Origin of the sequence: Aeromicrobium endophyticum, from assembly GCF_003586285.1 — a bacterium.
GTDB classification, from domain to species: Bacteria; Actinomycetota; Actinomycetes; order Propionibacteriales; family Nocardioidaceae; genus Aeromicrobium; species Aeromicrobium endophyticum.
Genome location: NZ_QUBR01000002.1, coordinates 901040 through 955324, shown reverse-complemented (window position 1 = coordinate 955324; position 54285 = coordinate 901040). Strand labels below are relative to the sequence as shown.

General features: G+C 69.7%; 60 protein-coding genes and 1 riboswitch (2 of these 61 only partly in view). Of the genes, 31 read left to right on the top strand and 29 right to left on the bottom strand.

The window, feature by feature from the left end:
• The 6 genes from DX116_RS15185 to DX116_RS19780 form a co-directional block, all read right to left on the bottom strand.
• A protein-coding gene (locus DX116_RS15185) for a C1 family peptidase (RefSeq protein ID WP_158592011.1) crosses the window boundary here: on the bottom strand, nt 1–188 show its beginning. Its footprint begins 343 nt before the window's first position; the window shows 188 of its 531 coding nt (coding positions 1–188); it begins with the start codon at nt 186–188; its stop codon lies off the left edge, out of view.
• A gap of 170 nt (nt 189–358) precedes the next feature.
• Complete coding sequence (locus DX116_RS15180) at nt 359–1798, bottom strand: ImmA/IrrE family metallo-endopeptidase (protein WP_158592010.1); 1440 nt, start codon at nt 1796–1798, stop codon at nt 359–361.
• Between the two features lie 53 nt (nt 1799–1851).
• Entirely contained in the window at nt 1852–2346 is a 495-nt protein-coding gene (locus tag DX116_RS15175; RefSeq protein WP_119705669.1) for a helix-turn-helix domain-containing protein, read from the bottom strand.
• A gap of 84 nt (nt 2347–2430) precedes the next feature.
• On the bottom strand, nt 2431–3015 hold the full coding sequence (locus DX116_RS15170) for a holo-ACP synthase (protein ID WP_119705065.1): 585 nt from the start codon (nt 3013–3015) through the stop codon (nt 2431–2433).
• Nucleotides 3012–3872, bottom strand: a complete 861-nt coding sequence (locus DX116_RS15165) for a hypothetical protein (RefSeq protein ID WP_119705064.1) — start codon at nt 3870–3872, stop codon at nt 3012–3014. The genes DX116_RS15170 and DX116_RS15165 overlap by 4 nt, the downstream gene beginning before the upstream one ends.
• A complete protein-coding gene (locus tag DX116_RS19780; RefSeq protein WP_147393683.1) occupies nt 3869–4357 on the bottom strand; it encodes a hypothetical protein in 489 nt (162 codons plus the stop codon). The genes DX116_RS15165 and DX116_RS19780 overlap by 4 nt, the downstream gene beginning before the upstream one ends.
• 167 nt (nt 4358–4524) lie before the next feature.
• Between DX116_RS19780 and DX116_RS15160 the strand changes: the two genes are divergently transcribed.
• Nucleotides 4525–5550, top strand: coding sequence for a DUF4365 domain-containing protein (locus DX116_RS15160; protein WP_119705063.1), 1026 nt, complete (start codon nt 4525–4527; stop codon nt 5548–5550).
• 43 nt (nt 5551–5593) lie between these two features.
• Here the strand turns inward: DX116_RS15160 and DX116_RS15155 are convergent, their stop codons facing one another.
• The 5 genes from DX116_RS15155 to glnA all read right to left on the bottom strand — a co-directional run bounded on the left by DX116_RS15155 (nt 5594) and on the right by glnA (nt 9142).
• Complete coding sequence (locus tag DX116_RS15155) at nt 5594–5851, bottom strand: hypothetical protein (protein WP_119705062.1); 258 nt, start codon at nt 5849–5851, stop codon at nt 5594–5596.
• 73 nt (nt 5852–5924) lie between these two features.
• Nucleotides 5925–6512: a hypothetical protein gene (locus tag DX116_RS15150; RefSeq protein ID WP_147393682.1), complete on the bottom strand. Its 588-nt coding sequence runs from the start codon at nt 6510–6512 to the stop codon at nt 5925–5927.
• A gap of 117 nt (nt 6513–6629) precedes the next feature.
• Entirely contained in the window at nt 6630–7190 is a 561-nt protein-coding gene (locus DX116_RS15145) for a hypothetical protein (protein WP_147393681.1), read from the bottom strand.
• A gap of 5 nt (nt 7191–7195) precedes the next feature.
• Nucleotides 7196–7402 carry a hypothetical protein gene (locus DX116_RS15140; RefSeq protein ID WP_119705059.1) on the bottom strand — a complete coding sequence of 69 codons (207 nt, stop codon included), beginning with the start codon at nt 7400–7402 and terminating at the stop codon, nt 7196–7198.
• Nucleotides 7403–7720: 318 nt separating this feature from the next.
• Nucleotides 7721–9142, bottom strand: coding sequence for a type I glutamate--ammonia ligase (gene glnA, locus DX116_RS15135; RefSeq protein WP_056609447.1), 1422 nt, complete (start codon nt 9140–9142; stop codon nt 7721–7723).
• A gap of 176 nt (nt 9143–9318) precedes the next feature.
• Here glnA and DX116_RS15130 point away from each other — a divergent pair, with 176 nt between their 5' ends.
• Nucleotides 9319–9690 carry an RDD family protein gene (locus DX116_RS15130; protein WP_119705058.1) on the top strand — a complete coding sequence of 124 codons (372 nt, stop codon included), beginning with the start codon at nt 9319–9321 and terminating at the stop codon, nt 9688–9690.
• A gap of 165 nt (nt 9691–9855) precedes the next feature.
• Here the strand turns inward: DX116_RS15130 and DX116_RS15125 are convergent, their stop codons facing one another.
• Complete coding sequence (locus DX116_RS15125; RefSeq protein WP_119705057.1) at nt 9856–10563, bottom strand: DUF4191 domain-containing protein; 708 nt, start codon at nt 10561–10563, stop codon at nt 9856–9858.
• A 10-nt stretch (nt 10564–10573) separates the two neighbouring features.
• Nucleotides 10574–11497 (bottom strand): lipoyl synthase, encoded by a 924-nt coding sequence (gene lipA / locus DX116_RS15120; RefSeq protein ID WP_199716145.1) that lies wholly within the window; start codon nt 11495–11497, stop codon nt 10574–10576.
• Nucleotides 11498–11570: 73 nt separating this feature from the next.
• On the opposite strand from lipA, the gene DX116_RS15115 reads away from it, so the two are divergent.
• From DX116_RS15115 to DX116_RS15100, 4 genes are all read left to right on the top strand, one after another.
• Nucleotides 11571–12824 (top strand): sensor histidine kinase, encoded by a 1254-nt coding sequence (locus DX116_RS15115; RefSeq protein WP_119705055.1) that lies wholly within the window; start codon nt 11571–11573, stop codon nt 12822–12824.
• Nucleotides 12821–13510 carry a response regulator transcription factor gene (locus tag DX116_RS15110; protein ID WP_119705054.1) on the top strand — a complete coding sequence of 230 codons (690 nt, stop codon included), beginning with the start codon at nt 12821–12823 and terminating at the stop codon, nt 13508–13510. Before DX116_RS15115 ends, DX116_RS15110 begins: the two co-directional genes overlap by 4 nt.
• A gap of 76 nt (nt 13511–13586) precedes the next feature.
• On the top strand, nt 13587–14465 hold the full coding sequence (locus tag DX116_RS15105) for an ABC transporter ATP-binding protein (protein WP_119705053.1): 879 nt from the start codon (nt 13587–13589) through the stop codon (nt 14463–14465).
• Nucleotides 14462–15679, top strand: a complete 1218-nt coding sequence (locus DX116_RS15100) for an ABC transporter permease (RefSeq protein WP_119705052.1) — start codon at nt 14462–14464, stop codon at nt 15677–15679. Before DX116_RS15105 ends, DX116_RS15100 begins: the two co-directional genes overlap by 4 nt.
• 6 nt (nt 15680–15685) lie before the next feature.
• Here the strand turns inward: DX116_RS15100 and lipB are convergent, their stop codons facing one another.
• The gene (gene lipB / locus DX116_RS15095; protein ID WP_119705051.1) at nt 15686–16402 is read right to left on the bottom strand and encodes a lipoyl(octanoyl) transferase LipB; all 717 of its coding nucleotides are present in this window, start codon (nt 16400–16402) and stop codon (nt 15686–15688) included.
• 83 nt (nt 16403–16485) lie between these two features.
• Here lipB and DX116_RS15090 point away from each other — a divergent pair, with 83 nt between their 5' ends.
• On the top strand, nt 16486–16932 hold the full coding sequence (locus DX116_RS15090) for a hypothetical protein (RefSeq protein ID WP_119705050.1): 447 nt from the start codon (nt 16486–16488) through the stop codon (nt 16930–16932).
• 4 nt (nt 16933–16936) lie between these two features.
• Here DX116_RS15090 and DX116_RS15085 read toward each other — a convergent pair whose 3' ends face one another.
• Genes DX116_RS15085 through lpdA form a run of 3 tightly spaced genes read right to left on the bottom strand, consistent with a single transcriptional unit; the run spans nt 16937 to nt 21123 of the window.
• Nucleotides 16937–17827: a TIGR01777 family oxidoreductase gene (locus tag DX116_RS15085; RefSeq protein ID WP_119705049.1), complete on the bottom strand. Its 891-nt coding sequence runs from the start codon at nt 17825–17827 to the stop codon at nt 16937–16939.
• A 3-nt stretch (nt 17828–17830) separates the two neighbouring features.
• Nucleotides 17831–19678: a 2-oxoglutarate dehydrogenase, E2 component, dihydrolipoamide succinyltransferase gene (sucB, locus tag DX116_RS15080; RefSeq protein ID WP_119705048.1), complete on the bottom strand. Its 1848-nt coding sequence runs from the start codon at nt 19676–19678 to the stop codon at nt 17831–17833.
• A gap of 14 nt (nt 19679–19692) precedes the next feature.
• Nucleotides 19693–21123: a dihydrolipoyl dehydrogenase gene (gene lpdA, locus DX116_RS15075; protein WP_119705047.1), complete on the bottom strand. Its 1431-nt coding sequence runs from the start codon at nt 21121–21123 to the stop codon at nt 19693–19695.
• 72 nt (nt 21124–21195) lie between these two features.
• Between lpdA and DX116_RS20160 the strand changes: the two genes are divergently transcribed.
• Nucleotides 21196–21780 (top strand): hypothetical protein, encoded by a 585-nt coding sequence (locus tag DX116_RS20160; RefSeq protein ID WP_199716091.1) that lies wholly within the window; start codon nt 21196–21198, stop codon nt 21778–21780.
• 79 nt (nt 21781–21859) lie between these two features.
• Here DX116_RS20160 and DX116_RS15065 read toward each other — a convergent pair whose 3' ends face one another.
• A complete protein-coding gene (locus DX116_RS15065; protein WP_119705046.1) occupies nt 21860–23212 on the bottom strand; it encodes a serine hydrolase domain-containing protein in 1353 nt (450 codons plus the stop codon).
• Nucleotides 23209–24672 (bottom strand): leucyl aminopeptidase, encoded by a 1464-nt coding sequence (locus DX116_RS15060; protein ID WP_119705045.1) that lies wholly within the window; start codon nt 24670–24672, stop codon nt 23209–23211. Before DX116_RS15060 ends, DX116_RS15065 begins: the two co-directional genes overlap by 4 nt.
• A gap of 58 nt (nt 24673–24730) precedes the next feature.
• Between DX116_RS15060 and gcvT the strand changes: the two genes are divergently transcribed.
• Together gcvT and DX116_RS15050 are read left to right on the top strand one after the other, a co-directional pair.
• Entirely contained in the window at nt 24731–25831 is a 1101-nt protein-coding gene (gcvT, locus tag DX116_RS15055; RefSeq protein WP_233556811.1) for a glycine cleavage system aminomethyltransferase GcvT, read from the top strand.
• 2 nt (nt 25832–25833) lie between these two features.
• A complete protein-coding gene (locus DX116_RS15050; RefSeq protein ID WP_119705044.1) occupies nt 25834–26031 on the top strand; it encodes a YegP family protein in 198 nt (65 codons plus the stop codon).
• 9 nt (nt 26032–26040) lie between these two features.
• Here the strand turns inward: DX116_RS15050 and DX116_RS15045 are convergent, their stop codons facing one another.
• Entirely contained in the window at nt 26041–26598 is a 558-nt protein-coding gene (locus DX116_RS15045) for a DUF3043 domain-containing protein (RefSeq protein WP_158592009.1), read from the bottom strand.
• Nucleotides 26599–26711: 113 nt separating this feature from the next.
• On the opposite strand from DX116_RS15045, the gene DX116_RS15040 reads away from it, so the two are divergent.
• The 11 genes from DX116_RS15040 (at nt 26712) to DX116_RS14990 (ending at nt 37349) form a co-directional block, all read left to right on the top strand.
• Nucleotides 26712–27446, top strand: coding sequence for a PspA/IM30 family protein (locus DX116_RS15040; protein WP_119705042.1), 735 nt, complete (start codon nt 26712–26714; stop codon nt 27444–27446).
• The gene (gene htpX / locus DX116_RS15035) at nt 27421–28332 is read left to right on the top strand and encodes a zinc metalloprotease HtpX (protein WP_119705041.1); all 912 of its coding nucleotides are present in this window, start codon (nt 27421–27423) and stop codon (nt 28330–28332) included. Before DX116_RS15040 ends, htpX begins: the two co-directional genes overlap by 26 nt.
• The gene (gene pspAB / locus DX116_RS15030) at nt 28332–28901 is read left to right on the top strand and encodes a PspA-associated protein PspAB (RefSeq protein ID WP_119705040.1); all 570 of its coding nucleotides are present in this window, start codon (nt 28332–28334) and stop codon (nt 28899–28901) included. The genes htpX and pspAB overlap by 1 nt, the downstream gene beginning before the upstream one ends.
• 43 nt (nt 28902–28944) lie before the next feature.
• Nucleotides 28945–30216, top strand: a complete 1272-nt coding sequence (locus DX116_RS15025) for an aminotransferase class I/II-fold pyridoxal phosphate-dependent enzyme (protein WP_119705039.1) — start codon at nt 28945–28947, stop codon at nt 30214–30216.
• A gap of 13 nt (nt 30217–30229) precedes the next feature.
• Nucleotides 30230–31345 carry a glycerate kinase family protein gene (locus DX116_RS15020; protein ID WP_119705038.1) on the top strand — a complete coding sequence of 372 codons (1116 nt, stop codon included), beginning with the start codon at nt 30230–30232 and terminating at the stop codon, nt 31343–31345.
• 94 nt (nt 31346–31439) lie between these two features.
• Nucleotides 31440–31817, top strand: coding sequence for a HesB/IscA family protein (locus tag DX116_RS15015; protein WP_119705037.1), 378 nt, complete (start codon nt 31440–31442; stop codon nt 31815–31817).
• An 85-nt stretch (nt 31818–31902) separates the two neighbouring features.
• Nucleotides 31903–32877: a carbohydrate kinase family protein gene (locus DX116_RS15010; protein ID WP_119705036.1), complete on the top strand. Its 975-nt coding sequence runs from the start codon at nt 31903–31905 to the stop codon at nt 32875–32877.
• 125 nt (nt 32878–33002) lie between these two features.
• Nucleotides 33003–33860 carry an aa3-type cytochrome oxidase subunit II gene (gene ctaC / locus DX116_RS15005; protein ID WP_119705035.1) on the top strand — a complete coding sequence of 286 codons (858 nt, stop codon included), beginning with the start codon at nt 33003–33005 and terminating at the stop codon, nt 33858–33860.
• Nucleotides 33860–35656, top strand: a complete 1797-nt coding sequence (gene ctaD, locus DX116_RS15000; RefSeq protein ID WP_119705034.1) for an aa3-type cytochrome oxidase subunit I — start codon at nt 33860–33862, stop codon at nt 35654–35656. The genes ctaC and ctaD overlap by 1 nt, the downstream gene beginning before the upstream one ends.
• 3 nt (nt 35657–35659) lie before the next feature.
• Nucleotides 35660–36055 (top strand): cytochrome c oxidase subunit 4, encoded by a 396-nt coding sequence (locus tag DX116_RS14995; RefSeq protein WP_119705033.1) that lies wholly within the window; start codon nt 35660–35662, stop codon nt 36053–36055.
• Between the two features lie 70 nt (nt 36056–36125).
• Entirely contained in the window at nt 36126–37349 is a 1224-nt protein-coding gene (locus DX116_RS14990) for a L,D-transpeptidase (RefSeq protein ID WP_233556809.1), read from the top strand.
• 376 nt (nt 37350–37725) lie between these two features.
• Here DX116_RS14990 and qcrB read toward each other — a convergent pair whose 3' ends face one another.
• The 4 genes from qcrB to ctaE all read right to left on the bottom strand — a co-directional run bounded on the left by qcrB (nt 37726) and on the right by ctaE (nt 42039).
• Nucleotides 37726–39432: a cytochrome bc1 complex cytochrome b subunit gene (gene qcrB, locus DX116_RS14985; RefSeq protein WP_119705032.1), complete on the bottom strand. Its 1707-nt coding sequence runs from the start codon at nt 39430–39432 to the stop codon at nt 37726–37728.
• Complete coding sequence (qcrA, locus tag DX116_RS14980; RefSeq protein WP_119705031.1) at nt 39429–40478, bottom strand: cytochrome bc1 complex Rieske iron-sulfur subunit; 1050 nt, start codon at nt 40476–40478, stop codon at nt 39429–39431. The genes qcrB and qcrA overlap by 4 nt, the downstream gene beginning before the upstream one ends.
• A complete protein-coding gene (qcrC, locus tag DX116_RS14975) occupies nt 40475–41305 on the bottom strand; it encodes a cytochrome bc1 complex diheme cytochrome c subunit (RefSeq protein ID WP_158592008.1) in 831 nt (276 codons plus the stop codon). Before qcrC ends, qcrA begins: the two co-directional genes overlap by 4 nt.
• A gap of 95 nt (nt 41306–41400) precedes the next feature.
• The gene (gene ctaE / locus DX116_RS14970) at nt 41401–42039 is read right to left on the bottom strand and encodes an aa3-type cytochrome oxidase subunit III (RefSeq protein WP_456047850.1); all 639 of its coding nucleotides are present in this window, start codon (nt 42037–42039) and stop codon (nt 41401–41403) included.
• 24 nt (nt 42040–42063) lie between these two features.
• Here ctaE and DX116_RS14965 point away from each other — a divergent pair, with 24 nt between their 5' ends.
• On the top strand, nt 42064–42468 hold the full coding sequence (locus DX116_RS14965) for an Rv3143 family two-component system response regulator (protein ID WP_119705666.1): 405 nt from the start codon (nt 42064–42066) through the stop codon (nt 42466–42468).
• 8 nt (nt 42469–42476) lie between these two features.
• Complete coding sequence (gene trpD, locus DX116_RS14960) at nt 42477–43514, top strand: anthranilate phosphoribosyltransferase (RefSeq protein ID WP_119705028.1); 1038 nt, start codon at nt 42477–42479, stop codon at nt 43512–43514.
• A 17-nt stretch (nt 43515–43531) separates the two neighbouring features.
• Here the strand turns inward: trpD and DX116_RS14955 are convergent, their stop codons facing one another.
• The gene (locus DX116_RS14955; protein WP_119705027.1) at nt 43532–43807 is read right to left on the bottom strand and encodes an Lrp/AsnC family transcriptional regulator; all 276 of its coding nucleotides are present in this window, start codon (nt 43805–43807) and stop codon (nt 43532–43534) included.
• 34 nt (nt 43808–43841) lie between these two features.
• Nucleotides 43842–45545: a DEDD exonuclease domain-containing protein gene (locus tag DX116_RS14950; protein WP_119705665.1), complete on the bottom strand. Its 1704-nt coding sequence runs from the start codon at nt 45543–45545 to the stop codon at nt 43842–43844.
• 143 nt (nt 45546–45688) lie between these two features.
• Here DX116_RS14950 and DX116_RS14945 point away from each other — a divergent pair, with 143 nt between their 5' ends.
• The 3 genes from DX116_RS14945 to DX116_RS14935 all read left to right on the top strand — a co-directional run bounded on the left by DX116_RS14945 (nt 45689) and on the right by DX116_RS14935 (nt 48500).
• Nucleotides 45689–45952, top strand: a complete 264-nt coding sequence (locus DX116_RS14945; RefSeq protein ID WP_119705026.1) for a hypothetical protein — start codon at nt 45689–45691, stop codon at nt 45950–45952.
• Between the two features lie 137 nt (nt 45953–46089).
• Nucleotides 46090–46230: riboswitch (cyclic di-AMP (ydaO/yuaA leader) on the top strand.
• Between the two features lie 13 nt (nt 46231–46243).
• Nucleotides 46244–47254, top strand: a complete 1011-nt coding sequence (locus tag DX116_RS14940) for a C40 family peptidase (RefSeq protein WP_119705025.1) — start codon at nt 46244–46246, stop codon at nt 47252–47254.
• A 25-nt stretch (nt 47255–47279) separates the two neighbouring features.
• A complete protein-coding gene (locus DX116_RS14935) occupies nt 47280–48500 on the top strand; it encodes a hypothetical protein (protein WP_119705024.1) in 1221 nt (406 codons plus the stop codon).
• Here DX116_RS14935 and DX116_RS14930 read toward each other — a convergent pair.
• Entirely contained in the window at nt 48467–50200 is a 1734-nt protein-coding gene (locus DX116_RS14930; RefSeq protein ID WP_119705023.1) for an AMP-dependent synthetase/ligase, read from the bottom strand. The genes DX116_RS14935 and DX116_RS14930 overlap by 34 nt on opposite strands.
• A gap of 110 nt (nt 50201–50310) precedes the next feature.
• On the opposite strand from DX116_RS14930, the gene DX116_RS14925 reads away from it, so the two are divergent.
• Genes DX116_RS14925 through DX116_RS14910 form a run of 4 tightly spaced genes read left to right on the top strand, consistent with a single transcriptional unit; the run spans nt 50311 to nt 53091 of the window.
• On the top strand, nt 50311–50748 hold the full coding sequence (locus DX116_RS14925; RefSeq protein WP_199716089.1) for an SRPBCC family protein: 438 nt from the start codon (nt 50311–50313) through the stop codon (nt 50746–50748).
• Nucleotides 50745–51077 (top strand): hypothetical protein, encoded by a 333-nt coding sequence (locus DX116_RS14920; RefSeq protein WP_119705021.1) that lies wholly within the window; start codon nt 50745–50747, stop codon nt 51075–51077. The genes DX116_RS14925 and DX116_RS14920 overlap by 4 nt, the downstream gene beginning before the upstream one ends.
• Nucleotides 51074–52054, top strand: a complete 981-nt coding sequence (locus DX116_RS14915) for an ROK family glucokinase (RefSeq protein ID WP_119705020.1) — start codon at nt 51074–51076, stop codon at nt 52052–52054. Before DX116_RS14920 ends, DX116_RS14915 begins: the two co-directional genes overlap by 4 nt.
• Nucleotides 52054–53091, top strand: a complete 1038-nt coding sequence (locus tag DX116_RS14910; RefSeq protein WP_119705019.1) for an ROK family glucokinase — start codon at nt 52054–52056, stop codon at nt 53089–53091. The genes DX116_RS14915 and DX116_RS14910 overlap by 1 nt, the downstream gene beginning before the upstream one ends.
• On the opposite strand, the gene DX116_RS14905 is transcribed toward DX116_RS14910, so the two are convergent.
• Both DX116_RS14905 and DX116_RS14900 read right to left on the bottom strand, forming a co-directional pair.
• On the bottom strand, nt 52997–53386 hold the full coding sequence (locus tag DX116_RS14905) for a hypothetical protein (protein WP_119705018.1): 390 nt from the start codon (nt 53384–53386) through the stop codon (nt 52997–52999). The genes DX116_RS14910 and DX116_RS14905 overlap by 95 nt on opposite strands.
• Nucleotides 53379–54143, bottom strand: a complete 765-nt coding sequence (locus tag DX116_RS14900; RefSeq protein WP_119705017.1) for an alpha/beta hydrolase — start codon at nt 54141–54143, stop codon at nt 53379–53381. Before DX116_RS14900 ends, DX116_RS14905 begins: the two co-directional genes overlap by 8 nt.
• A gap of 110 nt (nt 54144–54253) precedes the next feature.
• Here DX116_RS14900 and DX116_RS14895 point away from each other — a divergent pair, with 110 nt between their 5' ends.
• Nucleotides 54254–54285, top strand: partial view of a lysophospholipid acyltransferase family protein gene (locus DX116_RS14895; RefSeq protein ID WP_119705016.1) — the start only. It continues 721 nt past the right edge of the window; the window shows 32 of its 753 coding nt (coding positions 1–32); its start codon is at nt 54254–54256; its stop codon lies off the right edge, out of view.

Sequence of the window (54285 nt, the reverse complement as noted above, 5' to 3'; positions counted from 1 at the left end):
CATGGCGAGGTGCCGGCTGCGGGCGGCGGGAGTTCGGTTCCCGCGCCCAGAAGGGGGTTCCAGGGCCAGTCTTTCAGGGGAGGTTGACCGGTCGTTGTGAGCGCGTCACCAGCATCTTCCAACAGCATGCCGCCGGCCGAGACCTGTGCGAGCGACGACGCGCGCCACCAGATCGCTTCGGGAGCCATGGCCGGATCCGAGTTACTCGCGGCCACTGCCTCATGCGCCAAGCTCAACGCGAACGGCACGCAGACCGGCCGAGCACCCTGATCCATCAGGATGCTCGAGACAAGGGGTCGCAGATCCACCGGCTGCCGAGCCGCCTGGCCGGCTGTGGAGACGTTCGGTCCTTGGGCCGTCATCGTCGATCACCCCGGTCACCGCCCCGGCCACCGGCCCCGTCGTTGCCCGGGTCGTCGCGGTCACCCAGGTCGTCTGGTTGGGCCAGGGCCCACTGCAGAAACGTGCGACGGTGCTCTTCCTGGGGCGTCGGGCTCACCCGCACCTCTAAGTGGAAGGTGGCAGCGGCTGGCGCGTGCGGATCGAAGGGCAAGCTGTAGGTCAGATCCAGTCCGAGGGATCCCTCGCCGGTCGATCGGAGCGCAACCAGTCGCTCACCGGTGGCGGCGGCTGGAATGGTCGAGGGGTCCAGGGCGGTCCATGAGCCGGCCGCTTCCTCCAGGTGGCCGTTCAGGGATTCAGGCAGCGCCAGGTCTCGACGGCCAGCGATCGCGCGACGCACGGCACGGACCCGAGACGGAGGGACCTGCGCCCACCCGGCGGTGAATCGGTCATCGACCTCCCCCAGGGAGGCCGGCGTCACCTCGAGTGCGGATCGTGCTTCACCGATCTCGGGTCGGTCGTCCCCGCCACGGTCGCGCTCCTCGATCCCGTCGGCGGCGTCCAGGTTGCGAGCGTCGAACGTGGCGGGGTGGCCCGAGCCTCCGTGATCGTGGAGTAGGCGCCGAGCCGCGGTATTGCCGGGTACGCGCATCAGTGCACGGTTTACCGCTGCGGTCGAGCGCGACCGCCGGGCTTCCCCTCGTGCGGGTCGTGCAGCCCCGGTGGCGGAGAAGTCGAAAGCGAACGGCTCGGGGGGCGGACTGTCCTCACGCGTGCTGCGTTCAGTGATCTCATCGGGGGTCATCCAGCGGTATCCGGTGGTTCGGTTCTCCGGCAGCGTGAGGACGACCTCGTCGCCTTCGGTGAGCGCGACCTCGCCGCCGCTCGCTCCGAGGTCGACGGGCCAGACGTCGACCGGCCCCCGGGGCCGATGGCCGTGGCACAACTCGGTCTTGATCTGCATCGGTGTGCGTGCGAGAAGCCCATCTCGAGTGGAGGGGCTGATGATGTCCAGGTTTGAGAGTTGTCGAACGGCGGCCTCGTAGCTTGCTCCCATGTCGCGTGCGGTGAGGTAGACCGCGGGCGCGGTGGCGCTGGCGTCGGAGGAGATCCCGTGGCGAGCGCCGGTCTCGAACACCAGCGGTGGCGGCATCAGGAGCTGCCCGGCGAACAGCTGTGCCAGCTGTTCGCGGTCAGCGGTGGGATGGAAGATGTCGTCGTCGGTGTCGAACGCCGGCTCGTTGAAGTCCAGGATCCAGTGCCCGATCTCGTGGGCGGCGGTGTAGCGCTGGACCGAGGGGCCGCGCTGGGTCGTGAGCATGATGCCGCCGGTCCCCTTGGGCAGGGTCGCGCCCAGCAGGGAGTCCAGGCGGTTGAAGACCAGCCACAGGCCGAGTCGGTCGATGATGTCGAAGACGTCGATCGGCTCCTCCTGGTCGATGTCCAGGTCGTTCAAGAGCTCATCGGCCGCCTGCAGAGCGTGCCGTCGCCGAGCCAAGGAGGCCATACCTATTCACCAGGCCCAGGGTCGGTCGTCGCTGATGCGTCTCGGGTGCGCGTGCGTCGCGGGGGCGGGCTGCCGACTCTGTTCCGCAGACCTGGAGGCGCCTCACCTGCGGCCAGGAACTGCGCGAACCGGAGTACCTGTTCCTTGTCTTCCTCCGACAGGTTGGCGGTAGCCCGGAACAGAGCCTGATTCTCGGCGCTGCCCTCGTCGACCGTCTCGGGGCCTTCTCCCAGGAGCCAGGCAACCTCGCGCTGATACAGACGAGCCAGCCGCCGGAGCTCCAGCGCAGTGACGTTTCGCTTCCCCGCCTCCATGGCGATCACGCTTGTGCGGGGGATACCGAGTGCCGATGCCACATCTTCTTGAGTCAGGCCCAGGGTTTCGCGCGCGGAGCGCAGACGATGGGCGACTTCGATCTGCTCAACCCTGCCCGCACCCTTGCCCGCAACCGTCTTCTCGGCCTTGCCGCTGCTCTCGCCGGCGTGGTGGTCCACCATCAGTGAGCCCATCCTTTCTGTTCAGCATTTCAGACCCGTCCTTTGTCACACGGCTGCGATGAGCCGCACCGGATATCCGATTCCTCACCGCCTTCGCGAACCCACGGGTGTGCCGATGCCGACCCCTGTTGCGGTGCCTGTCACGGGATCAACCGCTTCGCCCACAACCACGACGAATGCGACTGCGAAGGTGCCCTCGTGAGTAAGCGACAACGCGACACGCCTCACCCACCGCTCTCGGGCGATGGCCCGAGCGCTCCCATGCAGCTCAAGGAGCGGAGGCTCACCCTCGATCGAGACCACTTCGATATCGATGGGGTCGATCTCGCCGATCCCACGCCCAAGAGCCTTCATCGTCGCTTCCTTGGCCGCCCACCGGGCCGCCAACCGGGGGATCGATCCCGCGCAATAGCCCTGCTCGGACGGGGTCCAGCACAAGTCCATGAAGGACGATCCCGACGACTCGATCATCTCGGCGAGCTGCCCGGCGTCCACCATGTCGACCCCCACCCCGAGCAGCACGTCGACCCCTACTCTGGCGCCGAGGCTGGCTCCGGCCAGGCCCGCGAACTCGGTCTCGACCCACTCCTCGACCCCGGCACCCAACTCGACACCCTTCTCGACGCCAAGCGCTGAACTGGCGACGGCTGGGTTCGGGAGGGAGGTCATGCGGTTGCCGTCCGCGCTGCGGTGATTAGCTCGGTGAGACCGGCCTTGGTATAGGTGCCCTGTTCGGTGTCGGCCATGGTGGCGTGGACGACAAGCTCGCCCACCGCGTAGCCGGACTGTTGGGCCAAGAAGCACAGCAGCCGGCTCAGGCCGAGAAGGTTGCCGTACGCCTTGGTCACCAGGTACTGGTGCCGGTAGACCGCCGCCATGCTCAGGCGACCATCGAAGACGGTCAGGTCGATGTGCACCAGGCACGGGAATCCACGCGAGCGGCGGTCACTGGCCGCGTAGACCTGCACCCCTGCGAGGGAGTCCTCGATGAGGCCCTCGCCCTCGCCGCCGATGACGATGTCTTCGAGGTTGCGTTTGCGTTGGTTGAGATCGTGCGCTCGTCGCAAGGTCGTGACGCGATCCGCGAGCTGATTGCGGCCACCGCCGGTCTTCCCGGGCCAGCTGATCATGCGGCCGAAGTAAGTCCCCCGAGCGTTAGCTGGGTCAGTGAGCAGGATCGGCAGCATGTCGAGGTAGGCCTCGTACAGGTCGCTGGCCGCGAGGTCGAGCGTCTCCTTGTCTGCCGCTTCCAGGGCCGAGGAGTAGACCAGGTGCGGGTCGACGAAGAGGTCGGAGGGGAAGATCGTGCCGGCGACGGTGTCGACTTCTTGGACGCGAGTGCCCGCACGGTTCCCGCCGTCGAGGACCGCATCGACCGCAGCCCGGATGCGCGGGTCTTCGGGTGCGAGTGGGTTGGTCACCGTGCTCATGACGTTGATGGCGTATCCGCCCACTTCCTGGACGTGCTCGAGGGTCCGCAGCCAGGCCTCGCTGACGGATTCGGCCGGTTCGATGTAGTCGCTCACGCGGTGGTGACTCCCTGCTTGTTGGCGATGGCGTTGGTCAATAGGTTGGCGAGCCCGGAGATGCTGCGCAGGCTCTCCCGATCTGTCACCTTGGACAGTCGGACGAGCTTGCTGCCGTAGGCGTCGGTCACCTTCCCGATCAGCCACACGGCGAGGTGACTGGTGATGCGCAGGCTCCCGTCGCCATGCTTCTCGCCGAGCTGAAGATCGGCGTCGGAGAGGTTCTTGAGCGCTCCGAGAAGCGATTCGAGAACCTGCTGGAGCTCGGGCTGCCCCGCGGCCTTCAGGTGGGCGGGGTCCAGGCCGGGGACAGCGGCGACGCGGGCCTTGAGCGAGGTTGGAGGCTTGGCTGTCCCGGTCGAACCGGTCGTTGTACTGGGAGTCGTACCGGTCGGCGAAGCCGGAGGTGCTGCCGGCGCAGGCGCCGGCGACGGGAAAAAGGGTGACCCCTGTCCCGTTCCTCCGCTACCCACGTTCGATGCCATGACATCAAATGTCGCATTTTCCGACATTGAAGTCAAGGAGGTTGCGCTTACCTCTCACCGTGAGTCAGTTGTGAACCGGACAGCGCCGGCCGAGCAGTAGACACCGAAGGTGGTCAGGGAAGGTCCCTAACGACGCGGGTCGCGACTGGGTCGGTCAGAGTTGTCCCATGGGGACTAACGGGCTGCCTGGGCACCGCGGCGAGCAGTATCTGGCTGAGCGACGGGCTCTTCGTGCCGCCGAGGACGTCCTTCTCGCCGCGGGATGCAAGGTCGTCGAGGTCCCTTCAAGCTTCGATGACGGCCTCGACCTGTTCGTCGCGTTGACCAACGAGCACAGCGTGGAGCCCTACATGGCCGCGGTGCAGGTCAAGGGCGGATCGTCGCATCATCGGCGGATCGTGATCGGGAACCATCGCGTCTACTGGCGCGACCACACCCTCCCGGTTTTCGGGGTCGTGCACGACGGGGAGCGCGGCTACTGGGCAGACCTCACCCAGACCCTCAACGAAGAGGCGCTGGACGAGACGACGCGGACCAACGGGCCAGGCGCGAGTGTCGCCACGGCCGAACCCCTTGACATGAGCTTCCCAGCAGCGATGCGTGAGGCCTGCGAGCGACGCCACGCCACCCGCGACCTGCTGGACCTGCTCTCCGACGATGCGACGCGGCAGGTCACCGCAGTCGTGGCGGCCAGGTCGTTGCCCGACGACCCGCGGGTCGCGCGCCTGCTCAGGTTGCGCCTGACCCAGCTGGACCGTGCCGCCACCTCGCTAGCGCTGGAACATCTGGTCAGGCTGGCTCCAGACGTCCTAGCCCGCGAGCCCTTTGATGCCGCCCTGCTCGACATCCTCCTGACGCGTCTGTGGAGCTGGGACACCGACGATCACAACGAACCTGGACTCAGGCGCCTCGGCACGAAGGAAGCGGCACGCACATCGATGCGCCATCTCTACGAGTGCCTCGTGCGCCAACCCGGCGCCACCGATCAGCTGTGCGAGGTCTACCGCAGCACCGGCGACCCCAACATCGCCTACCTCTCAGGACATCTCCTGGCCGCGGTCTACACCGAGTGGGACCTGCCCTTCGACGAAGCGCGGGTCGTCCTGACCTCGGTGGATCGCTGGGCGGACACCTTCGAGACCGTGGAGCTCCTCAGCGTGATGAATGAAGGCGGGGTGGAGTTCGACATCTGAGGCGCTCCTGTCGCGCCGGTCAGCCCAACACCACTTTATGGGGCTACTCGGCGATGAACAGTGCCTGGAACTCTGCGTTGCTGAGGACGGTGAAACCATGGCCGAGCTTCACCACCCACTCGCCGGCCTCGACCACGACGCGGTCGACGCGACCGTTCAGATTGGTCACCTCGAGCGGGCCGCGCGCGTTGGAGTAGCTCCCGGCACCGGTTCCCTTGACGAGTTCGGCGATCTCGGCTTCGTTGACGCTGCGGGCGTACTGGATCGCCTGGGCGGGTGCACGCAGTTGGTAGGTCCCCATGGTTCTTGAGAGTAGACGGGAGTGCCGGCAGGTCCGGACGACAGGTTCAGAGCCACCCACCCCGCGGGCATTGTCAGCGGGCCGTGTCCGTGTTGCGGGCTAGGCGGGTCTCGGTTTCGGTCTTCCACTGCGCTGGTGCCCACTTCAGCATGCCTTTCTCATCGACGTGCTGCGGCGCGATCGCGAGGAGCGTTCCGACGAAGTCGGCCAAGGTCAAGCCGGCTGCTGCGAGTTCAGGCATCCGATGCTTCGCGGCAGCGCTGCCAGGGAGGCTGGACCAGCCGTTGTACAGGGAGGAGGCAAGGGCTCTCACCCGCTCGACGAGCTCAGGGTTTCTATGGTCCTCTGCGGGTTCGCCGGTTCGCAGATTCACGGCGCCGAGTTCGGCCGCCCATCCGGCGAGGGGAAGCGCAGGGTGCTCTTCCACCACAAGAGCAAACCCGTTGGCACAGCGCATGCCACCCGCGACCAGACCCATCGAGTGCGCGCCGGGGACCAGCGTCGGGCCCCGTGCGCCGCGCCCGCGATCGGTGACCACGGTGGCCACCTGCGCGTAGCGGGCGTGGCTGCTCGTTCGGTGGGTCCAGTCGTGGGCGTGGGAGTGCACGCGCAGGACCGGCGTGGCGCCCGCCGCGGCGGCCTGCTCAAGTGCCCAGTCCATCGAGCGTTGGTGAGCCGCACGTGCCTCGTCCGGGTCCCAGCTCCACGGGACCCACGCCACGCGGGTGAGTGTCAGGGGGCTGTACATGTTCACTGCAGCCTGTCCAGGTGCCGGTGGTCAGATGTTCGCCGCCAGCCGGCGGCACAGCGCCTCGACTGCGCGCGTTGCCGCGTCGTCGCGGTTGCCGACGGCGTACTCGCGAGGCTCGCCCTCGGTGAACGAGAACGTCCAGGTCTGGCGAGGCGCCGCATAGTTCGACGACTCATCGGAACCCTCGATCTTCAGCGCGAGGACACAGACATCGTCCAGTCGCGAGACCTTAACCGTCACGATGGGCTCACGCTGGTAGACCGTCTCCTTGCCGGTCTTGTTGCCGGTCCACAGGTGGTCGTCCTGACGCTGTGCCTCGGCGGTGACGTCGATCAGGTGCTGCGCGGTCGCGAGGGTGCAGGTCCAGGTGGTCTTCCCCGAGCGGTGGTCGTGGTCGACCTGGGACCATCCGACGTCGAAGGCAGCCGGCAGGCGCAGGCCCGCGAGCGCATCCACAACCGGCTGTGGCGGGTACCGCACCACCTGGGACTCAATGTGGGCGAGGTTCTCGAATAGCCACTGGCGGACTTCCAAGTCCGGGTTCAGGTCCGAGTCTGCCAACGGGGTCGGATCTGCCTGCGCGATCACGGGTGCTACTTCTTGCGCCGGTTGTACGGCGACTGGTTGGTGGGCTTCAGCGACACGTCATGCTTCGACGCCTGTGACCGCACCGCGTCCTCGGTGCGACCGAGCTTGAGCCCGATGACGCGCGTCGGGGTGTTCTCGCCCGCGAGGCGCTTCAGGTCCTTCTTGTCCTGGGCCGACCAGGACTTACCGCTGTTCCGATTCGACTGAGTCATGGTTGTTACCTCCTGGACTCCAGTGTGGACGGCACCACCGACAACCGACGTACTGACGCCCGCAACGAGACCTACATCGAGACCCACATCGAGGCGCATCGTGTCCGCATGAGATACCTACGCGGGGCGTTTCACCGGACAGGTCAATGGCGCAGTACGTCTGTCGGCAGTGCAACGGAGTTCCCCTGCGCTGCTGGTTACACACTGGTTACACTAACCAACGAAAAACGGCGGCTGACGCTGGAAGACGTCGAAAGACGTTTCCGCAGGTCAGCCGCCGTTTTCGGCAACTATCGACAGAGGCTGAAAAGCCTCCGATTAGATGTCGTAGTACAGCTCGAACTCGTGCGGGTGCGGCCGCAGCTGCACCGGCAGGATCTCCTCGGTGCGCTTGTAGTCGATCCACGTCTCGATCAGGTCGGGCGTGAACACGTCACCGGCGGTGAGGAACTCGTGGTCGGCCTCGAGGGAGTCGAGGACGGCGTTGAGCGAGGTCGGCACCATGTTGATGGCGTCGTACTCCTCCGGCGGCAGCTCGTAGATGTTCTTGTCGATCGGAGCAGCCGGCTCGATCTTGTTCTTGATGCCGTCGAGGCCGGCCATCAGCAGCGCCGAGAAGGCGAGGTACGGGTTGGCCGACGGGTCGGGGCAGCGGAACTCGATGCGCTTGGCCTTCGGGTTCGAGCCCGTGATCGGGATGCGGACGCACGCCGAGCGGTTGCGCGCCGAGTAGACCAGCGCGATGGGGGCCTCGAAGCCCGGCACCAGGCGACGGTACGAGTTGACCGACGGGTTGGTGAACGCGAGCAGCGACGGCGCGTGCTTCAGGATGCCGCCGATGTAGTGACGCGCGAGGTCCGACAGTCCGCCGTAGCCCGACTCGTCGTAGAACAGCGGCTTGCCGTCGTTCCAGATCGACTGGTGCACGTGCATGCCCGAGCCGTTGTCGCCGAAGATCGGCTTCGGCATGAACGTGACGGTCTTGTCGTTGGCCCATGCCGTGTTGCGGACGATGTACTTGAACTTCATGACGTCGTCGGCCGCCTTGAGCAGCGTGTCGAACTTGTAGTTGATCTCGGCCTGACCCGACGTGCCGACCTCGTGGTGACCGCGCTCGAGCACCAGACCGGCATTCGTCAGGTTGGTCATCATGTCGTTGCGCAGGTCGGCGGTCTTGTCGGTCGGCGCGACGGGGAAGTAGCCACCCTTGTAGCGCACCTGGTAGCCGCGGTTGTCGTCGATGCTGTCGCCGGTGGACCAGGCGGCCTCGGACGACTGGATCTCGTAGAACGACTTGTTGGCGGCCGTGCCGTAGTTGACCCGGTCGAAGATGTAGAACTCGGCCTCGGGGGCGAAGAAAGCGGTGTCGCCGATGCCCGTGGTGGCGAGGTAGGCCTCGGCCTTGCGAGCGATGTTGCGCGGGTCGCGCGAGTAGGCCTCGCCCGTGATCGGGTCGTGGACGAAGAAGTCCATCGCGATGGTCTTGCGGGCCTTGAACGGGTCGACGTAGGCCGTCTTGATGTCGGGGAACAGCACCATGTCGGACTGGTCGATGGTCTGGAAGCCGCGGATCGACGAACCGTCGAACGCCACGCCGCTCTCGACCATGTCGGCGTCGAACGTCGACGCCGGAAGCGTGACCTGCTGCTGGATGCCCGGCAGGTCGGTGAAGCGGACGTCGAGGTACTCGACGCCCTCGTCCTTGATGAACTTGAACAGCTCGTCGGCATTGCCGAACATGTGGCCTCCTAGACCGCGGCTGGCGGCCTTTCGTTGTCGAACCGGCAGGAAAGTGCGTCACTGCACCGTATCGTCACGGTAGGAGCGGGCAGTTTCCCGTCGGAGTCGGCATTGTTTCGAACGTGTTACAAGTGCCCGTCCGGCCAGAGGTGGCGGGCTGTCGGTAGGGTCGCAGGGTGGAGATCCCCTCGCTGATGCGTCGCCTCGGAGCCCTGCTGATCGACTGGATCATCGCCGCGTTCAGCGCCGTGACGCTCGCCGGCGTGCGCTACCCGCCGGCACCGCTCGACGAGGACCCCAGCCAGACGTTCATCATCATCGGCTTCTTCGTGCTCGAGGTCGGTCTGCTGACGGGCCTGGTCGGCTGCTCGATCGGCAAGCGCCTGCTGGGCATGCGCATCGAGAACCCCGACGGACGTCCGATCGGCGTGCCGCGCGCGATCCTGCGCACGCTGCTGCTGTGCCTGGTGCTGCCGGCGATCGTGATGACCGACGACAAGCGCGGCATCCACGACCTCGCGGCCGGCTCCCGCGTCGTCAAGGCCTGACGGCCCCTAGGGAGGCCGCTTGCGGCCGACCGTGAGCGGAGCGAAGGGGCCTGATGCAAGCCGGATCGCTCACCACGCCTCGCGCACTGGCGGCTTCGCCGCGAGACGCTCACGGTCGCTCCGCCCCCTGGCGCGCGGCCGACGTGACGCCGCAGGCGGCGTCGGTCAGCCGCGCATCGCCTTGCGGTTGCCCTTCATGCTGGTGGGCACGGGGCCCCGCGGCATGGGGGCGGCGGGACGCATCGCGTCGAGCGCCTTGAGCTTGTAGACCAGGTCGGTCATCTGCGCCGGCTTGATCTTCTTGGGCAGCTTGTTGATGTGCTTGACGAGCTTGGTCAGCGGCACCTGGCCGTCGTCCTTGCCGACGATGATGCCCGTGACCGGCACGCTCTCGCCGCCCACGCGGGCGTGCTTCTTGACCTCGGAGGCCAGCAGGCCGCGCACGGCGTTGGGGTTGCCCTCGCCGACCAGCACGATGCCGGGACGACCGACGACGCGGTGCACGACGTCCTGGTTCTTGTTGAACGACACGGCCGGCTTGACCTCCCAGCCACGGCGCAGCATCTGCAGCGCTCCCGCGGCCGCGCCACGCTGGCCCTCGACCTGGGCGTAGGCCGCCTTCTCGGCGCGGCGGCCGAAGACGATCAGCACACCCAGGATGCCCGTGAGCAGCGCGAACACGATGGTGATCGTCAGCCCGATCCAGCCGTGGCCGAACAGCAGGTAGCCGAGCGCCCCGAACACCCCTCCCACGACGAGGAAGGTCAGCAGCAGGATCAGACCGATGTTGCGGTCGCTGCGCTTGGTGATCTGGTACGCCTGGCGCATCTGGCCGAGGCGCCCCTTGGCGGGGGCGGGGACGGGGTTGGACATGTGGTGCAGTCTACGGCGCGGTGGGTGCTGCGCCCATGCCGCGTCCCGATGCGATGGCCTGCTGGTAGAGCGATCCGGCGCGGTAGGACGAGCGGACGAGGGGTCCGGACATGACGCCGGCGAAGCCGATCTCGTCGGCCTCGGCCTTGAGCTCGACGAACTCCTCGGGCTTGACCCAGCGCTCGACGGGGTGGTGACGCACCGACGGACGCAGGTACTGCGTGATCGTGATGAGGTCGCAGCCCGCCTCGTGCAGGTCGACCAGTGCTTGGCTGACCTCTTCGCGGGTCTCGCCCATGCCGAGGATGAGGTTGGACTTGGTGACCAGGCCGAAGTCGCGGGCCTGGGTGATGACGTCCAGCGACCGCTCGTAGCGGAACGCGGGACGGATGCGCTTGAAGATGCGCGGGACGGTCTCGACGTTGTGCGCCAGCACCTCGGGACGCGACTCGAACACCTGGGTCAGCAGCTCGGGGACGCCGTTGAAGTCGGGGATCAGGTTCTCCACGCCCGTACCCGGGTTCAGCTCGTGGATCTTGCGGACCGTCTCGGCGTACAGCCAGGCGCCACCGTCGGGCACGTCGTCGCGCGCGACACCGGTGATGGTGGCGTAGCGCAGCTCCATCTTCTGCACGGACTCGGCGACGCGGCGGGGCTCGTCGCGATCGATCGGGTCGGGCTTGCCGGTGTCGATCTGGCAGAAGTCGCAGCGGCGCGTGCACTGCTCGCCGCCGATGAGGAAGGTGGCCTCGCGGTCCTCCCAGCACTCGAAGATGTTGGGGCAGCCCGCCTCCTGACACACCGTGTGCAGGCCCTCGCCCTTCACGAGCTTCATCAGCTCGTTGTACTCAGGACCCATCTTCGCGCGGGTCTTGATCCAGGCGGGCTTCTTCTCGATCGGGGTCTCGGCGTTGCGGACTTCGAGCCGAAGCATCTTGCGTCCCTCAGGTGCGATGGTCACGCACTCCAGAGTACGCCTGTCCGAAACGTGACCTAGGCTCGGTCGCGTGCTCGACCTGGACCGCCGCTGGACGCGCCCTCGGCCGACCCCTGCGCAGGTGCGGGCGGACGTCGTGGGCGGCGTGCTGGGAGCCCTGCTCTCGGTCGCGTCGGTCGAGGTGTGGAGCAGCGGCACGGCCACCGAGCTCCGCAACCCGCTGCTGGTGCACGCGCTGTTCGCGCTCGCGGGACTGTTGTTCGCGGCTCGGCGCGCCTTTCCGCTGACGACGCTGCTGGCCGAGTCGGTGATCTTCATCGTGGTCGGCGAGCACCAGGCCCAGCTCGGGGTCATCTTCACGATCCAGATCATCTTGTTCGTCTCGCTGTACTCGGCCTGGGCGTGGTCGCGTCGACCCCGTCGGCTGCTGCTGACCAGCGTCGTGGTGACCGTGACGATGTTCGGCTGGCTCGTCTGGCAGTTCGTGCGCGACGCCCCGCCGCCGGCCCCACAGGTCGGGCTCCTGCCGCGGTACGAGGCACTGATCGTCTACTCGCTGACGATCAACGTCATCTACTTCTTCGGTGCCATGGCGTGGGGGCACGGTGCCTGGCGCAGCGCCCGTCAGCAGGCCGAGATCGTCGACCGCATCGCTGCCGAGCGGCAGGCGCAGGAGCGCGACCGCCAGGGTGCCGTGCAGGCCGAGCGGGTGCGCATCGCCCGCGACCTCCACGACGTCGTCGCCCACCACGTGAGCGGCATCGGTGTGCAGGCGGCGGGCGCGGGCCGGGTCATCGACGCTCGGCCCGAGCTGGCCCGCGAGGCGCTGAGCGTCATCGAGACGTCGTCGCGCCAGGCCGTCCACCAGATGCACGAGCTCGTGGGGCTGCTGCGCGAGGACGACGACCGCGGCACGCGGGTGCCGCAGCCCGGGCTGGCCGACATCGCCGCCCTCGCGGCGCCCGACGACCGCCCGTCCGTCGCCTTCCGGCAGGTGGGCGAGCCGTTCGGGGTGCCGCCGACGGTGGGGGTGTCGATGTTCCGCATCGCCCAAGAGGCCGTCTCCAACACCCGGCGGCACGCCGGGGCCTGCACCGCCGAGGTCGTGCTGCGATTCGTCGCGGCCACCGAGCACCAGCCGGCCGCCGTCGAGGTCGAGGTCATCGACGACGGCGGGGCGGGCACCGAGTCGCCGGCGTCGACGGGCGGCTTCGGCCTGACGGGCATCCGCGAGCGTGCCGCGATGCACGGGGGCGAGTCCGAGATCGGCCCGAGGCCCGACGGCGGCTTCCGCGTGCGCGTCCGGGTACCGGTGGCGACATGACCGAGCCTCGCACGACGGGCGACGATGCAGTGGTGAAGGTCCTGGTCGCCGACGACCAGGCGCTGGTGCGCACGGGCTTCGCCATGATCCTGAGCGCCGAGACCGACCTCGCGGTGGTCGGCGAGGCCGACGACGGCGATGTCGCCGTGCGGCAGGCGGTCGAGCTGCGGCCCGACGTCGTCCTGATGGACGTCCAGATGCCCCGCATGGACGGCATCGAGGCCACGCGGCAGGTCATCGAGGCCGTGCCCGGCTGCAAGGTGCTCATCCTGACCACCTTCGACGACGACGACTACCTGTTCGCGGCGCTGCAGGCCGGGGCCAGCGGGTTCATGCTCAAGAACTGCCCGCCAGCCGATCTGGTCGCCGCCATCCGGGTCGTGGCGCAGGGGCACTCGCTGCTGGCTCCGGAGGTGACGCAGCGCGTGATCGCCCGCTCCACCGGACGCCAGCGAGCCCAGAGCGCGCCGGGCCTGGCCGAGCTGACCGAGCGCGAGGAGGACGTCCTGGTGGCGATGGGCCGCGGGCTCAGCAACGGCGAGATCGCGCGGCAGCTGTTCGTGAGCGAGGCGACGGTCAAGTCGCACGTCTCGCGGGTGCTCGCCAAGCTCGCGGTGCGTGACCGCGTGCAGGCGGTGATCGTGGCCCACGAGTCGGGGCTCATGGACGAGCGCGACAGCGGCTGACCGTCCGCCGAAAGAATGAGCGCGGTTCATCCTCGCGGCCGATGTGGTGCGGCGGCAGGCCTCCTAGCGTGGAGGCATGTTGGACATCTCCTCACTCAGCAGGTCGTACGACGGCACGCTCGTCGTGGACGACGTCACGTTCAGGGTCACCCCCGGCCGCATGACGGGCTTCGTCGGCGCCAACGGCGCCGGCAAGACCACCACGATGCGCATGATCCTCGGCGTCCTGGCCCCGACGTCCGGGCAGGTGCTCTGGAACGGCAGCCCGATCACCACCGGTCAGCGCCGACGCATCGGCTACATGCCCGAGGAGCGCGGCCTGTACCCGCGCATGCGGGTCAGCGACCAGCTGGTCTTCCTGGCCCGCCTGCACGGCGTCGACCGCGCCGAGGCAGCCCGCCGGGCCCGTGAGCTGCTCGACCACTTCGACCTCGGCGACCGGGCCGACGACGTGCTCGACACCCTCTCGCTGGGCAACCAGCAGCGCGTGCAGATCGCGGCGTCGTTGATCCACCGGCCCGACGCCCTGGTGCTCGACGAGCCGTTCAGCGGCCTCGACCCGGTCGCCGTCGACGCGATGGCGTCGCTGCTGGCCAAGGAGGCCGGCGACAAGCCGCTGCTGTTCTCCAGCCACCAGCTCGACCTGGTCGAGCGTCTGTGCGACGACCTGGTCATCCTGTCGCACGGCAAGGTCGTCGCTGCCGGCTCGGTCGACGAGCTGCGCGGCACCGGACCCGACCGGTATCGGGTCCGCCTCGACGGCAGCGACGCCGCGTGGATCCGGGGGCTGCGCGGCATCGAGGTCAAGGACGTCGACGGCGGCACCGCCCTGGTCGACCTCGACGGCATCACCCCGTCCGAGCTGCTCTCCCAGCTCGTGGCGAAGGAGCCCGTGGCCGAGTTCACCCGCGTCCGTCAGCCCCTGTCCGCCATCTTCCGGGAGGTCAACCGATGAGCACGGCAACCACGTCCGACCCCACGTCCACCTCGACCACCGAGGAGGTGCGCGGCGCGTGGCGCGTCGTCGCCGAGCGCGAGATCAGCACCCGCGTGCGCGAGAAGTCGTACGTCTACAGCGCGGTCATCATGATCCTCGGCGTCGTCGCCACCGTCGTGCTCACCTCGATCCTGGGCGGACGCCCCACCGACTACAAGGTCGCCGTGACCGACGACGCATCCGCCGCTGTCGTGTCGGCCGCGTCGACCGTGGTCGATCGGACGGACGACGGCTCGACCGCCAGGCCCCAGCAGGTCGCCTCCGCGGCGGCGGCCGAGAAGGCCGTTCGCGACGGCGACGCCGATGCCGCGCTGATCGCGACCGACGACGGGTACGAGATGGTCGGCAAGGAGGAGATCGACTCCACGCTGTCGACCGCCCTGACCACGGCCGGCTCGACCGCCGCGCTGACGGCCAACGCCGATCGTCAGGGCGTCGACCTCGCAGAGCTGCAGAAGGGCTCGGCGGTGTCAGAACGGCTGCTCGACCCTGCCGACGGCGACGCCGGCGCACGACAGCTGGCGGCCTACGTGTTCCTGATCCTCTTCTACATCACGGCCATCACGTTCGGCATGTCGATCGCGCAGAGCGTCGTGCAGGAGAAGGAGAGCCGCGTCGTCGAGATCCTCGCCGCAGCGGTGCCCATCCGCGCGATGCTGTGGGGCAAGATCGCCGGCAACACGCTGCTCGCCTTCGCGCAGATCCTGCTGCTCGCGATCGCCGGCATCGCCTCGCTCGCCGCGACGGGGGAGACCGGGCTGCTGACGGCCCTCGGCCCAGCGGTCGGGATGTACGTCGTGTTCTTCGTGCTGGGCTTCGTGGCTCTTGCGGGCCTGTGGGCCGTCGCCGGCTCGCTGGCATCCCGGCAGGAAGACCTGCAGTCGACCACGATGCCCGGACAGGTGCTGCTGTTCGCGCCCTACATCATCGCGTTCTCGGCGGGAGCCGGCGTCAAGACGGTCGTCTCGATGCTGCCGATCATGTCGGCGATGCTGATGCCCTCGCGGATGGCCGAGGGAGGCGTCCCCGTCTGGCAGATCGCGGTCGCGGTCGTCGTCAACGTCCTCGGCGCGATCGGCATCGTGCGCCTGGCGGCCCGGCTCTACGAGAGGACGCTGATGCGCACCGAGCGCAAGATCGGCTTCGGCGAGGCCCTGCGTCTCAGCGAGTGACGGTGGTCAGCGGCTGAGAGGCAGCACCGCGACGCTGGGCCCGGTCTCGACCTTCTCGGCGAGATCGGGCGCCGGCGTGTACGGAGCCCAGGTCAGCAGCTCGCGCAGGTGGGGAGCGATCGCCACGGCCGTCTCGCGGACCGTCACGTCGCGGCCCAGCTCGGCCGACAGCGAGGTGACCCCGGCGTCGGCGATGCCGCACGGCACGAAGCGCTCGTAGTACGACAGGTCGACGTCGGCGTTGAGCGAGAAGCCGTGCATCGTGACCCCGCGCGCCACGCGGATGCCGATCGCGCCGACCTTGCGCTCGGCGCGGGTCGCGGTGGCGCCCAGCCACACGCCCGAGCGTCCGGGCACGCGCCCCGTCATGACGCCGAGATCGGCCGCTGCGCGGATCATGGCCTCCTCGACCCGCCGCACGAAGTCGACCACCAGCACGTGCGACGGCAGCTTCGTGATGGGGTAGCCGACCAGCTGGCCCGGCCCGTGGAAGGTGATCTTGCCGCCGCGGTCGACGTCGACCACGGGCGTGCCGTCGAAGGGCCGCTCGAACGGCTCGGTGCGCCGTCCGGCGGTGTAGACGGGCGGATGCTCCAGGAACATCGCGGTGTCGCCGATCTGGTCGGCGACCCGCTGGGCGTGCAGCTCGCGCTGCAGGTCCCAGGCCGCGACGAAGTCGATCGCAGATGAGCCGTACCAGTCGTCGATGATCTCAAGCGTCACGTCGTCCAGCCTATCCCCGTGCCGCGCGGGGACCCTGTGGACGGCCGGAGGTGCGATGCGTCCGACGACGCCACAGTGGTGCCATGGACTGGTTGTGGGTGCTCATCGTCGCGGTACGTGCGGTGTCGCCGGCACCGGACGACCAGTGGGCCGTGCGGCTCGCCGAGCTCGACCACGTCCGCGAGCGGGCCTACGCCGCGTCCGATCCGTCGATGCTCGACGAGGTCTACGTCGACGGCAGCCGGGCGCAGCGAGCGGACGTCCGACTCATCGAGGACTACCGCCGTCGCGACGGTCGCGTCGTGGGTGCCGAGCTGCGGGTGCTCAGCTGCCGCCTGCTGAGGCAGGGGAGCGGCCGCGCACGTCTCGAGGTCGTCGACCAGCTCGGCCCCGCTCGGGTCGAGTGGGGCGACGGCACGTCGACACCGCTGCCGCGCGACCGGCCCACCCGGCGCCACGTCACGCTCGAGCGTGACGACGACGGCCGGTGGCGCATCGCCGCGGCACGTCAGGTCGAGGTCGGGTCGTGACCAGCTACGACAGGGCGGAGTCGAGCACCGAGCGCAGGTCGGGATCGGCGAACGTGAAGCCGGCCGCCGTCAGGGCATCGGGCTTCACCCTCAGCGAGCCGAGCAGGTCGTCGGAGATGCCTCCGAGCACGGCCTTGACGGCGAAGCCGGGCACCGCGAGGAACGTGGGACGGTGCACGGCCTTGCCCAGCGCCTCGGTGTACTGGGCGTTGGTCGCATCGGCCGGGCCGGCGAAGTTGAACGGGCCGCTGGCGGCGTCGTTCTCGAGCAGGAACTCGATGCCGCGCACCCAGTCGTGCCGCGAGATGAGCGACATGTACTGACGGCCCGACCCCAGCTTCGCACCGCCGCCGAGCTTCCAGGCCGGGAGCATCAGCTTGAGGACGCCGCCGTCCTTGTCGAGCACGAGCGACGTGCGCACGAAGCACGTGCGGGCGCCGGCCTCGACGGCCGGCGAGGCCGCAGCCTCCCATGCCTGCGACACCTCGGCGAGGAACCCGGAGCCGGCGCTGCTGGCCTCGGTGAGCTGCTCGTCGCCTCGGTCGGTGCCGTACCACGACATGCCCGACCCCGAGATGAACACGGTCGGCGTCGACGACGCCGCGACGGCCTTGGCCAGCGTGGAGGTGGCGGCCAGACGTGACGAGCGGATCTCGTCCTTCGTCCTGGCCGTGCGGGGCCACTTGGAGATGGGGGCGCCCGTCAGGTTGACGACGGCGTCAGCACGATCGATCAGCTGCTGGTCGACCGTGCCGGCGTAGGGATCCCACAGCGACGCGTCGTCACCCGGCCCGCCCGAGCGGACGAGCCGGGTCACCTGGTGCCCGCGGGCACGCAGGTGGGTGGTCAGGGCCGTTCCGAGGAACCCGGAGGCTCCGCCCACCACGACGTGCATGACTCAGGACCCGAGCTCTGCCTCGAACGACCCTGCTTCGAGCCGCTGCTTGACCGCCGTCAGGAACCGGCCGGCATCGGCACCGTCCACGATGCGGTGATCGTAGGTCAGCGCCAGGTAGGCCATGCTGCGCACCGAGATGCTGTCGTTGCCGTGCGCGTCGGTGACGACCACGGGCCGCTTGACGACGGCACCGACACCCAGGATCGCGACCTGCGGCTGGTTGATGATCGGCGTGTCGAACAGTGCGCCGTTGCTGCCCAGGTTGGTGATCGAGAACGTGCCGCCCGACAGCTCGTCCGGCGTGATCTTGTTGGTGCGCGTGCGCTCTGCGACATCGGCGATCTTGCGGGCGAGGCCCGCGATCGACAGGTCGCCGGCGTCCCGGATGGTCGGCGCCAGCAGCCCACGCTCGGTGTCGACCGCGATCGACAGGTGCTCGCCGTCGGGGTACGTGACGGTGCCGGCCTCGAGATCGAGCGCCGAGTTGAGCTGCGGGTATGCCTTGAGGCCCTCGATGGCCGCCTTGGCGAAGAACGGCAGGAACGTCAGCTTGACGCCCTCGCGCTCGCCGAAGGCGGTCTTGTGCTTGGCCCGCAGGCGAGCCACCTCGGTGACGTCGACCTCGTGGACCTGCGTCAGCTGCGCCGACGTCTGCAGCGACTCGACCATGCGCGAGGCGATGACCTTGCGCAGGCGCGAGAGCTTCTCGGTCTTGCCGCGCAGCGCCGAGGGCTCGGCGGCCGGTGCGGCAGCGGCGGCGGGCGCCGGTGCAGCCGCCGGGGTCTCCTCGGCGGGCTTGGCGGCCGCGTCGAGGACGTCCTGCTTGCGGATGCGTCCGCCGACACCGGTGCCCGTGAGGGACGCGAGGTCGACGCCGTGCTGCTTGGCCAGCTTGCGGACGATCGGCGTCACGTAGGAGTCGCCGCCACCGGTGCTGTCGCTGGCGGCCGGGGGAGCAGGTGCGGGCTCGGGGGAGCCCTGCGTCTCGGGCTGGGCCGGCACCGGCTCGGGCGCCTTCTGCGGCTCCGGTTCGGGCGCCTTCTGCGGCTCCGGCTCGGGCTCGGGCTCGGGAGCTTTCTCGGGCTCCGGCTCGGGCTCGGGGGTCTTCTCCGGCTCCGGTGCCGACTCGGGCTCGCTGGCCGCGGGGGCGTCGCCCTCGGCGCCGATGACGGCCAGGACGGCTCCGACCTCGACGGTCTCGTCCTCGTCGGCACGGATCTCGAGCAGCTTGCCCGCGACGGGGGAGGGGATCTCGGTGTCGACCTTGTCGGTCGAGATCTCGAGCAGCGGCTCGTCGACGGCGACGTCGTCACCGACCTGCTTGAGCCACTGGGTCACGGTGCCCTCGGTGACGCTCTCGCCGAGGGCGGGCAGCGTCACCTCGGTGCCGCCACCGGAGGCCGGTGCCGTCTCGGCCTGGGGAGCAGCAGCCGTCTCAGCGGCGTCGTGCTGCTCCTGCGCGCTGCCCTCGGGCTGGTTGGAGCGCTCCTCGGCGACCGGCTCGGGCTCCGGCTCGTCGCCCGACGCCTGCTGGCCGTCGTCGCCCGACTTCTCCTCGACGAGGTTCTCGTCGGACACCGGCGCGGTGGCCGAGTCGTCGGTGGTCTCGCCCTCTTCGCCGACCACGGCGAGGACGGCGCCGACCTCGACGGTCTCGTCCTCCTCGGCCTTGATCTCGAGCAGCACGCCGGCCACGGGGGACGGGATCTCGGTGTCGACCTTGTCGGTCGAGATCTCGAGCAGCGGCTCGTCGACGGCGACGGTGTCGCCGACCTGCTTGAGCCATTGGGTGACGGTGCCCTCGGTGACGCTTTCGCCGAGAGCAGGAAGGGTGACTTCAGTGGCCATGGTGTGTCTCCGGATCAGGCGTGCGAGTGGAGGGGCTTGCCGGCGAGTGCCAGGGCGGCTTCACCGAGTGCTTCGTTCTGGGTGGGGTGCGCGTGGATGAACTGCGCGACGTCCTCGGGGTAGGCCTCCCAGTTCACCATGAGGGATGCCTCGCCGACCTGCTCGCCGAAGCGGGAGCCGAGCATGTGGACACCCACGATGGGGCCGTCCTTCTCGCGGACGAGCTTGACGGTGCCGGCGGTGCCGAGGATCTGGCTCTTGCCGTTGCCGCCGAGGTTGTACTCGACGATCTCGACCTGGTCGTCGCCGTACTTCTCCTTGGCCTGCGGCTCGGTGATGCCGACCGAGGCGATCTCGGGCTCGCAGTACGTGACGCGCGGGATGCCGGAGTCGACGACGACCTGCGGCTCGAGGCCGGCGATCTCCTCGGCGACGAAGATGCCGTGCGCGAAGCCGCGGTGGGCCAGCTGCAGGCCGGGGACCAGGTCGCCGACGGCGAAGATGCCCTTGACGTTGGTGGCCAGGCGCTCGTTGGTCGGCACCCAGCCGCGATCGACGGTGACACCGGCCTCTTCATAGCCCATGCCCGCGGAGTTCGGGCCGCGGCCGACGGCCACGAGCACCAGGTCGGTCTCGATCGTGTCGCCGTTCTCGAGGGTGACGGTGACGCCCGTGTCGGTCTGCTTGACGGAGTCGAACTTGACGCCGGTCTTGAAGTTGATCTTGCGCTTGCGGAACGCACGCTCCAGGCCCTTGCTGAGGGCCGGGTCCTCGAGCGGGACCAGCGTGGGCAGGCCCTCGATGATCGTGACGTCGGCGCCGAAGGACTTCCAGACGGACGCGAACTCGACGCCGATGACGCTGCCGCCGATGATGACGACCTTCTCGGGGACCTCGGTCATCGACAGCGCCTCGGTGGACGTGATGACGCGGCCGCCGATCTCCAGGCCCAGCGTGCGCGAGACCGAGCCGGTCGCCAGCACGACGTTGGTGCCGGTGTACTTCTCGCCGTTGACCTCGACGGTGCCGCCGCCGTTGGGGTCGGTCGAGACGAGCTTGCCCTCGCCCTCCACGACCGTGATGCCGCCGGACTTGATGAGTCCCTGCAGGCCCTTGTACAGGCGGTCGATGACGCCGTCCTTGTACTTGTTGACCTGCGTCATGTCGATGCCGTCGAACGTCGACTTGATGCCGAACGTCTCGCCCTCGCGGGCCAGGTCGGCGACCTCGGCCGAGTGCAGCAGGGCCTTGGTGGGGATGCAGCCCCAGTGCAGGCAGGTGCCGCCGAGCTTGGACTTCTCGATCAGCGCGACCGTCTTGCCGAGCTGGACGGCGCGGAGCGCGCAGGCGTAGCCGCCGCTTCCGCCGCCGAGAATCACGATGTCAAAGGTGTTGCCGGCGCCGTCCGCCACGGTGTCCTCCCAGAGAAGTGTGTGCCGCTTCATCTTGTCACTCAGCCCAACCGGGCTGCCACCGGGGTGAGTCGGTCTCGACACCCGATCGGGCACACTGGTGCCATGGGAATCTTCGGAGGCCGGAAGGCCAGGACCGACGGCGGCGCCGTCGTGTCCGACCGCGGCTCCAGCAAGGCCGACCTCGACGCGTTGCGGCAGTTCGCCGAGACGCGGCAGGGCGTCGAGGCCTGGATCGAGCCCCAGACGTCCGTCACCCACACGACGCTGCTGCTGGTGGCGCACGACGGCGAGTCGCTGCGGCGCCGCGTCTCGTCGGCGCAGGCGGGGCACGACTTCGCCCGCAAGAAGCTCAAGATCCCGGTGTACGACTCCAACCTCGTGCCGATCGCCGCCCGCAAGCGAGACTACGACCTGCGCAAGGCCAAGGCCGCACCGTCGTCACGTCCGCGCACGTCGGCGCCGGCCGCTGCCGAGCCCGTCCGTCGATCGCCGCGCGAGATGCAGGCGATCATGACGCTCGAGTCGATCGCCGGCACCGATCCGCTGCCCGACGACGCGACGTTCGACCAGCTGATGAAGGTCTACAAGAAGGCCCGCTCGCAGGCGCACCCCGACCGTCTGGGTGGCGCCCGCGAGAAGTGGGACACCGTCGAGGACGCCGCCCGCGCCCTCGGCCTGCCCGACTGAATCGCCACCGCCGCCCCTTGAGCCACCGACGCCCCTTGAGCTTGTCAAAAGGGCGTTTCGACCAGCTCAACGGGCTGGGTCAGTGCCAGCCGAGCTCGTCGATGCCGCCGGGCACGTCGGCCCGCGCGTCGTAGGGCGTGCGGGTGAACACGAAGCTGGCCAGCACCAGGCGCACCGGCGTGCCGCCGGCGTCCCGCTCCACCCGCAGGGGCTCGCCGCGGTAGTAGCCGTCGCGCCCGACCCATCCGTCCCCGTCGCGCGCGAACCGGGCACCGCGGCCCTGGCCGGGCTCGCCGAGACGCAGACCGCCGTCGGCCTCGAGGGCGAGGGTCGACGCGTACGTGCCCCAGAACCACGGCCCGGCGAGGTCGAGTGCGTCGGCGTGGTGGGCGTCCGCGTGCCACGGCGTCGGGGGAGTGGGCTCGGCGTCGCAGAAGAGGGTGAGCAGATCGATGGCTACGGTGCCGAGGCCGCTGGTCGCATTGGCCATGACGACGACACCGTCGCCGGTCGTGGTGTCGACGCGCAGGTTGGCGAGGAAGCCCGGCATCGAGCCGCCGTGCCCGGCGAAGCGCCGCCCGCCGACGTTCCAGGTCTGCCAGCCGAGGGCGTGCGCGCCGGTCCAGGCGGCGCCCGGCACGTCGTTGACGGCCACGGGTCGCAGCATCTCGGCCAGCGAGTCGGTCGACAGCACTCCCTCGACCCGTCCGCCGAGGAAGGCTGCCCACCGGGCCAGGTCGTCGGTCGTCGACCAGAGCTGACCGGCGGGTGCCATCGAGACGTGGTCGTGCTCGGGCTCGACGTGCAGGAGGTCGGCCAGCGGGTGCACCGCGAGCCCCGGTGCCGACGGCCCGACCGGACGGCGGGTGGTGCGGGTCATGCCGAGCGGGTCGAGGATGCCGTGCTGGACGGCCTCGTGCCACGGCGCCCCGCGCAGACGGGCGATCAGCTCGCCGAGCACGCCGTAGCCGGCGTTGGAGTAGTGGAAGGTCGTGCCGGGCGTGAACCGCAGTGCCACGCCGGACGCCAGCAGGCCGGCCCAGTCGTCGCCCGGGGTGCGCTCCCACCACGGGCCGTCGGTCTCGGCCTGCAGGCCCGACGTGTGGCTCAGCAGCTGGGCGATCGTGACGTGCCCGAACGGCACCTCGGGCAGGTGCACGCCAATCGTGTCGGCCAGGTCGAGGCGCCCCTCGTCGCGCAGGCGGACGACCTCGACCGCGACGAACGTCTTGGAGATCGAGCCGATGCGGTACTGCGTGTCGGCGGTGGGTGTCGCGCCGGCGCTGCGCCCGTCGAGCGTGCCGGCCGCGCCGGTCCACACCGTCCGGCCGCCTCGGACAACCGCCGCGACGACCGACGGCAGGCGCTGCCGCGACTGCTCGGTCGCGAGGCGGTGGTCGAGGGCTCGCGTGGTCGAGGCCTCGAGCGTCATCGCGACGCGGCCAGCTCCGCCGCGAGCTTCACGAGCGTGCGGACGCCCGTGCCCGTCCCACCGGTCGGCGTGTAGTCGGAGGCCGATCCCTCGTTGAACGACGGCCCGGCGATGTCGAGGTGCGCCCAGGGCACGTCGCCGACGAACTCGCGCAGGAACGCCGCGGCGAACAGGGCGCCGCCGTACGGCTTCGGGTTGTGCTGGCGCAGGTCGGCAATGCTCGACGAGGTGACGGTGCCCTTCATCTCCTCGGTGATCGGCAGCCGCCACATCGGCTCGCCGGCCCGCTCGGACGCGGCCAGCACGGTGTCGGCGAGGCCGTCGTCGTTGCCCATCACACCGGTGGTGTACGAGCCGAGCGCCACGACGCAGGCGCCGGTGAGGGTCGCGACGTCGATGATCTGGTCGGGCTCGGACTCCGCGGCGAGCGCCAGCCCGTCGGCCAGCACCAGGCGTCCCTCGGCATCGGTGTTGTGCACCTCGACCGTGGCGCCGCTGCGCATGTGCAGGACGTCGCCGGGACGCGTGGCCCGGCCGCTGGGCATGTTCTCGGCGAGGCACGCGTAGGCCGACACGCGCACGGGCAGGCCCAGCTGCGCGATCGCGACCGTAGCGGCGACGACGGCGGCCGCGCCGGCCATGTCGAGCTTCATGGTCTGCATCGACGCGCCGGGCTTGATCGACAGGCCGCCCGAGTCGAACGTGATGCCCTTGCCGACCAGGGCCAGGTGGGCCACGGCGCCGGCCGGCTCGTACGACAGGGTCACGAGGCGCGGCGGGCTGTCGGAGCCCTGGCCGACGCCGAGGATGCCACCGCACCGCTCCTTGGCCAGCCGCTTCTCGTCCCAGACCGAGATCTTGAGCGCATCGGCCCCCGAGGCGCCGACGTAGGCGGAGATGGCCTCGACGAGATCGACCGGACGCTTGTCGCCGGGCGGGGTGTTGACCCAGTCGCGGGCCGTGTTGACCGCAGCCGCGACGGTCGCCGCGCGCTCGGCGGCCTTGGTCGCGGTCGTCTGGCGCGCGAACGGCGTCAGGATCGTCGCGCTCGTCAGCTCGACCGCCTTGGCGCCCTTGGCGTCGTTCTTGGACTTGTAGGCGTCGTAGCGGTACGTGCCGAGACCGACGCCCTCGGCGATGGCCTCGACCTCGTCGACGCCGGCAGGGTGCAGGGCGATCGCGACGCTGGACGCGTGGGTGGCTGCCCGCACGCCCCGGGCGGCGGCGCGACGGAGGTCCTCGGCCGTGGGCTCGGCCGGCAGGGCGACCGCCACGACGACGGGGGCCTTGATGAGGCCGCCGGACGGGAAGCGGACGGTCTGTCCCTTCTCGCCCGAGAAGCCCAGCAGGGTCAGTGTGTCTGCGAGGTCCCCCTTGTCGTCGTCGCTGCGAATCCCGAGGATCAGGACGTCGGCGCTGGCGGTGGTCGGCTTGGACGTGCTCAGGGTGACGGACGGCATGGCTGCCACTCTAAGGTCGCCACCGCGAGGCGCGGAACCGTCCCCTAGGTTGAGGACCATGGATCTGCTTCACTCACCGCTGCACGACCGTCACGTGGTGCTCGGCGCCAAGCTCGCAGAGTTCGGGGGCTGGGAGATGCCTCTCGAGTACGCCGGGGGTGGCGTGCTCGCCGAGCACAAGGCCGTCCGCGAGGGTGTCGGCCTGTTCGACGTCAGCCACCTGGGCAAGGCGCTCGTGCGGGGCACCGGCGCCGCCGCCTTCGTCAACGCGTGCCTGACCAACGACCTGGGGCGCATCCAGCCCGGCAAGGCCCAGTACACGCTGTGCTGCGACGACGACGGCGGCACGGTCGACGACCTGATCGCCTACCTGCGCAGCGACTTCGAGGTCTTCCTGATCCCCAACGCGGCCAACACCGCGGCGGTCGTGGCGAGGCTGCGTGCCGCCGCGCCCGACGGCATCGAGGTGCTCGACCAGCACCGGGACCACGCCGTGCTCGCGATCCAGGGCCCCTTCAGCGACGAGGTCCTCCAGGCGCTCGACCTGCCGGTCGACCACGAGTACATGTCGTTCGCCGACGCGACGGTCGCCGGCGCTCCCGTCACGGTGTGCCGCACGGGCTACACGGGGGAGCGGGGCTACGAGCTGGTCGTGCCCCAGGCCGCTGCCCTCGACGTCTGGGACGCCGTGCTGGCGGCCGGCGAGCCGTTCGGCATCCGTCCGTGCGGGCTCGGTGCTCGCGACACGCTGCGCACCGAGATGGGCTACCCGCTGCACGGCCACGAGCTGTCGGCCGAGATCAGCCCCGTCATGGCCCGGGCCGGGTGGGCCGTCGGCTGGAGCAAGCCCGCCTTCTGGGGCAAGGACGCCCTCGAGACGCAGCGGGCCGAGAAGACCGTGCGCACGCTGCGCGGACTGGTCGCTCAGGGACGCGGCATCCCGCGTCCGGGCATGTCGGTGCTCGCCGACGGCGGCGAGGCGCTCGGTGAGATCACGTCGGGCACGTTCTCGCCGACGATGCGCCAGGGCATCGCGCTTGCGCTCCTCGACCGGTCGGTCGAGGATGGCGCCACCGTAGTCGTCGACGTCCGCGGCCGGTCCGAGGCGTTCACGGTGACCAAGCCCCCGTTCGTGCAGCCGTCGACGAAGGAGTCGTGACCATGACCTGGACCTGGACGTTGGAGACCGCCGCCGGTGAGGTCACCGGCCGCTCCGAGCCCTTCGAGAGCCGCAGCGATGCCGAGTCGTGGGTCGGCGAGGCCTTCGGCGAGCTGCTCGAGCAGGGCGTCGACCAGGTGCGCCTGTTCGACGGCGAGGCCGAGATCTACGGCCCGATGTCGTTGCACGCCGAGGCGTAGCCGCCCCGGTCAGCGGTAGCTGGTGCCGAGCGTCTCGCCGCGGGCGACCTGGGGCTTCGGCAGGCGGAACCGCCGCAGCTGGGTGCTGCGCAGCACCGCGTAGCTGGTGGTGCCCTTGATCTCGTCGGCGCCGAAGCGGGCCCGCAGCTCCTTCTTGAGGCCGCGCACCATGACGACCTCGTCGAGGACCGTGCCGAGGATCAGGAACGGGTAGGCGAACGCGGTGAGGGCGGTCTGCACCTGGTCGCTGAAGCCGCTGGAGACCGTGAAGAGCACGAGCAGCACCACCAGGAACGGCAGCAGGTACTCGGCGAAGTTGCGGCGGCGGTCGACGTAGTCGCGCGTGAAACGCCGCACCGGCCCCTGCTCGCGCAGGGGCAGGTAGCGCTCGTCGCCGGTCTTGAGCGCCTCGCGCTGCTTGACGCGGATCTGCTCCCGAGCCGACCGGTCGCGCTTGGCCTGCTCCTTGCGGGTCATCGGAGTCTTCATCTGCTTCTTGCGAGCAGCCTCGGCCTCTCGACGACTCGGTGTCGGCCGGCCCTTGCGTGCTTCTGTCTCGTCAGCCACCCGCGACACCCTACCCGTAGGCTTGACAGCATGAGCGAGCGTCAGCGAGTGAACGATGTGCACCGTGTCGTGGTGGCCGTTCCGTATCGTGCCCCTTCCTCGGGACGGACACCATGAGCATCGGTGATCGCCTCGCGAAGTGGTGGCATTCGCGCAGTGCGGGGGGCGACGACACGGGGGCCCTCAAGGAGCGCCTCGACGAGACGTACCGCACCCAGACCGCGCTGCTGCAGCAGGTCCGCCGCGGGGTCGCCGACGTCCAGACCAGCCGCAAGCGCGTCGACCTCCAGCTGGCGACGCTCGCCCAGCAGGCGGCGCAGCTCGACCAGCAGGCCTCCGATGCCGTCGCCGCCGGACGCGACGACGACGCCCGCGCCGCACTGACGCGCAAGGTCGCCCTCGACAAGACCGCCGCCGACCTGCGCACCCAGCGCGACGACCTGCTCGCCCAGGAGCGCAAGCTCGAGCTGTCGGCCGACACCATCGAGCAGGACGTCGCGAGCTTCCGGGTGCGCAAGGACACGCTGTCGGCGCGGCACACCGCGGCGTCGGCGCGGGCCGAGATCAACAGCGCGACCAGCGGCATCAACTCGACCGTGAGCGACGTCGGGCAGGCGATGGAGGCGGCCGAGCGTCGCACCCGTGAGATGGAGGCGACGTCCGACGCCGTCGACGAGCTCGTCGCCGAGGGAGTCGTGGGCACGACGGGCGAGACGGCCGACGAGCGGCTGGCCCGCCAGTTCGACGCGGCGCTCGACGGCCCCGAGGTCGACCGCCAGCTCGAGCAGATCGCTCGGCCGGACGAGCAGCAGGAGGGTGACGATGGCGCGAAGCCGCTTCAGGACTGATCGCGGGCTCTCGCTGCGCATGGGCGGCGTGAGCCTCGGGTTGGGCGTGCTCTACCTGCTGTTCGCGGCGGTGCTCTACCAGACGGCCTTGGGCGCTGTCGGGTTCGTCGTCGTCCTGGCGATGGCCTGGGGGCAGTGGTACTTCTCGGACTCCCTGGCGCTGAAGTCGATGCGGGCCCAGGTGGTCGAGCCGCACCAGGCGCCCGAGCTGCACGCCATGATCGACCGGCTGTGCGCACTGGCCGACATGCCCAAGCCGCGCGTGGCGATCGCCGTCACCGACATGCCCAACGCCTTCGCCACCGGGCGCACGCCGAACCACTCGGCCGTCTGCGTCACGACCGGCATCATGCAGCGCCTCGACGCCGACGAGCTCGAGGGCGTGCTGGCCCACGAGCTGTCGCACGTCGCCAACCGCGACGTCACGGTCATGACGGTGGCCTCGTCGATCGGTCTGCTGGCGGGCTTCATCACGCGATACGGCATGTACTTCGGTGGGATGTTCGGCGGCGGACGCGATCGCAACAACAACAGCAACGGCGGACCGGCGTTCATCGTGGTCTTCCTCGTCAGCCTCGTGGTCTACGCCGTCAGCTTCGTGCTCATCCGAGGGCTGTCGCGCTACCGCGAGCTCAGCGCCGACCGCAGCGGCGCCTACATGACGGGTCGCCCGTCGAAGCTGTCGTCGGCGCTGGTGAAGATCTCGGGCGACATGGCCCGCATCCCCAACAGCGACCTGCGCGAGAGCCAGGCGATGAGCGCCTTCTTCTTCGCCCCCGCGATCAACCGCGAGTCGATCGGTGCGCTGTTCTCGACGCACCCGCCGCTGCAGCAGCGCCTCGACCAGCTGGCCAAGGTCAGCGCCGAGCTCTCCGAGCAGGGCTGATGGGCTTCCTCGACGGGATCCTCGGACGGTCCAAGCCGCCGGAGGCCGACCTCGACGTGCTGTTCTCGGTGCCGCAGGCGGTCATCTCGCTGCAGCTCGAGGGCTTCACGCCGACGGGGTCGGGCTCGGTGTGCTTCCGCGACGTCGAGGGGCAGGCGGACGACGCCGTCATGGCCGACGCCGAGAAGATCATCACGTCGTCCACCGGCTCCACCGTCACCCGCAGCGACGACCGCTTCGGCTTCCACTGGCTCACCGTCAGCCGCACCGATGCCGACGTGTCGGGCCTGACCACCGACCTGCACGCCGTCAACAGCTCGCTGGCCGATGCGGGGTTCGGCACGTCGCTGCTGTGCTCGACGTTCGTCTTCACGACGCCGGCCGGCACGCCGTTCGGGCTGGTCTACCTCTACAAGCGCGGCACCTTCTACCCGTTCGCGCCCGACGGCGGCGAACGGCGCGACAACGCGCTCGAGCTGCAGGTGCGCGGAGTCATCGCCGACGACGTGCCGGTCGAGCCCGACCTGACCAAGTGGCTCGCGATCTGGGGCGCGCCGGGGCTGGCCTGACAGCCTGGGTGCTTCGAGAGGTCCCGGACGATAGGTTGGCTCCGTGAGCCTCGACGACCTGTCCCGTGACCAGATCCAGACCCTCCTCGACGAGCAGACGGCCGCGCACCGCGCGCTGAAGGACCGAGGCCTCAAGCTCGACCTCACCCGCGGCAAGCCGTCGCCGGAGCAGCTCGACCTCTCCAACGACCTGCTGTCGCTGCCGGGCGACGACTTCGCCGATGCCGGCGGCGTCGACACGCGCAACTACGGCGGCCTCACCGGCCTGACCGAGATCCGCGAGATCTTCGCCCCGATCATGCAGGTCCCCGTCGAGCAGGTCGTGGCCGGCGACAACGCCAGCCTGGCGATGATGCACGACAACCTCGTCTTCGCGCTGTTCCACGGGGTCCCGGGTTCCGAGCAGCCGTGGGGCGTCGAGGAGTCGGTCAAGTTCATCTGCCCCGTGCCGGGCTACGACCGCCACTTCGCCCTGCTCGAGGAGTACGGCATCGAGATGGTCCCGGTACCGCTCAACGAGGACGGTCCCGACGTCGACGCCGTCCGCGAGGCGGTCAAGGACCCGGCCGTCAAGGGGATGTGGCTCGTCCCGACGTACAGCAACCCCACCGGATCGGTCGTCAGCGAGGCCGTCGCGGCCGAGCTCGCCGCGCTCGAGACCGCGGCACCCGACTTCCGCATCTTCTGGGACAACGCCTACGCCGTCCACCACCTCACCGACGAGCAGACCAAGACCGCCGACATCCTCGGTCTGTGCGTCGCGTCGGGCCACCCCGACCGCGCCGTGGTCTTCGCGTCGACCTCGAAGATCACCTTCGCGGGGTCGGGCGTGTGCTTCCTGGGCAGCTCGCCCGACAACGTCGCGTGGTACCTCTCGCACCTGGGCAAGCGGACGATCGGCCCCGACAAGGTCAACCAGCTGCGTCACGCACGTCACCTCAAGGACGTCGACGGCGTCCACGCGCTGATGGACCGCCACCGCGCGATCCTGGCGCCGAAGTTCGAGGCCGTCGTGTCGATCCTGGACGAGCGGCTCGCACCTCACGGGGTCGCGAGCTGGACCGAGCCCAAGGGCGGCTACTTCGTCAGCCTCGACGTCGTCGACGGCACCGCCACGCGGGTCATCGAGCTGACCCGTGAGGCGGGCGTCGCGATGACGCCGGCGGGTGCGGCCTTCCCCTACGGCGACGACCCCCGCGACCGCAACATCCGCATCGCGCCGTCGTACCCGTCGCCCGACGAGCTCGCCGTCGCGATCGACGTGCTCGCCACGAGCGTGCTGATCGCGGCCGCCGAGCACGCGCTCGCGGGCTAGACCGGCACCGCTCGTGAGGGTGCTGGTCGCGCCGGACTCGTTCGGCGGCACGCTGACGGCACCCGAGGCCGCCCGGGCGATCATCGAGGGCTGGCGCCGGCACGCGCCCGACGACGTCCTGACCGCCGCGGCGATGGCCGACGGGGGACCGGGCTTCGTCGACGTGGTGCACGCCGCGGCCGGCGGACGCCTCGACGTCGTCCCGGTCCGCGGCCCGCTGGGCACCCAGGTGCCCATGACGGTGCTGCACGTCGAGGGCACCGCGTACGTCGAGTCGGCGCAGGCCTGCGGGCTGCACCTCGTCGATCGTCGTGACCCTCTGAACGCCTCCACGTACGGCGTGGGCCAGGCCATCGGTGCCGCGGTCGACGGCGGCGCCACCCGTGTCGTCGTCGGGCTCGGCGGCAGTGCCACGAACGACGGCGGGGCGGGCATGCTCGCGGCACTCGGGGCGACGTCCGACGTCCCGCTCGACGCGGGACCCGCACGGCTGGCGGACGTCACGAGCGTCGACCTCTCACCGGCCGCCGCTCGGCTCGACGGCGTCGAGCTGGTGATCGCCGCCGACGTCGACGTCTCGCTGCTCGGCATGTTCGGTGCGACCAAGACCTTCGGGCCGCAGAAGGGCCTGACCGACGAGCAGATCATCGAGGTCGACGGCTGGCTCGACCGCTTCGTGGTCGCGGCGTGCGGTCCGTCACCGGCCGAGCGCCGTCCGGCCGATGCCCGCGGCGCCGGCGCCGCCGGCGGGCTGGGGTTCGCGCTGATGCTGCTCGGGGGGAGCGTCGTCTCCGGCATCGAGCTGGTCGCCGGCGTGGTCGGGTTGACCGCGAGCGCCGCCGCCCACGATCTCGTCGTGACGGGGGAGGGCACCTACGACTTCTCGTCACGCGCCGGGAAGGTCGTCCACGGAGTCGCGGCCGTGGCGGCATCGGCGGCGCGTCCGTGCATCGTGCTGGCCGGGCAGGTGCTGGTGGGCTCGCGCGAGATGCGAGCCATGGGCGTCGAGTCCGCCTACGGGGTGACCGAGCGCGTCGGGGTCGAGGCGTCCATGGGTGATCCGGCACGCCACCTGGCCGATCTGGCCGAGCGCGTGGCGCGGACGTGGTCGCCGCGGACGCTGGGCTGACGGCGTACGATGGAATGGAATCGTCACACGCTTGGTTGTTGATCGAGAAGCGTCCCTCGTGACGAGTCCGCAGACCACACCTTCGGGAGTTCACATGACAGTCGAGACCGACCAGACCACCGCCGCCGAGCCGACCGCGGAGGTCGCGTCCGGCGTGAGCCTCAGCGACGGCGCCGCCGAGAAGGTTGCGAGCCTCCTGGCCCAAGAGGGTCGCGACGACCTCGCCCTGCGCATCGCCGTCCAGCCCGGCGGCTGCTCGGGCCTGCGCTACCAGCTGTTCTTCGACGAGCGCTCGCTCGACGGCGACCAGACGTTCGGCTTCGGCGGCGTCAACGTCGTCGTCGACCGCATGAGCCTGCCGTACCTCGGAGGGGCGACCATCGACTTCGTCGACACCATCGAGAAGCAGGGCTTCACGATCGACAACCCCGCCGCGACCGGATCCTGCGCCTGCGGCGACTCGTTCCACTAGTCCTCCCGGCTGGCGCCCCGCCGGCCCGAGGATCTTCACACAACGCCCTCCTGCACAGCAGGGGGGCGTTGTCTATGGTGGGTAGGTGCATCTCGCCATCACCGGATCCATCGCGACCGACCACCTCATGACCTTCCCGGGCAAGTTCGTCGACTCGCTGGTGCCCGACCAGCTCGACAAGATCTCGCTGTCCTTCCTGGTCGACGACCTCGACGTCCGACGCGGCGGGTGCGGCGCCAACATCGCCTTCGCGCTCGCCAAGCTGGGGCACCGCCCCCTGCTGGTCGGCGCGGTCGGTCGCGACTTCGAGACCGAGTACCGCGGCTGGCTCGACGCCGCCGGCGTCGACACCAGCGGTGTCCTGGTCTCCGACACCCGCCACACCGCGCGCTTCGTGTGCACCACCGACACCCAGCTGGCCCAGTTCGCCACCTTCTACGCCGGCGCCATGTCCGAGTCGCGCGACATCGACCTCCTCGCCGTCGGCTCCGACTACGACCTGGTGCTGATCGGGCCCGACGACCCCGAGGGCATGCTGCGGCACACCCGCACGTGCCGCGAGCGCGGCATCGCCTTCGCCGCCGATCCGTCGCAGCAGCTGGCGTGGGCCGAGGGCGACGTGATCCGCGACCTGATCGACGGTGCGACCTATCTGTTCAGCAACGACTACGAGGCCTCGCTGATCCAGCAGAAGACCGGATGGAGCGCCGACGACGTCCGTGCCCACGTCGGCACGCAGGTCATCACCCGCGGCAAGGACGGCGTCACGGTGCTGCCCGCCGATGGAGAGCCCATCGAGGTCAAGGCCATCCAGGGCGTCGTCGCGGTCGACCCCACGGGCGTCGGCGACAGCTTCCGCGCAGGCTTCCTCGCCGGTGTCGCGGCCGGGCTCGGCTTCGAGCGGTCGGCGCAGATCGGCTGCACGATCGCCGCGAGCGTGGTCGAGACCACCGGCACGCAGGAGTACGTCCTCGATCGTGCGGGCTTCCTCGACCGCCTCGGCACCGCGTACGGCGACGATGCTCGCGCCGAGGTCGACGCCGCGCTGTCGCTGGCGTGACCGTCCGAGCGACGACGCGTGTCAGGTCAGGCAGACCTGACCGCTCCCAGCACGTTCCACTGAAGTAAGGTGCTGTCGTGTCATCACGTGACAATCATGGTCCAGAAAGGCGCCCCGTGGGTCGGATGAAATTGGCGGTTGTGCTCCTCGCCGCCGTTGTGTTGAGCGGCTGTGCACCAGATGCCGACTCGGATCTCGCACGCCTCGCCCTGCCGGTCGGCAGCACCGATCGCACCCAGGACATCTGGGAGCTGTGGCTCGGCGCATGGATCGCCGTGCTGGTGATCTTCCTGCTGGTGTTCGGCCTGATCGTCTACTCGATGATCCGCTACCGCCGCCGCAGCGACGACGAGATCCCCGCGCAGATCCGCTACAACCTGCCGATCGAGGCGCTCTACACGTTCGCGCCCGTCATCATCGTCGCGGTGTTCTTCTTCCACACGGTCACGTCGCAGAACAACGTGCTCGAGCGGGTCGACAACCCCGACCACACCGTCGAGGTCGTGGGCAGCAAGTGGCAGTGGGCGTTCAACTACCTCGACGAGGACGCCACGCAGGGCGAGGACGTCTTCGACGTCGGCACCCCGCAGGAGCCGGCCGAGCTGTGGCTCCCGGTGGGCGAGTCGGTGCGCTTCAAGCTCAAGTCGCCCGACGTCATCCACTCGTTCTGGATCCCCGAGTTCTACTTCAAGATGGACGTCGTGCCGGGCAAGGTCAACACCTTCGACCTGTCGCCGACGCGCGAGGGCGTCTTCACCGGACGCTGCGCCGAGCTGTGCGGGCTCTACCACTCCCGCATGATCTTCAAGGTGCACGTGGTCTCGCGCGCCGAGTACGACTCGCACCTCGAGGAGCTCAAGCAGGCCGATCAGGTCGGAGCGCCCCAGGGCGCCAAGGAAGCCAATGAGATCGCCGGTCTCAGGGGCGAAGACAAGAGCGGCAAGGTCGCTGAGGTCCAGGGAGACGGGACAGGCAAGAGCTGATGGCTGACGCAACAGCAGCATTCGACGACGGGTCCACGACCCTGCGCGCCGGGGTCAAGGAACGGACCCTCGGCCAGAAGGTCGTCACGGTGCTCACGACGACCGACCACAAGGTCATCGGCAACATGTACCTGGTCACGTCGTTCGCCTTCTTCATCATCGGCGGCATCCTCGCCCTGATGATCCGCGCCGAGCTGGCCCAGCCGGGCACGCAGTTCGTCGACGACGAGACCTACAACCAGCTGTTCACGATGCACGGCACGATCATGCTGCTGATGTTCGCGACGCCGCTGTTCTTCGGGTTCGGCAACGCGATCATGCCGTTGCAGATCGGTGCGCCCGACGTGGCGTTCCCGCGCCTCAACATGTTCAGCTACTGGCTGTACCTGTTCGGCAGCACGATCGTCGTCTCGGGCTTCTTCGTGCCCGGTGGCGCGGCGAGCTTCGGCTGGTTCGCGTACGCCCCGCTGAGCGACGCGGTCAACTCGCCAGGAGTCGGCGGTGACCTGTGGGTCATGGGCCTGTGGATGTCCGGGCTCGGCACGATCCTCGGTGGCGTCAACTTCATCACCACGATCTTCACGATGCGTGCGCCCGGCATGACGATGTTCCGCATGCCCATCTTCGTCTGGAACACGCTCGTCACCAGCATGCTGGTGCTGATCGCGTTCCCGATCTTCGCCGCGGCGCTTCTCTCGCTCGAGGCCGACCGGCGACTGGGCGCCCACGTCTTCGACGCCGCCAACGGCGGCCCGATCCTGTGGCAGCACCTGTTCTGGTTCTTCGGGCACCCCGAGGTCTACATCATCGCGCTGCCGTTCTTCGGCATCATCACCGAGATCCTGCCGGTCTTCAGCCGCAAGCCGATCTTCGGCTACGTCGGCCTGGTCGGCGCCACGCTGATGATCGCCGCCCTGTCGGTCGCGGTGTGGGCCCACCACATGTTCGTCACCGGCTCGGTCGACCTGGCGTTCTTCTCCTTCATGACGTTCTTGATCGCGGTGCCCACCGGCGTGAAGTTCTTCAACTGGATCGGCACGTTGTGGGGCGGATCCCTGTCCTTCGACACCCCGCTGATCTTCGCCCTCGGCTTCCTCACGACCTTCCTCTTCGGTGGTCTGACCGGTGTCATCCTGGCGTCCCCGACGCTCGACTTCCAGCTGTCCGACAGCTACTTCGTGGTGGCGCACTTCCACTACGTGGTGTTCGGCACCGTGGTGTTCGCGATGTTCGCGGGCTTCTACTTCTGGTGGCCCAAGCTCACCGGTCGCATGCTCGACGAGAAGCTCGGCAAGATCCACTTCTGGCTGCTGTTCATCGGCTTCCACCTGACCTTCCTGGTGCAGCACTGGCTGGGTGTCGAGGGCTTCCCGCGTCGCTACGCCGACTACGGACCGGGCGACGGGTTCACGACGCTCAACGAGATCTCCTCGATCGGCGCCTTCCTGCTCGGTGCTTCGACGCTGCCGTTCTTCTTCAACGTGTGGAAGTCGCGCAAGGGGCCCCTGGTCGGGCTCGACGACCCGTGGGGCTGGGGCCGCTCGCTCGAGTGGGCGACCTCCTCGCCTCCGCCGCGCCACAACTTCACGTCGCTGCCGCGCATCCGCTCCGAGAGCCCTGCCTTCGATCTGCACCACCCCGAGATCGCTGCACTCGAGCTGGCCGACAACCCCGGCGAGGACTCGATCTTCGCCGACGCACCCGACGTCAGCGGCAAGCACGGGCAGGCCAACGGCCGCGTCCAGGCCGAGTCGTACGACACTGAGCCCGACAACAACGGTAAGGACGGTCGCTGATCCATGAAGGCCGAGACATGGACCATCTTGTCGTGCGGGATCTTCTTCGCCCTGATCGCGCCGGTGTACTGGGTCCTGACCAAGGATCCGACGGGCACGACCGCTCTGGTCATGACCACGCTGCTGTGCGTCCTGCTGGGCTTCTACCTCGGCGTGGTCGCCAAGCAGATCCCCGATCGTCCTGAGGACAGGTCGGACGGCGAGATCCTCGACGGAGCGGGCGAGCAGGGCTTCTTCCCGCCCTACAGCTGGTGGCCCCTGTTCTGCGCCGCGGCCCTGGCCGTGTGCGTTCTCGGTGTCGTCATCGGCTGGTGGCTGTTCATCATCGGCTGCACGATCGGTGCCGTCATGGTCTGCGGTTGGATCTTCGAGTACTACCGCGGCATCCACTCGCACTGATCCTCGACGGCTGACGTTCGTCACGTCCGCGCTGCTCGGGTTGGTGGGCACCGACACGTAAACTGTCGGGGTGAAGCACCTCCGCCTGCCGGTCGCACTCGCGTGCGCGGCGATGATCGCCCTGTCGTCCTGCTCGATCAAGGACGCCAAGGACCGTCTGTCTCCCGACGAGAGCTCGCTCGACTCGTTGAGCCTGACGCCCAACGTGGCCGACGGTGCCAAGGACGTCAAGGTCAGCACCACGGTCAAGGTCCTGGCAGAGGACGGCACCGTCTCGTCGGCGAAGCTCTCGACGGCCGACGGCGCGACCGAGGTGCCTGGCAAGGTCACGGACTCGGGATGGCGCGCCTCCAGCCGCCTCGAGCCCGGCACGTCCTATCGTCTGACGGCCACGGGCACCGGTGAGGACGGCAAGGAGGCGACGGTCACCAGTGCGTTCACGACGCAGTCGCTGACGCTCGAGCAGCAGACCTACCCGGCCGTCGCGCCGCTGCAGGGCGAGACCGTGGGCGTCGGCATGCCGATCATCGTCACCTTCGACCTGCCGGTCCGCAAGCGCAAGCTCTTCGAGAAGCACATGACCGTCACCACCGACAACGGCACGACCGGCTCGTGGACGTGGTTCAGCGACAACGAGGCGCACTATCGCCCCGAGACGTACTGGCCGGCCAACACCAAGGTCAACGTGAAGCTGTCGCTCAACAGCCTGCCGGCGGGCGACGGCGTGTACGGCCAGCAGGACCAGGACATCAGCTTCCAGGTCGGGCAGAAGGCCGTGACGACCGTCGACGTCGGCAAGCACCAGCTGACCTACTCGCTCGACGACAAGAAGGTGCGCACGATCCCCGTCACCACGGGCGACGACGGACATCGCACGCGTGCCGGCGTCAAGATCATCATGGAGAAGTTCTCGTCGGTCGACATGGACGCGGCCACGACGGGTGTCGACTCGGAGGACCCGGGCTACTACAACATCTCCGACGTCCGTTGGGCCATGCGACTGACCAACTCGGGGGAGTTCCTGCACGCGGCGCCGTGGTCGGTGGCCTCGCAGGGGCACGCCAACGTCAGCCACGGTTGCACCGGCATGAGCACGGCTGATGCCAAGTGGCTCTACGACCGCTCGCGCCGTGGTGACGTCGTCGAGTACGTCGACAGCCCGCGGCCGCTGGAGGACCGCAACGGCTGGACCGACTGGAACGTCCCGTGGTCGACCTGGACGGCCGGCTCGGCTCTCCAGGCGGCTGCTGCGCCGGCCGCCGGCGAGCCCGCGGCCGACGGCGTCGTCGACTGACTCAGGCCCGCCCCAGCCGTCCGGTGGGGGAGTGGGGTACGTCATCACGGATGACGCAGCGCGCGTACTGACGTGATGACGTACCGAGGTGGACCCGTGGACGTCATCACGGATGCGGCAGCGCAGGTACTGATGTGATGACGTACCGAGGTGGACCCGTGGACGTCATCACGGATGCGGCAGCGCAGGTACTGATGTGATGACGTACCGAGGTGGCCCCTGGGCGTCATCACGGATGCGGCAGCTCAGGTACTGATGTGATGACGTCCTGGGGTGGGTCGGCCATGGCCTCTGCCTGCTGGCGGGGCTGGGTGCTGGCGACGACGAAGCCCCCGTCAGACGCTGCTGACGGGGGCTCGACGGTGCTGCGGGGCGATCAGTGGACCCGGGGGACACCCGTCTCCGAGACGCCCTGGAACTCGTCGCCCAGCTCGACGGGGTGACCATCGTGGTGACCGAGGTGCTCCTCGGCGTGATGGACATCCTCAGCGGTGGGCTTGTCGAGCGTGTCGCGGTAGTAGAACCGCTGCACGCGTGCCCGGAGCTTCTCCTTGCGCGAGTGCGGAGCCGCGACACCGTTGGCGTCGGTCTCGGCCGGTGCCTCGAGCACGGGAACCCGGTCGTGCGCCGTCAGCGTGTACTGCTGAGCGGCCGGCAGGGGAGCGTGGCGCTCCGAGAAGCCGCCCTCGGGCGACCGCTCGATCACGCCGGTCTCGTAGCCGTGCAGGATGCGGTTGGCATCCGCACGCTGCAGGCCGATGCAGATGCGCTTGGTGACCATGAAGGCGATGACCGGGAACACGAAGAACCCGATGCGGAAGATCCACGTCAGCGTGTAGATGTCCATGTGGAACTTCGTGGCCAGGATATCGTTGCCGCCGGCCGCCCAGGCGACGCCGTACGCCGTCATGCCGGCGACGCCGATCGCGGTGCGCACCGGAGCGTTGCGCGGACGCTGCAGCAGGTGGTGGTCACGCTTGTCACCGGTGATCCACTGCTCGATGAAGGGCCAGACACCCAGGACCACGAACAGTCCGGTCAGACCACCCACCGCGGGGATGAAGACGTTCCAGCTCCAGGTGTAGTTGAAGAACGTGCTCTCCCAGCCCGGCATCATGCGGACGAGACCCTCGGAGAAGCCCATGTACCAGTCGGGCTGCGAGCCGGCGGTGACCTCGGACGGGTTGTACGGGCCGTAGACCCACACCGGGTTGATCTGCAGCAGCGCACCCATCAGTGCGGTGAAGCCGAACACGACGAAGAAGAAGCCTCCGGCCTTGGCCGCGTAGACCGGCAGCATCGGGTAGCCGACGACGTTCTTCTCGGTGCGTCCGGGCCCAGGCCACTGCGTGTGCTTGTGGTAGACGAGCAGCAGCATGTGTGCACCCACCAGGCCCAGCAGGATCGCCGGGATCAGCAGGATGTGAGCCATGTAGAGGCGGGGGATGATCTCGTCACCCGGGAACTCGCCACCGAAGATGAAGAACTCCAGGTAGGAGCCCACCAGCGGGATCGAGCGGATCAGGCCGTCGACGAACCGCAGGCCCGTGCCGGACAGCAGGTCGTCGGGCAGCGAGTAGCCGGCGAATCCCTCGACCAGGCCGAGCGAGAACAGTCCGACACCGATCAGCCAGTTGATCTCGCGCGGCTTGCGGTACGCGCCCGTGAAGAACACGCGCAGCATGTGGGCGATCATCGCGGCGATGAACAGGGCCGCGGCCCAGTGGTGGATCTGACGGATCAGCAGGCCACCACGGATGTCGAACGAGATGTCGAGCGTCGACTTGTACGCCTGGGACATCTCGAGGCCGTTGAACGGCAGGTAGGAGCCGTGGTACTCGACCTCGGTCATGCTGGGCTGGAACCAGAACGTCAGGAACACGCCCGTCAGCAACAGGACGACGAAGCTCCAGAGGGCGATCTCGCCCAGCATGAAGGACCAGTGCTCGGGAAACACCTTGCGCAGGTTCTTCTTGGCGACGCCGGCCAGTCCGAGCCGATCATCGAGCCAGCCGACGGGGCCGGCCGCTTTCTTGCCCACGCCGGTCTGCTCGATCGGTGTGTACTGCTCCGTGGTGCTCATGACTTATTGTCCAACTTCTTCTGGTCACGCGCGAGTTCTGGATAGCTCGGCGCGACGATCTCGGGGAAGTCGCTCATGGCGATCAGGTAGCCCTCGTCATCGACGCCCAGCGGCAGCTGGGGGAGCGGACGGTGGGCGGGGCCGAAGATGACCTTGCCGTTGTCGCCGAGGTCGAACGTCGACTGGTGGCAGGGGCACAGCAGGTGGTGCGTCTGCTGCTCCCAGAGGCTGATCGGGCAGCCGACGTGGGTGCAGATCTTGGAGAAGCACAAGATGCCGTCGACGCCCCAGTTCTCGCGTCCCTTCGACGGCGTGACGTCCTCGGGGCGCATGCGCACGACGATGATGGAGGCCTTCGACTTGACCTGCAGCAGCTCGGTGCCGTGCAGCACGGGCTCGCCGTCGGCGTCGGTCTCGTAGACGACGGCGGGCTGGCCGTTGACGAGCTGGCCGACCTGCATGTCGGACGGCTTGATCGGGGTGCCCGTGACGTCGTTGACCAGGCGCATGCCCTTCTTCCAGACCGTCTCGCGCTGGCCGTGGGGGAGCGGTCCGAGGTCGCGCAGCAGCACGACGGCCGGCAGGCCCAGCAGGGCCATCGAGCCGAGCAGGCTGTTGCGGATCATGGGACGTCGGCCGAAGCCCGACTCCTCGATGCCCGCGTTGATGTCCTTCATGACCGCGACGCGGTCCTCGTCGGACGAGGCCGACGGGTGACGCATCTCGACCATCTCGTGATCGCCCATGAGCTTCTTGGCCCACTGGATGATGCCGACGCCGACCAGCAGCAGGCCGCCGCCGAGCGTCATGCCGAAGGCGAAGTTCTGCGCCGACCAACCGAGGAAGGTGTCGTCGATGTCGATCAGGAAGTAGGCGAAGCAGAACCCCAGGAACAGCAGGCCCGCGACGCGGAACATCCAGGCGATCTGCCGCTCGGTGCGCTTGGCCTGGGCCTCGTCGACGTCCTGCGGGCGGAACTGGTGCTCGGCCAGACCCGGGTCCTTGATGGGCTCGGTATCGGCAACCGGCTGCAGCTCGTCGCTCATGAGTTCCTCTTCTTCACTCTCGCCCCGTGCGCACCGATCCAGATGGATGCGATGACCAGGCCGCCGATGCCGATGATCCAGGTGAACATGCCGTCGACCACGGGGCCGAGGCCACCGCCGCCGAGACCGCCGTAGTTGGGCTGGCCCTGGACCTGCTTGACGTAGGCGATGATGTTGCGCTTGTCCTCGGGCGTGATGACGTCGTCGGAGAAGACGGGCATCTGCTGCGGACCGGTGATCATGGCCTCGGCGATGTGCTTGGCGCTGACGCCCTTGATCGAGGGTGCGTACTTGCCGCCCGGCATGGCGCCGCCGGCGCCGACCGAGTTGTGGCAGGCCGTGCAGTTGGCGCGGAACAGCTCGCCGCCCTCGCGGATGTCGTCGACGTTGGCCTTGCCGAGGTCGGTGTACTCACCGTCGGGGATGGCCGGGCCGGGCGCCAGCGAGGCGATGTACGCCGCCAGCTGACGAGTCTCCTCGGCCGTGTACTCGGGGTTCTTGGCCGGGGCCTGCGGCGCGGTCTGCGCCATCGGCATGCGTCCGGTGCCGACCTGGAAGTCGACGGCGGCAGCGCCGACGCCGATCAGCGACGGACCGTAGTTGTTGCCGCGCTCGGTCTCGATACCGGTGGCGTTCTTGCCGTGGCAGCTGGCGCAGCCGATGAGGAACAGGTTTCGTCCGGCCTCGACATCGTTGGCCGTGACCTCCTGCGCCTCAGCGGGCTTGGGCGCGAACACGTGGTACGCGCCGCCTGCGATGACGAGCCCCAGCAAGAGCACGACGAGTCCGGCGAGTGGATGCCGGCGTCTGGTGGACAGTTTCCGCACCGAGGACCTCATTCCTGGAAGTGATGCCAGCGTACCTTTCGGCACGCGGAAGTTCGTGACTCAGGCAAGCCTTAGGGGATCGCCTGTCGAGCGACCTACTTGATGACGTAGATCGTGATGAAGAGGCCGACCCACACGATGTCGACGAAGTGCCAGTAGTACGACACGACGATCGCCGAGATGGCCTGCTCGTGGGTGAAGCGGCGGGCCGCGAAGGTGCGGCCGATCACGAGCAGGAAGGCCAGCAGGCCGCCGATGACGTGGATGCCGTGGAACCCGGTGGCGAGGTAGAACAGGCTGCCGTAGGGCGAGCTGGGGATCGTGATGCCCTCGCGCACGAGCTCGGCGTACTCGGTGGCCTGACCACCGATGAAGACCGCGCCCATGAGGTAGGTCAGCACGAACCACTCGCGCATGCCCCACAGCTTGAACTGGTAGATCTTGCCGGAGCGACCGGCCTTGCCGCGCTCGGCGGCGAACACGCCGAACTGGCAGGTCAGCGACGACAGCACCAGGATCGTGGTGTTGGCGGTGGCGAAGGGGACGTTGAGCACCTCCGTCTCCTGCGCCCACAGACCCGGCGAGATGTTGCGGATCGTGAAGTACGCAGCGAACAGTCCGGCGAAGAACATGAGCTCGCTCGAGAGCCAGACGATGGTCCCGACCGTCACCATCGAGGGACGGCCTTCCTGGCCGTGCAGGCGGGAGGCGGGAATCACGGAGGTAGTCGTCACCCGATCATTATGTACGATCGACTCGTGAGCGCAGACAAGCCCCTACGTGTCCTGGTCTACAGCGACGATCGAGACGTCCGATCCGCTGTCGTCTCAGCGCTCGGGGCCCGTCCGCACCCCGATCTTCCGCCCTTCGAGTACGTCGAGTGCGCCACCGAGCCGGTGGTCTTCCAGCACCTCGACGACGGTGGCATCGACCTGGTCGTCCTCGACGGGGAGGCCGTTCCCGTCGGCGGGTTGGGCATCGCTCGGCAGGTCAAGGACGAGATCTTCCAGGCACCGCCGGTGCTGGTGCTGACCGGTCGTCCGCAGGACGCGTGGCTCGCCACCTGGTCGCGTGCCGAGGCCGCCGTCTCGCACCCCATCGAGCCCATCCGGCTCGCCGAGGCCGTCATCGCGCTCGCGCGCGGCGTCCTGCAGCCCGGCTGAGGGCCGGCATGCCACACACGTGGCCCGACGTGCTGACCGCACTCGTGGCCGGGCACGACCTCGACGCGTCCACCACCGGGTGGGCCATGGACCAGATCCTCGCGGGCGAGGCTACCGATTCGCAGATCGCCGGCTTCGCCGTGGCCCTGCACGCCAAGGGCGTCACGGCCGACGAGCTGGGCGGGCTGGCCGACGCGATGCTGGCCCGCGCTACCCGGCTCGACATCCCGGGCCGCCTGGTCGACATCGTGGGCACGGGCGGCGATCGCTCCATGACGGTCAACATCTCGTCGATGTCGGCGGTGGTCGCCGCGGGCGCCGGGGTGGGCGTCGTCAAGCACGGCAACCGGGCCGCCTCCAGCTCGAGCGGCACCGCCGACGTGTTCGAGGTGCTCGGCATCCGGCTCGACGTGCCGGCAGCCCGCATCCCCGAGGTGTTCGCCCGCAGCGGCATCACGTTCTGCTTCGCGCCGGTGTTCCATCCCTCGTTCCGGCACACGGCCGTCCCACGCCGCGAGCTCGGCATCGCCACGCCGTTCAACTTCCTCGGTCCGTTGACCAACCCGGCTCAGCCCGCGGCGTCGGCGATCGGCTGCGCCGACGTGCGCATGGCCCCGCTGATGGCCGGGGTGCTTGCGGCACGTGGCCGGGACGCCTTCGTGTTCCGCGGCGAGGACGGGCTCGACGAGATCACGATCACCACCAGCACACGCGTGTGGGAGGTGGCCGGGGGTCAGGTCGTCGAGAGCGTGCTCGACCCGACCGACCTGGGCTTCGAGCTGGCCCCGCCCGAGAGCCTCGTCGGGGCCGATCCGGCGTTCAACGCCGACGTGTTCCGGCGGGTCGTCGGGGGAGAGGTCTCACCGGTGCGCGACGCGGTGCTGCTCAACGCGGGCGCGGCGATCGCCGCCCACGAGGCCGGCAGCGGCACCCTGGTCGAGCGGCTGTCGGCCGGTGTCGAGCGCGCCCGTGCGTCGATCGACTCGGGCGCGGCGCAGCGGACGTTGGCCCAGTGGGCCGCGGCCACGCAGGACCTCGCCGGCTGACCCTGCCCCTAGGTGGGTCATAGGCCGATGCTGAACGCGTCCTCGAGGTCGTGCTGGCTGTGCGCGCGGTAGGCGATCTGCGTCTGCGTCGAGACGATGCCCTCGACCTTGTTGAGCTGGTCGGCGACCACCGCTGCGACGTCGTCGATCTGTCGCACCCGCACCATCGCGACCAGGTCGAGCTCGCCGGTGACGGAGTAGACCTCGCTGACGCCGTCGATCGCGGCGATGCGCTCGGCGATGTCGGACAGCCGTGCGACCTCGGCCTGGATGAAGACGATGGCGGTGATCATGAGCAGAGCCTACCGACGCCGGGGCACCCGGTGCTCAGCCCGGACGCTGCAGGTCGTGCCACGCCGAGGTGGCCTGCTCGAACGGGAGCAGGTGCCGGGCGGCGCTCTCGAGCGGGGCGTGCCACGCGCCTCGGACCATGCGCAGACCCGGCGTGTCGAGCCAGCGCAGCAGGGTCTCGGTCTCCTCGGCCGTTGCGGCGGGGACGGGACCGAACCCGCCGACCACGGTCTCGGCCGTAGCGAGCAGGGCGTCGACCCAGCCGGTCGGGTGGACGCCGCGCGGCAGGACGCCGGCCGCGGCCAGCCGGCCGAAGCGGATGACGTGGACCTCGTACCCGTTCGGGTGCGGAGCGGCCGCCACGAGCTCGTCGACCGCCGTGAGCTCGCGGAGCCGTTGCGTGCGACTGGCCGCACGCAGGAACGCGGCGAGCCGGTCGCGCCGGACCGCGGCGTCCTCGAACCGCTCGGCCCGCGCGAGGTCGAGCATGTGGTGGCGGACCGAGCTGACCAGCGGCGCCGGGTCGCCGGTCATCGCGAGCCGGACGCGCTGCACCTCGCCGGCGTACTCGTCGGCGTCGGCCGAGCCGTCGCACGGCGACAGGCAGTGGCCCATCTCGGCCAGCACGCACGGCGACGAGCGGGACTTCTTGGCGAGCCGGGGCGTGCACTGGCGGATGCGGAAGGTGTCGTGCAGCGCGGTGAGGGCCGCCTCGGCGTCGGGCCGCCGGCGGAAGGGGCCGATGTAGTCGGCGTCGTCGTCGAGGATCGCACGGACGATCGACAGACGCGGCCACGGCTCGCGGGTGAGCTTGAGCCAGCTCATCCGCTCGGGGAACCGGGACCGCCGGTTGTACGGCGGACGGTGGTGGCCGATGAGCCGCAGCTCGCGCACGTGGGCCTCGAGGGCCGTCGCGCAGACGATGCCCTCGACGCGCTGCGCCAGCATGACCATCTCGCCCATGCGGGTGCGGGTCTCGGCCTTGGTGAAGTACGAGCGCGTACGGGTGCGCAGGTTGCGCGAGGTACCGACGTACAGGATCGCGTCGTTGGCGTCGCGGAACAGGTAGACGCCCGGCGCCTCGGGCAGGTGCTCGACGAGGTGCCGCTTGCGTCGCTGCTCGGGCTTGACCTTGGACGTGTAGGTCGACACCTCTTCGAGGGTCGTCACCCCCAGCGGGCCGAGACGTTCGAACAGGGCGTGCATCACGTCGACGGTGGCCCGGGCGTCGGACAGGGCGCGGTGGTTGGGCGACGTCGACGCCGAGAAGGCCGCCGCGAGGGTCGACAGCTTGCAGTTGGGCACCTCTTCGCGGCTGAGCACGCGTCGGGCCAGCACCGCGGTGTCGAGCGTCTCGAAGCCGGGCCAGGGGATGCCCAGCTCGCGGCTGAAGTGCTTGAGGAAGCCGACGTCGAACGGTGCGTTGTGCGCGACGAGCACGCTGCCCCGCGCGAACTCGAGGAAGCTCGGCAGCACCTCGGCGACGCGGGGGGCGTGCACGACCATCTGGTCGGTGATGCCGGTCAGCACCGTGATGTAGGCCGGGATGGACTCGTCGGGGTTGACGAGGGTCTGGAACTCGCCGAGCACCTCGCCGCCGCGGACCTTGACCGCTCCGACCTCGGTGATCTTGGAGCCCTTGGCGGCCGAACCGCCGGTGGTCTCGAGGTCGACCACGCAGAACGTGACGTCGGCCAGGTGGCGCCCCAGCTCGTCGAAGGATGCTTGCACTGCTCTCACGCCCCAGACGCTAGGCGGAGCCACCGACAGAGCGGCCGACCGGATGCCGCGCGTCGTCACCGCGCGTTTTTGTCCGGACCGGCTCCTAGCGTCGTGGATGTCCCCGAGATACCGGGGGTCTTCCCCACACCAGGAGCATCCCCATGAACAGCACCGGAGGTCACAGCATGACCGAGAACGAGTCCCACCCCACCGACTCGGTGGTCGTCGACTGCGATCGCTGCCTCGTCCGCAGCCCGAGTGCGTGCGGCGACTGCGTCGTCACCTTCCTGCTGGGCGCCCCGCCCGCCGGCATCGAGATCGACGCCGACGAGATGGCCGCGCTGGGGGTGCTGTCCGACGCCGGGCTCACGCCGCCACTGCGCCTGGTCACCCCGGTCGCGGGACCCGAGACCCAGGCGGTCTGAGGCATCTCGAACATCGGCCGACATGGCGTCGAGCAAGTTGAACTGACCCATGGGTGCACCTACAGTGGGATTTCGTGCGTCCGTTGATCGCCGACCTCCCAGGCCGGTGTCGGACGCACCGTCGAGTCGCCGCAGCCATGGGGAAGATGTCTGAGGCGAACCGGGGAACCACGCAAGTGGGGTGAATCGTGCTGTGCCTGCCTCCGGGCGGTGCCGTGCGTAGGGCAATCCGAGGTCCGAACCCGTCAGCTCACCCGGTAGACGTCGAGGATGTAGGAGAGCTACGTGCGCATGGCCCACCGCGTGACACAGCACGGTTCGACACAGCACGACCAGCATCGTCGCCGACCGGCCAGGCGCCGCGGCCTGGCGCTCGTCGCGTCCCTCGCGCTCGCCGGGGGGTTGCTGGCCGTTCCGTCCGCGCAGGCCGAGCCCAAGGTCACCGTCAAGGACGTCGAGGCCGCGTTCAGCCGCGTCGAGGCGGCCAACGAGCAGGTCAACCAGCTGGGCGAGCAGGTCAAGCAGACCCAGGCCGAGATCGACGACCTCTCGGCCGACATCGCCAGCGGCATGGCGGTCTACACGGCGCAGCGCGACGAGCTCAGCGGAGCCATCGTCCAGCAGCAGCTCGACGCCCCGCTGGGGCCGACCGCCAACCTGCTGAGCAGCGACGACCCCGACCAGTTCCTCGCCGGCCTGGGAGCCGTCCGCGCGCTCAACAACACGCGCGCCGATGCGCTCGAGCAGTTCGGCCGCACCAGCAAGGAGCTCAAGAACCGTCGAGCGCAGCTGCAGGACCGCAAAAAGGCGCTGACGGCCGCCACCAAGGACGCCGATGCCAAGCGTGCCGCGATCCGCAGCGACTACGAGGCCGCCAAGGCCGAGCTCGCCCGCCTGACGGCCGCCGAGCAGGCCGCGTTCAACACCAGCAACACCGACATCGACTTCGAGGTCGACGCGGGTGGCCGCGCCAAGACGGCGCTGGCCTTCGCGATGGCCCAGATCGGCGATCCGTACGTGTACGGCGGAACGGGTCCCGACCGCTGGGACTGCTCGGGCCTGGTCATGAAGTCGTGGGCTGCCGCCGGGGTCTCGATCCCGCGCGTCGTCGGTCCGCAGATCGCGGCCGGCAAGCCCGTCCCGATGGACCAGCTGCAGCCCGGCGACATCGTGGCCTACGGCGACATGTCGCACGACGGCCTCTACCTGGGCAACGGTCGCGTCGTCCACGCCCCGCGTCCGGGCAAGAGCGTCGAGATCACCGGACTGAGTGGCTTCACCCGCGCGGCGCGGGTTGGCTGAGCGATCACGGAGGCTGTCGCCCAACGTGGCGGCGGCCGTCGTCCTGGCCGTGCTGGCGGCGGCGCTGCTCGCGTGGCAGCAGCCATGGCGTGATGACGCCAGCGACGGCCCGGCGACCGCGGTCATCCCGCGTGACGCGTCGACCCGCTTGACGTCCCAGCTGCGCGCGCTCTCCGACGCGACCTCCGAGCAGCAGTTCGTCGCGGCGGCCGGCGACCTGCCCGCCGGTCGCGACTTCGGCCGCCGCACGTGGCGGTCGCTGCGTGCCGTGGCCCAGCCGGGCGCCACGTTCCGCTACGTCAGCGGGGGCGAGGTGGCCGACCGGGCCGACGGATCGGCGACGGCGACCGTCGACGTGTCGTGGCGGGCCACGGCGCGGTCGGGTCTCGACCCCGAGGTGACCCGCACGTCCACGGTGCGGCTGCGGGTGGCACCGGCCGCCGACGGCGACCTGTCCCTCGTCGGCGCCGCGCCGGCCGACGGAGGCGTCCCGCTGTGGCTGCTGGGTGCCGTGACGGTCGACGTGGAGCCGGGACGCGCCGTCATCCGGGTCGGCGGGGGAGACGCCGCCGTGCCGATCGACGAGATGGTCACCTCGGCCCGTGCCGCCGTCGAGCGCACCGTGCGCGGTGTCGGCGGAGACCTCACGATCGTCTCGCCGCACAGCCAGGCCCAGATGGCCGCGCTGCTGGGTCAGGACGAGGCGGCCGTGGCCCAGGTCGCGGCCGTCACGACCGGCATCGACGGCGACGAGACCGCGACCGACCCGGTCGTCGTGCTGAATCCCGCGGTGTTCGCCACGATGGACCGGCGTGCAGCCCAGGTCGTGCTGACCCACGAGGCGACGCACGTGCTGACGTCGGCCGTCGGCACGACGGCCGTCAACTGGGTCGTCGAGGGCTTCGCCGACTACGTCGCGCTGCGGGACGACACCGCTCCGCTGTCGGTCAGCGCCGGGCAGATCCTCGCCGAGGTGCGGGCCGGCCGTGTGCCACGTGCCCTGCCGACCGACGCCGACTTCGGGTCGACCCAGCACGGCCTCGGCGCGGTGTACGAGTCGACGTGGATGGTCTTCCGCATGCTCGGCGAGCAGCATCCGCCGACCGACGTCGTCGCGTTCTACCGTGACGTCCTCGGCGGCGAGCCGGTCGACCGCGCCCTGCGGGCGAGGTTCGGGCTGTCGGTCGCCGAGCTGACGTCCGACTGGCAGGCCTACCTGACGAAGAGCGCCTCGACGGTGTCGTGATAGTCGCGCAGCACCGCGTTGCGCTTGACCTTGAACGACGGCGTCAGGTAGCCGTTCTCCTCGGTCCAGTCCTCGGGCAGGATCTCGAACTTGCGGATCGACTCGGCCTGCGAGACCTGTGAGTTGGCGTCGTCGACGGCCTTCTGCACCTCGGCCAGCAGCTCGGGATCGTCGAGGCGGCCCGTCCAGGCCTCCTCGTCGATCGTGACGAGTGCCGCGACGAACGGCTTGCCGTCGCCCACGACGAGGCACTGGCTCACCAGGGGGTGCGCCCGCACGCGGTCCTCGAGCACGGCCGGCGCGACGTTCTTGCCGCCGGCGGTGACGATGATCTCCTTCTTGCGCCCGGTGATGCGCACGAAGCCGTCGTCGTCGACCTCGCCCAGGTCGCCCGTGGCGAACCACCCGTCGGCGTCGACGGCCTCGGCCGTGGCCTCGTCGTTGTGCCAGTAGCCGCCGAAGACCTGGTCGCCGCGGAAGCTCAGCTCGCCGTCGTCGCCGACGCGTACCTCGGTGCCGGGCAGCGGACGTCCGACGGTGCCGATGCGCTGGTCGTCAGGGGTGTTGACGCACAGGGCGGCGGTCGTCTCGGTCAGCCCGTAGCCCTCGAGGACCGTCACGCCGATGCCCCGGTAGAAGTGGGCGAGCCGGTCACCGAGCGGCGCGCCGCCGGAGATGGCCCACTGCGCCTCGCCGCCCAGCGCGTCGCGCAGCTTGCCGTAGACGAGCCGGTCGAACAGTGCGTGGCGGGCGCGCAGCGCCAGGCCGGGACGGCCGTCGTCGAGCGCGCGGCTGTAGCCGATCGCGGTCTGCACGGCGCGGTCGAAGATCTTGCCCTTGCCGTCGGCGTACGCCTTGCCGCTGGCCGAGTTGAACACCTTCTCGAACACGCGCGGGACGGCCAGGACGAAGGTCGGGTGGAAGGTGCCGAGGTGCGTCACGAGGTCCTTGACGTCGGCGGTGTGCCCCAGCCGGGCGCCCGACCGGATCGCACCGACCTGGATGACGCGCGCGAAGACGTGGGCGAGCGGCAGGAAGAGCAGCGTCGACGCGCCCTCGGCGGTGAACAGGTCGGTGAGCTGCTCGGTGGCCGCTTCGAGCTCGTAGCGGAAGTTGCCGTGCGTCAGGCAGCATCCCTTGGGGCGCCCGGTGGTGCCGGACGTGTAGATCAGCGTCGCGAGCGTGTCGCTGGTGAGTGCGGAGCGACGCTTCTCGAGGTCGTCGTCGGTGACGCCGGCGCCGGCCGACCTGAGGTCGTCGAGGTCGCCGGTGTCGATCGTCCAGACGTGCTCGAGAACGGGAGCCTCGGCGCGGGCCTGCTCGATCTTCGACAGGTGCCCGTCGTTCTCGACGATCGCGGCGACGGCTCCGGAGTCGGACAGGATCCAGGCGATCTGCGCCGCGGACGACGTCTCGTAGATCGGCACGGTCACCGCGCCGGTCCACCAGATCGCGTAGTCGGCGACGGTCCACTCGTACCGCGTCTTCGACAGCAGCACGACGCGGTCGCCGGGGGCGACACCGGCGCCCACCAGGCCCTTGGCCACGGCGACGACGTCACGGTGGAACTCCGCGAGCGTCACGTCGACCCAGGTGTCGCCCTCGGAGCGCGCCAGGGCGATGTCGTCGCCGTGGGCGGGAAGGCGGTCGAGGATGTCGTCGCTGAGGTTGCCCAACGAGGGCGTCGAAGGCTCGGTCACGTACGGAACGCTACTCGCACGCGGCGGGCGACGCGGGGGAGCCCACGGGCTGCGAGGCTCGCCGAGCCACTAGCATGGGGGCTCACACTGGAGCGGCACGAGGAGGGGTGATGGCGCGGACCACCAGCGACATCGTCATCGATGCATCGGCTGACGAGATCATGGACGTCATCGCCGACTTCGCCTCCTACCCGACCTGGGCCACGGGCATGAAGACCGCCGACGTCGTGTCGGCCGCACCCGACGGCCGGGCCGAGCGCGTGCACTTCGTGCTCGACGCCACCCCGATCCGCGACGAGTACGACCTCGGCTACGTCTGGGACGGCGACCGCACGGTCTCGTGGAGCCTGGTCGAGCCCGGGTCGATGCTCAAGTCGATGGACGGTGCCTACATCCTCGAGCCGGCCGGGCAGGGGCAGACGCGCGTCACGTACCAGCTGGCCGTCGACGTCTCGATCCCTTTGCTGGGCATGCTCAAGCGCAAGGCCGAGAAGGTCATCATCGACACCGCTCTCAAGGGGTTGAAGAAGCAGGTCGAGGCCCGGTGAGCGGGCCGGACCCGGCCGCCCCGCGGGTCGACGACCCGTCCCACGACGCCGAGCCCGTGGGCTCCGTGGCGCAGGAGGCTTTCAAGCTGTTCCGCGCCGTGACGTCGCAGGCCGACGCCGGCAGTCAACCCGCCGGCGACCACACCACCGGCGACCAGGCCTCTCATGACCACACGTGCTCGACCTCGTGGTGCCCCGTGTGCCAGGTCGTCGGCTTCGTGCGCGACAACCCCGACGCCATCGCGTCGGTGACGCGGTCGGCCACCGACCTGGCGCGCTCCCTGCGCGACCTCGTCGAGACCGCCCTCACTCCCGAGGAGAAGAAGTGACCCTGGCCATCGGCGTCGACATCGGCGGCACCAAGATCGCGGCCGGACTGGTGTCCGAGGCCGGCGACATCCTCGACTCGGTCGCCGAGCCCACCCCGGCCGACGCGACCAAGATCCCGGCCGTCGTCGCCGATCTGGTCGAGCGCCTCACCGGCGACGAGAAGGCCTCCGGCATCGGCATCGGTGCGGCGGGCTTCGTGGGCGAGGACCGCTCGACCGTGCGGTTCGCCCCCAACATCGACTGGCGCGAGGAGCCTCTGGGCGAGCACGTCGCCGCCCTCGTCGACCTGCCCGTGGTGGTCGAGAACGACGCCAACGCCGCGGCGTGGGGCGAGTTCCGGTTCGGTGCCGGCGAGGACACCGACGACCTGTTGCTCATCACGGTCGGCACGGGCATCGGCGGCGGCATCGTGCACCGCGGCCAGCTGTTCCGCGGCGGCTTCGGCGTCGCGGCCGAGATCGGGCACATGCGCATCGTCCCCGACGGCATCCTGTGCGGCTGCGGGCAGCGTGGCTGCTACGAGCAGTACGGCAGCGGCAGCGCCTTGGTCCGCGACGCCCGCGAGCGTGTCACCAACGGCGACCCGGGCTCCGAGGCCATCGCGGCCCTCGGCGGCGGCGACCTGAGCCGCATCACGGGCCCGGCCGTCACGAAGCTCGCGCAGGAGGGCGATCCCATGGCGGTCGACCTGCTCGCCGACCTCGGTCGCTGGATCGGCGAGGGAGCCGCGGTGCTGGCCACGATCCTCGACCCCAGCGTCATCGCGATCGGCGGTGGCGTCGGCGCTGCCGGCGACCTGCTCATGACGCACCTGGTCGAGGCCTTCGAGACGCATCTCCCGGCCCGGGCCCACCGTCCACAGGCAGCGCTTCGTCTTGCGGCCTTGGGCAACGAGGCGGGCATCATCGGGGCCGCCGACCTCGCTCGCACCGAACCGGCGACGTCAACACCTACCACCGCGACGAGGGGGGCCTGATGGCCGACAAGCTGGCCGTGGGCATCGACATCGGCGGCACCAAGATCGCTGCCGGCGTCGTCGACGAGGACGGTCACGTCCTGGCCCGCCTGAAGCGTGAGACGCCGACGACCGAGCCCCTCGAGGTGATCGACGCGATCGCGTCGATCACCGAGGAGTTCCGTCGCGAGCACCACATCCGAGCCATCGGCGTGGGTGCGGCGGGCTTCGTCGACGCGACGCAGTCGACCGTGCTGTTCGCTCCCCACCTGGCGTGGCGCCACGAGCCGCTGCGCGACTCGGTGGCTCGCCGCACGGGCCTGCCCGTCCTGGTCGACAACGACGCCAACGCCGCCGGCTGGGCCGAGTGGCGCTTCGGTGCCGCGCAGAACGAGGCCGATCTCGTGCTGATCACGCTCGGCACCGGCATCGGCGGCGCCATCGTCATCGACGGCCAGCCCTACCGCGGCCAGTTCGGCATCGCCGGGGAGTTCGGCCACATGCAGGTCGTCCCCAACGGCAACCAGTGCGAGTGCGGCAACCAGGGCTGCTGGGAGCAGTACGCCAGCGGCCGGGTGCTGACCCGGCGCGCCCGCGCCGCAGCGACCGACGGCACCGAGCTCGGCAAGCTCATGCTGGCCGATGCCGGCGGCACCGTCGAGCGGATAGAGGGACACCTGGTCACGGCGCACGCGAGAGCGGGCAACGCCGAGGCCGTCGAGTGGATCGCCGACGTCGGCGACTGGCTCGGCGTGGGCATCGCCAACCTGGCCGCCGCGCTCGATCCGGGCATGTTCGTGATCGGCGGCGGCGTGAGCGATGCCGATCAGCTGCTCATCGGCCCGGCACGCGCGGCGTTCTCACGCACGCTGACGGGGCGCGGCTACCGCGCCGAGGCCAGGATCGTGCGGGCGCACCTCGGTCCGGAGGCCGGGCTGATCGGCGCGGCCGACATGGCTCGCATCACAGCACGGCGCCGTCGTCCGGCCAGTCCCGGCGCGAGGGCCCGTGTTCGGGCAGCTGCAAGAACAGGTAGATCGCCGAAGCCACGAAGATGAGCGCGGCCCCCGCCACGACCGCCCGGTCGAGGAGGACGTGGGCCACGGTCGCGAGCACGAGCGCCAAGGGGGCGCCGATGACGCCGGCCCAGGCCAGCACGATGTCGCGGCGACGTGGCAGGAGCGGTGCGGCGTCGACCTGACGGTAGAAGGCCTCGTCCTCGCCGGGCGAGTCGTCGACGGGCGCGGGAGCAGGTGCAGGAGCCGGCTCGGGCTCGGGCAGCGGCTCGTCGATGAACGACAGGTCGAGGTCGAGCCCCTCGACGATGCGGTCGAAGTCGTCGCGCTCACTCATGCGCGGTCTCGAGGTGCTCGGCCACGAAGGCGTCGGTGCGGGTGAAGACGAGCTCGGCGTCGTGGTCGAGCGTCGCGACGTGGAAGCTGTCGTGCAGCGTGACGAGCTCGGCGACCTGCGACGAGACGCCGTCGAGGATGATCGCCTGCGACGAGTCGTCGACCACGTGGTCGTCGGTCGAGCGGAACATCAGCAGGGGCTGCGTGACCTGTGACAGGTGCGCGCGCACGTCCTTCCACATCCTCAGCTGCGAGGCGAGGGCCTTGAGGGGCGTGCGGTCGTAGCCGACCTCGTCCTGACCGGGCTTCTTGATGTCGTTGCCGATGCCGGGCATCGACGGGACGACCCACTGGAGGGCCGGCACGAGCTTGACGTCGAGACGCCGGACGTTGACGGCCGGGTTGACCAGCACCACCGCGTCGACCTCGGACGTGCGCTGCTCGGCCAGTCGCAGCGCCAGGCAGCCACCCATCGAGAGCCCGGCGACCACCACGCGGTCGCACTGGCCGCGCAGCTCGGTGAGGGCGGCATCGAGCTCGCCGTACCAGTCGTCCCATCGGGTGCGGTTCATCTCCTGCCACGTCGTGCCGTGTCCCGGGAGCCGGGGGACCCGCACGGTGTGGCCCAGCCCGGCGAGGTGCCGGGCCCACGGCGTCATCGACGCGGGGGAGCCCGTGAAGCCGTGGCTCAGCAGGAATCCGGTGCGACCACCGGCTGCCGCGAACGGCTCCGCACCGGGCCTGAGTGCAGAGGTCATGCCTCCATCATCCACCACCCCGGGCACACCACCCATCGACACTCAGGAGGTGCCGGCCGCGGCGCGCCGGATCCTGCGCAGGAGGACGCCGACGGAGTAGTGTCCTGTCCGTGTTCTATTGGTTCTTGAAGTTCCTCGCGCT

What these genes read in the sequence shown, in the direction of transcription:
- DX116_RS15175 (WP_119705669.1), bottom strand. Translation starts at nt 2,346, where the DNA reads ATGGTGGACCACCACGCCGGCGAGAGCAGCGGCAAGGCCGAGAAGACG.
- DX116_RS15170 (WP_119705065.1), bottom strand. Translation starts at nt 3,015, where the DNA reads ATGACCTCCCTCCCGAACCCAGCCGTCGCCAGTTCAGCGCTTGGCGTC.
- DX116_RS19780 (WP_147393683.1), bottom strand. Translation starts at nt 4,357, where the DNA reads ATGGCATCGAACGTGGGTAGCGGAGGAACGGGACAGGGGTCACCCTTT.
- DX116_RS15160 (WP_119705063.1), top strand. Translation starts at nt 4,525, where the DNA reads ATGGGGACTAACGGGCTGCCTGGGCACCGCGGCGAGCAGTATCTGGCT.
- DX116_RS15155 (WP_119705062.1), bottom strand. Translation starts at nt 5,851, where the DNA reads ATGGGGACCTACCAACTGCGTGCACCCGCCCAGGCGATCCAGTACGCC.
- DX116_RS15150 (WP_147393682.1), bottom strand. Translation starts at nt 6,512, where the DNA reads ATGGACTGGGCACTTGAGCAGGCCGCCGCGGCGGGCGCCACGCCGGTC.
- DX116_RS15140 (WP_119705059.1), bottom strand. Translation starts at nt 7,402, where the DNA reads ATGACTCAGTCGAATCGGAACAGCGGTAAGTCCTGGTCGGCCCAGGAC.
- glnA (WP_056609447.1), bottom strand. Translation starts at nt 9,142, where the DNA reads ATGTTCGGCAATGCCGACGAGCTGTTCAAGTTCATCAAGGACGAGGGC.
- DX116_RS15125 (WP_119705057.1), bottom strand. Translation starts at nt 10,563, where the DNA reads ATGTCCAACCCCGTCCCCGCCCCCGCCAAGGGGCGCCTCGGCCAGATG.
- lipA (WP_199716145.1), bottom strand. Translation starts at nt 11,497, where the DNA reads ATGCTTCGGCTCGAAGTCCGCAACGCCGAGACCCCGATCGAGAAGAAG.
- DX116_RS15110 (WP_119705054.1), top strand. Translation starts at nt 12,821, where the DNA reads ATGACCGAGCCTCGCACGACGGGCGACGATGCAGTGGTGAAGGTCCTG.
- DX116_RS15105 (WP_119705053.1), top strand. Translation starts at nt 13,587, where the DNA reads ATGTTGGACATCTCCTCACTCAGCAGGTCGTACGACGGCACGCTCGTC.
- DX116_RS15100 (WP_119705052.1), top strand. Translation starts at nt 14,462, where the DNA reads ATGAGCACGGCAACCACGTCCGACCCCACGTCCACCTCGACCACCGAG.
- DX116_RS15090 (WP_119705050.1), top strand. Translation starts at nt 16,486, where the DNA reads ATGGACTGGTTGTGGGTGCTCATCGTCGCGGTACGTGCGGTGTCGCCG.
- DX116_RS15085 (WP_119705049.1), bottom strand. Translation starts at nt 17,827, where the DNA reads ATGCACGTCGTGGTGGGCGGAGCCTCCGGGTTCCTCGGAACGGCCCTG.
- sucB (WP_119705048.1), bottom strand. Translation starts at nt 19,678, where the DNA reads ATGGCCACTGAAGTCACCCTTCCTGCTCTCGGCGAAAGCGTCACCGAG.
- lpdA (WP_119705047.1), bottom strand. Translation starts at nt 21,123, where the DNA reads ATGAAGCGGCACACACTTCTCTGGGAGGACACCGTGGCGGACGGCGCC.
- DX116_RS20160 (WP_199716091.1), top strand. Translation starts at nt 21,196, where the DNA reads ATGGGAATCTTCGGAGGCCGGAAGGCCAGGACCGACGGCGGCGCCGTC.
- DX116_RS15065 (WP_119705046.1), bottom strand. Translation starts at nt 23,212, where the DNA reads ATGACGCTCGAGGCCTCGACCACGCGAGCCCTCGACCACCGCCTCGCG.
- DX116_RS15060 (WP_119705045.1), bottom strand. Translation starts at nt 24,672, where the DNA reads ATGCCGTCCGTCACCCTGAGCACGTCCAAGCCGACCACCGCCAGCGCC.
- gcvT (WP_233556811.1), top strand. Translation starts at nt 24,731, where the DNA reads ATGGATCTGCTTCACTCACCGCTGCACGACCGTCACGTGGTGCTCGGC.
- DX116_RS15050 (WP_119705044.1), top strand. Translation starts at nt 25,834, where the DNA reads ATGACCTGGACCTGGACGTTGGAGACCGCCGCCGGTGAGGTCACCGGC.
- DX116_RS15040 (WP_119705042.1), top strand. Translation starts at nt 26,712, where the DNA reads ATGAGCATCGGTGATCGCCTCGCGAAGTGGTGGCATTCGCGCAGTGCG.
- htpX (WP_119705041.1), top strand. Translation starts at nt 27,421, where the DNA reads ATGGCGCGAAGCCGCTTCAGGACTGATCGCGGGCTCTCGCTGCGCATG.
- pspAB (WP_119705040.1), top strand. Translation starts at nt 28,332, where the DNA reads ATGGGCTTCCTCGACGGGATCCTCGGACGGTCCAAGCCGCCGGAGGCC.
- DX116_RS15015 (WP_119705037.1), top strand. Translation starts at nt 31,440, where the DNA reads ATGACAGTCGAGACCGACCAGACCACCGCCGCCGAGCCGACCGCGGAG.
- ctaC (WP_119705035.1), top strand. Translation starts at nt 33,003, where the DNA reads ATGAAATTGGCGGTTGTGCTCCTCGCCGCCGTTGTGTTGAGCGGCTGT.
- ctaD (WP_119705034.1), top strand. Translation starts at nt 33,860, where the DNA reads ATGGCTGACGCAACAGCAGCATTCGACGACGGGTCCACGACCCTGCGC.
- DX116_RS14995 (WP_119705033.1), top strand. Translation starts at nt 35,660, where the DNA reads ATGAAGGCCGAGACATGGACCATCTTGTCGTGCGGGATCTTCTTCGCC.
- qcrB (WP_119705032.1), bottom strand. Translation starts at nt 39,432, where the DNA reads ATGAGCACCACGGAGCAGTACACACCGATCGAGCAGACCGGCGTGGGC.
- qcrA (WP_119705031.1), bottom strand. Translation starts at nt 40,478, where the DNA reads ATGAGCGACGAGCTGCAGCCGGTTGCCGATACCGAGCCCATCAAGGAC.
- trpD (WP_119705028.1), top strand. Translation starts at nt 42,477, where the DNA reads ATGCCACACACGTGGCCCGACGTGCTGACCGCACTCGTGGCCGGGCAC.
- DX116_RS14955 (WP_119705027.1), bottom strand. Translation starts at nt 43,807, where the DNA reads ATGATCACCGCCATCGTCTTCATCCAGGCCGAGGTCGCACGGCTGTCC.
- DX116_RS14945 (WP_119705026.1), top strand. Translation starts at nt 45,689, where the DNA reads ATGAACAGCACCGGAGGTCACAGCATGACCGAGAACGAGTCCCACCCC.
- DX116_RS14940 (WP_119705025.1), top strand. Translation starts at nt 46,244, where the DNA reads ATGGCCCACCGCGTGACACAGCACGGTTCGACACAGCACGACCAGCAT.
- DX116_RS14925 (WP_199716089.1), top strand. Translation starts at nt 50,311, where the DNA reads ATGGCGCGGACCACCAGCGACATCGTCATCGATGCATCGGCTGACGAG.
- DX116_RS14910 (WP_119705019.1), top strand. Translation starts at nt 52,054, where the DNA reads ATGGCCGACAAGCTGGCCGTGGGCATCGACATCGGCGGCACCAAGATC.
- DX116_RS14905 (WP_119705018.1), bottom strand. Translation starts at nt 53,386, where the DNA reads ATGAGTGAGCGCGACGACTTCGACCGCATCGTCGAGGGGCTCGACCTC.
- DX116_RS14900 (WP_119705017.1), bottom strand. Translation starts at nt 54,143, where the DNA reads ATGACCTCTGCACTCAGGCCCGGTGCGGAGCCGTTCGCGGCAGCCGGT.